Source organism: Oerskovia gallyi (assembly GCF_014836745.1).
Taxonomy (GTDB): Bacteria; Actinomycetota; Actinomycetes; order Actinomycetales; family Cellulomonadaceae; genus Oerskovia; species Oerskovia paurometabola.
This window is the reverse complement of sequence record NZ_JACSQE010000001.1, coordinates 466,634-521,009: the sequence shown is the minus strand read 5'-3', so window position 1 is coordinate 521,009 and position 54,376 is coordinate 466,634. Positions and strand designations below refer to the sequence as shown.

Here is a 54,376-nt window from a genome sequence, read left to right as displayed (position 1 = left end):
ACCGCTCGTGCCCTGCCCCGGCCGCTCGACCCTGCTCAGGCTGCCTGGGCGATCCGGACCATGTTGCCCGACGGGTCGCGGAACGCGCAGTCGCGCGGACCCCAGTCCTGTTCCATGGGCTCCTGCAGGACCTCGGCCCCCGACGCCCGGACTGTCTCGAAGAGCGCGTCGACGTCGTCGGACGCGAACACGAGGATCGGCAGGGTTCCCTTGATCATGAGCTCCTGGAGCGCGTCGCCGTCGGCCTGCGAGCGACCCGCGTGCGGCGCCGAGAGCACGATGCCCAGCCCGGGCTGGGCGTCCGACCCGAGCGTGACCCAACGGAACCCCTCGGAGCCCACGTCGTTGTGCACCTTGAGCCCGAGCGCGTCGCTGTAGAACGCGATCGACTCGTCGACGTCGTTGACGGTGATGTTGCAGAACTTCAGTGAGATGGTCATGACCGCGACTCTAGGACGGGGCTCACGCGCCCGCTTCTTCGATCCTGCTCGATGCGTGCGGCACCCTCGGCCGGCGCCGAGCTCAGCGCGCGGCGGTCCCCGCGGCCGCGGCGGCGCTGCGCGCCGGGCGCGTCAGGACCTGGGCCACGCATGGCGGCATGGCCTTGACCGCGGCGTGCTCCCGGCCGCGGTACGCCGAGGGCGTCTCGCCTACCACCTCGGTGAACTTCGAGCTGAACGAGCCGAGCGACGTACACCCGACCGCCATGCACGCGTCCGTGACGCTCGCCCCGCCCCGCAGCAGGGCCATCGCCCGCTCGATCCGTCGCGTCATGAGGTAGCAGTACGGCGTCTCGCCGTACGTCGCCCGGAACCGACGCGAGAAGTGCGCGGGAGACATGAGGGCCTTGCGCGCCATGGTCGGGACGTCGAGCGGCGCCGCGTACTCCCGGTCCATGAGATCCCGGGCGCGGCGCAGCAGCACGAGCTCCTCGATCTCCTGCGGGGTCATGCTCCGAACGTAGCACCGGGGTCGCCGGTCGAGAACGGGTCTGCGGTCGTCATCGAGCCGATGCCGACCACAGACCCGTTCTCGGCGACGACTCAGCCCTGCGCGTCCCGTGCGAGGCGCGTCAGCAGGAGCGCCTCGGCCAGCACGACCTTCTCGAGCTCGCCGAGGTGCACCGACTCGTTCGCGCCGTGCGCGCGCGAGTCGGGGTCCTCGACGCCCGTCACCAGGATGGCCGCGTCGGGGAAGACGTCGAGCAGGTCCGCGATGAAGGGGATCGAGCCGCCGATGCCGATGTCGACCGGCGCCGTGCCCCACGACGTCTCGAACGCCCAGCGTGCGGCCTGCATCGCGGACGAGTCGGTCGGCGCCTGGAACGGCTTGCCCGTCTCGCCGTCGTGCACCGTGACCTGCGCACCGAACGGCGCGTTCGACTCGAGGTGCGCGCGCAGCGCCACGAGCGCGGCCGCTGGGTCCTGGCCGGGTGCGATCCGCAGCGAGATCTTGGCCGTCGCGCGCGGGGTCAGCGTGTTGGACGCGTGCGCGACGCTCGGCGCGTCGATGCCGATGACCGACAGCGCCGGCTTGGTCCAGAGGCGACCCGTCAGCGTCCCCTCGCCCGCGAGGCGGACGCCAGCGAGCACCGAGGAGTCCGCGCGGAAGTCCGCCTCCTCGTAGTCTACGGTCGGGTCCGGCGCGGAGACCAGGCCCTCGACCGCGACGTTGCCCTGCTCGTCGTGGAGGGTGGCGATCAGGCGTGAGAGCAGCGTGAGCGCGTCGAGCACCGGACCGCCGAACATGCCCGAGTGCACCGCGTGGCCCAGCACCGCGACCTCGACGTCGCAGTCGACCAGGCCGCGCAGGCTCGTGGTGAGCCCCGGGACGCCGACCTTCCAGTTCGCGGAGTCCGCGACGACGATCACGTCGGCCGCGAGCAGGTCCTTGTGCTGGTTCAGGAACGGCAGGAAGCTCGGGGACCCGACCTCCTCCTCGCCCTCGACGAAGACCGTCACGCCGATCGGCAGGTCGCCCAGCGCGGACAGCGCCCGCAGCGCGCCCACGTGCGCCACGATCCCGGCCTTGTCGTCGGCCGCACCACGACCGAACAGCCGGCCGTCGACCTCGGTCGGGACGAACGGGTCCGTGTCCCACGCGGCCGCGTCGCCCGGGGGCTGCACGTCGTGGTGCGCGTAGAGCAGGACCGTCGGGGCGCCCTCCGGGGCCGGGCGGCGCGCGACGACCGCGGGCGCGCCGAGCGGACCCGCGACGCCCGTGGCGTGCAGGATCTGCACCTCGGGCAGCCCCGCACCGCGCAGGAGCTCCGCCACGGCCTCGGCGCTCGCCGCGACGTGCGCCTGGTCGAACGCGGAGTTGGACACCGACGGGATGCGCACGAGCGCCTCGAGGTCCCCGCGCAGGGCGGGGAAGAGCTCGGCGACCCGGGCGCGCAGGTGAGCGACGTCGTCGGGCTCGGGAAGGGGGCTGGTTCCAGGTGTGCTGTTCACCCGGGCAACGCTACCCGCCGGTACGCCTCCGCTCCTGCCCACGCCCCGTGCCGAGGCAGCCCCCGTCCTCGACTACGCTGGACCTGTGTTCTCACGCAACAAGTCCTCCGCGCCCTCGTCGAACGACGCCCCCGACCCGGTTGCCGCCGCAGCCGAGATCGAGAAGGCCGGCAAGGGCAGGCCGACGCCCAAGCGCAAGGTCGCCGAGGCCGCCAACAAGCGCCCGCTCGTGCCCTCGGACCGCAAGTCCGCGGCCAAGACCGCGCGCCAGCAGCAGCGTGAGGCCCGCGACCGTCAGTTCCAGGCCATGCAGACGGGCGACGAGCGCTACATGCCCGCCCGCGACAAGGGCCCGGTCAAGCGCTACGTGCGCGACTACGTGGACGCCCGCTGGAACCTCGGCGAGTTCTTCCTGCCCGTCGCCCTGGTCTTCATCGTCCTGACGTTCGTGTTCTCCCAGAACCTGAACATGGCGACGATCATCATCTTCGTGCTCTACGGGATCGTGCTCATCACGATCATCGACGCGTTCATCATGTGGCGCTCCCTCAAGAAGCGCCTGGTCGCGAAGTTCGGGCCGGACTCCCCCAAGGGCAACGCGATGTACGCCGTGATGCGCGCCTTCCAGCTGCGCCGCGCACGCCTGCCCAAGCCCATGCACAAGAAGCACGGCAGCTTCCCCGCGTAGCCGCTCGCGTCCGGTCCGCCGGACGGCCCCAGTTCCCCGAGGTGCCCCGGGCAACTTAGTGTTGTCCCCATGCCCAACTACCGCTTCCTCGGCAACTCCGGCCTCAAGATCTCCGAGATCACCTACGGCAACTGGCTCACCCACGGCTCGCAGGTGGAGAACGACGTCGCCACCCAGTGCGTCCACGCCGCGCTCGACGCCGGCATCACCACGTTCGACACCGCGGACGTCTACGCGAACACCAAGGCCGAGCAGGTCCTCGGCGACGCCCTCAAGGGGCAGCGCCGCGAGTCGCTCGAGATCTTCACCAAGGTCTACTGGCCCACGGGCCCCGGCGGGGCCAACGACTCGGGCCTGTCGCGCAAGCACGTCATGGAGTCGATCAACGGCTCGCTGAAGCGCCTCGGCACCGACTACGTCGACCTCTACCAGGCGCACCGGTTCGACCAGTCGACCCCGCTCGAGGAGACGATGCAGGCTTTCGCCGACATCGTCCGCCAGGGCAAGGCCCTCTACATCGGCGTGAGCGAGTGGACCGCGGACCAGATCCGCGCGGGTCACGCCCTCTCGAAGGAGCTCGGCTTCCAGCTCATCTCCTCCCAGCCCCAGTACTCGATGCTGTGGCGCGTCATCGAGGACGAGGTCGTCCCGACCTCGCGCGAGCTGGGCCTGTCCCAGATCGTCTGGTCCCCCGTCGCGCAGGGCGTCCTGTCCGGCAAGTACCTGCCCGGCCAGCCCGCCCCCGCCGGCTCGCGCGCCACCGACGCCAACGGCTCGCGCTTCATCCAGCAGTTCATGACCGAGGACGTGCTCACGCGCGTCCAGCAGCTGGGGGCCGTCGCCGACGAGCTGGGCCTGACGCAGGCGCAGCTCGCGGTCGCGTGGGTCCTGCAGAACGACAACGTCGCGGCCGCCCTCATCGGCGCCTCGCGCCCCGAGCAGGTCGCCGAGAACGTCAAGGCGTCCGGCGTGGTCATCCCCGCCGAGCTCATGGCGAAGATCGACGAGATCCTCGGCGACGTCGTCGAGCGCGACGCCGGCAAGACCGCGGCGGGAGCCCCCGGGCCCCGCTGAGCTCGTGTCGCCGCCTCGCCGACAGGCTGAGGTTCTGCTGACCGACGTCGACGACCCCGGGTGCTCACCGAGCGCCCGGGGTCGTCGACGTCCTGCGTTGGCCGGTTCGCGGTACACCCTGGCCCCACAGGACCCCCTGCCCAGGCCTACCGTGGCCGGATGGCTTCCCCCTGCTTCCCGGCCCGCGTCGTCACGGCGACGCGCATCACGCCGCACATGGTCCGTGTCCACCTCGAGGTCGTCGGTGACTGGAGGTGGACGACCGACGGTCAGGGCGACGAGCGCATCGACCTCGCCTTCCCGTCCCCCGGTCAGACGGTCGCGGAGATCGACTTCTTCAACCAGGACGACTACGGGGTCGTGCCCGTCGAGGGCACCGAGCCGCCGTGGCGCCACTACACGGCCCGCCGGGTCCACGACGAGGGCCGCACGATCGTGATCGACCTCGCCGTGCACCCGGGCGGCCTCGCGTCGGACTGGGCCGAGCGTGCCGAGCCGGGCCACGTCCTCGGCGTGTTCGCGGGCGGCGAGTCGCGCAGCTACTACGACGCCCCCGCCGATGCCGAGTGGCGCCTGCTCGTCGCCGACCCGACCGGTCTGCCCGGGCTCGGGCGCATCGTCGAGGAGCTCCCGGCCGGGGCCGTCGCGCACGCGGTCGTCGAGGTCCCCACGCTCGAGGACCGCCAGGAGCTCCAGACCCGTGGAGACGTGACCTACACCTGGCTCGTGACCCCCCAGGGCGCGCGCCCGGGTGCGGCGCTCGTCGAGGCCGTGCGCGCCCTGCCCGTCCTGGAGACCCCCGGCTACGCGTGGGTCGCCTGCGAGAGCGCCGCGAGCCGCGACATCCGCCGCACGCTCCGGTCCGCGTGGGGCATGCCGCGCGACCGGCACCAGGTCGTCGGGTACTGGACCGCAGGGAAGGTCAACGTCCGCGCGGACCGTGACGCCGAGGACGCGCACTACCACGAGCACGACCACGCCGAGCCCGCGCACCAGCACTAGGCCCCGCCGGGGCGCCAAAGTGGCGGCCCGGCCGTCCGACTGCCCGACGACGGAGCGCACCCGCGCGCCCCGGGTGCGCTCCGTCGTCGGGCATCCCCCTCGGGGGAGGAGCGTTCCCGACGACCGGTCGCGGACCGCGGCGAACGAGCCTAGGCAGCGTTGGGCTCGGGTTCGCCCGGTACCTCTCCCAGACCGTCCGTGCCACGCGTGCCGCGCGCACCCTCGACCGGCCCCGGGCCGACGGCCCCGTCCGCCGACGCGACGTCCTCCGTGAGGTGCGCGACGCCGTCGGACACCTCGACCGGGACGACCGCCGGGCGCAGGTGCGGCGCGAGCCACCGCGCCGCGACCTGCACGACGGGGCCCACGCCCAGCGCGTACAGGACCGTCGCCCAACCCAGCGTGCCGCCGAGCGCGAAGCCGATCGCGACCACGAGGACCTCGATCGCGGTCTTGACCCGGCGCACGGGCCAACCCGTGCGGGCGACGAGACCGGTCATGAGCCCGTCACGGGGGCCCGGGCCCAGGCGCGCCCCGAGGTACGCGGCGGTCGCGACGCCGTTGAGGGCCACGCCCGCGACCCCGAGCGCCACGCGTCCGGCCGTGGAGGGGTCCGGGTCGATGCGCTGAAGCAGCAGGAGGAACGGGTCGAGGGTCGCACCGATCACGACGATGTTGGCGATCGTGCCGATGCCCGGGCGCTGGCGCAGCGGGATCCACAGCAGCATGACCACGACGCTCGACGCGACGACCACGACGCCGAGCGCGAGCCCGGAGCGCAGGGCCACACCCTGGTGGAAGACGTCCCACGGCATGGCACCCATGCCCGAGTGGATGAGCATGGCCATGGTCAGGGAGAAGCCGAACAGTCCGAGCGTGAGCTGGACGGTCCGGCGCAGGGGGCTGAAGTTCGTCGGCACTCCCCTACTGTGCACCCGCAGTGGACTGGTGATCCATAGCCAATTCGGGAAGAGTGGCCTCATGGCCACCTCGCTCGCCACCTCGCTCGCCACGTCCCCCGGCGTCATCGCCCCGCCACATCCGCCCGTGCACCGCCGCCTGTCCGCCCCCGCGCTCGCGGCGCTCGTGACCGGCTGGCAGTCCGGCGGGCCCGCGTACGCCGCGCTCGCCGACGCCGTCCGCGGCGCGGTCCTGTCCGGCACGGTCGCCCCGAACACGCGGCTGCCGAGCGAGCGCGACCTCGCGGCGGCGCTCGGCGTCTCCCGGACGACCACGGCCGCCGCGTACGCGGCCCTGCGCGAGCGCGGGTTCGTCACGAGCCGCACGGGCGTCGGCACGGTCGCGGTCCTGCCCCGGCCCGCACGCCGCGCCCAGCCGCAGTGGTGCGGCGGCGACGCGCCCGTACCGGTGGGCGTCGAGCCGCCCGAGGACCTCGTCGACCTGGGGCAGGCGGCCCCCGCCGCCCCGCCCCAGCTCCACGCGGCCTACGGTCGCGCGCTCGAAGCGCTCCCCGGCTACCTGTCGGGGCGCGGGTACGAGCCGCTCGGCCTCCAGCCCCTGCGCGAGGCCGTCGCACAGCGGCTCACCGAGCGCGGGACACCCACGACCCCGGACCAGGTACTCGTGACCACGGGCGCGCAGCACGCGATCGCGACGGTCGCGCAGTCGCTGCTGGGGCCGCGGGACCGGGTCGTGGTCCAGTCCCCCACGTACGCGCACGGCATCGAGGCGATGGTCGGGCGCGGGGCGCGCGTCGTCGGGTTCCCCGTGGGCGCGGGCCTGCCGGGCGACGGTCCCGGGTTCGACGTCGCGCTGTTCGAGTCGACGATCCGCGCGGCGACCCCGCGCCTGGCGTACCTCGTCCCCGACTTCCACAACCCGACGGGCTACAGCCTCACGTCCGACGAGCGTGCCGAGGTCCGACGGATCGCGCTGCGGCACCGGGTCACGGTGATCGGCGACGAGACGCTCACCGACATCGCGCTCGACGGCCCCGCGCCCGAGCCGCTCGCGGGCGACGGGTCCGCGACGAGCCACCTGCTCACCGTGGGGTCGGCGTCCAAGACGTTCTGGGGCGGCCTGCGCGTGGGCTGGGTCCGCGCGCACCCCGACGTCGTCGCGCACCTCGCGCGCGTCCGCGGCGCGAGCGACATCGCGACGTCGGTCCTCGAGCAGCTCGCGGTCGTCGAGCTGCTCGCCCGACGCGACGAGGTCCTCGCCGAGAGGCTCCCCCTGCTGCGCTCGCAGCGCGACCTCCTGCGCTCGGCGGTCACCGCCGCGATCCCGTCGTGGCACGTGACCGCGCCCGCCGGCGGGCTCTCGCTGTGGGTCGACCTGGGGCGCCCGCTCGCGCACGCCCTCGCCGCGGCCGCGGCGGTGCGGGGCCTCGTCGTCAACCCGGGCCCGTCCCTCACTCCCGACGGCGCCGCGACCTCCCGCGTCCGGCTCACCTTCGCGCCCGACGCCGAGGCGATCCGCCGGGCAGTGCCCCGGCTGGTAGCAGCCTGGGAGCATGTGACGGGCTAGCGGCCCCTCGGTCGCTCCTCGGTCGCTCCTCGGTGCCGAGCATGCGGTTGACGTCGCGAATCGCCTCCTGCGCGACGACAACCGCATGCTCGGTGGCGCGCCCGCCCGGGACGCGGAGGGCTGGCCGGAAGCCTGCTGTCAGCGCGACTCGCCTGCCCGGTGCCCCACGAAACGACCGTCCACGAGCAGAGGCACCACGTCCGAGCCGTCGAGCTCCGCCGCGATCTCGACGTCCGCCCCGAACCCCTGGTCGGCGAGCTCGCGCCCGCTCACGCAGCGCCGGAGCCGGTGACGCAGCGCAGCGGGTCCGTCACGGCCGTCAGGCCCGACGCACGCCGACCGGAACGCCGTCGCCGCAACCTCCGCCTCAGGCGACAGGACGTCGTCGTGGCCCACGATCGCGGCGATGACCGCGCCTGCTCCCCAGAGGTCCTCGACCGCCGGGCGCAGCGATCCGTCCGGCCACCGTTCGCCACCTGCCACGACCGCGACGGCGTGTCCCGGATCCACGTCGAGGTACCTCCTGACGTACGCGCCGACGGCCGCGGCGTTGCGCAGGCAGGCCGCGACCACGGCCCCACCGTCCTCGGCGAGCGAGAGCGAGATCGTCGACCCGTTGGGCGAGGGAAGCACCACCCGAGCGAGACCGGGGGCATCACGCAGGGACGCCGGGGACAGGCTCACGTGGCGCTCGGACCGGGCGCGCGCGAGCGTCGCCTGGTGCCGCGCGGCGTGGTCTGCGGCACGCTCGTCACGCCACGCGAAGGGAAAGACCTCGACGCCTCGGTCGACGGCGACGCTGACGGAGGTCGTGAACGACAGCACGTCGACCACGACGGCCAGGAACCCCGCGTCCCCAGGCGGAACAGCCCCGCGCAGGGCGCGTGCCCCCGTGAGCCCCCAGTCGAACCGGATGCGCGAGCTCCCCTGACCGAACACGTCGTCGTCCACGGTCCGCGAGTCTAGGCGGCCGCAGGCGGCTTCCCCGCAGCACGGCCCAGCCCTACGCCGTGCGCAGCTCCACGGTCGCCGTGGCCTGCGCGCCGTCGTTGAGCAGCCGCGCCGCGACCGCTCCCTGCGCGGCGAGCTCGCGCCACGTCTCGCCGAGCCACTGCTCGGCGTCGAACTGGTTGGTGAACGCCGGGCTCACGGGCGTCGTGAGCGGGCGCCCGTCCACGTCGTCGAGCTCCCACACCCACTGGGGTCGGATCATCGTGCGCCTCCACCTCGGGTCCCCCGGGCCGTGTCGCGCACCAGGGACCGGTTGATGCTCGCGGCCCAGAACGGACCGTTGTAGATCATGCCGGTGTAACCCTGCACGAGGTCGGCGCCGGCCGCCAGGTAGGCGCGCGCGTCGTCGGCGGTCGAGATGCCGCCCACGCCGATGATCGTGACGTCGGAGCCGAGGCGGCCGCGGAGGCGGGCGACGACGTCGAGCCCTCGTTCGAGCAGCGGCGGACCCGAGAGCCCGCCCGGGCCCAGGTCGTGCCCGATCGTCGTGTTGACCGCGATGACGCCGTCGAGGCCGAGCTCGAGCGCGAGGTCCGCGACGGCGTCGACGTCCTCGTCCGCGAGGTCCGGCGCGATCTTGACGAGCAGCGGGATGCGCCGGACGCCGGCCGCGCGCGTGGCGTCGTCGGCGGCCTCGCGGACCGCCTGGAGGATGGGGCGCAGGGCCTCGGTCGACTGCAGGTCGCGCAGGCCCGGGGTGTTGGGCGAGGACACGTTGACGACGAGGTAGTCGGCGTGGGGGGCGAGGAGCGCGGCGCTCGTCGCGTAGTCGCCCGCGGCGTCCTGCGCCGGGGTGACCTTGGTCTTGCCGATGTTCGCGCCGATCATGATCGCGCGACCTGATGCAGACCTGCGCAGGGCCTCGAGGCGCTGGGCCGCGGCCGCCGCGCCCTCGTTGTTGAAGCCCATGCGGTTGCGGATGCCGCGCAGCGACAGCTCGCGCCACATGCGTGGCTTCTCGTTGCCGGGCTGGGCGTGCGCGGTCACGGTGCCGATCTCGATGAACGCGAAGCCCAGCATCGTGAGCCCGCGGATCGCCTTGGCGTTCTTGTCGAACCCGCCCGCGAGGCCGAACGGCGCGGGGAAGGTGCGCCCGAGCGCCTGCACGCTGCCGGGGCCGTTCGCGCCGCGGCCCAGGTACGGGGCTGCCGCGCCCTGGACGACGCCGCCCACGACGGGTGTACGACCGGCGAGGGAGATGAGCGGGAACACCACCTCGTGCGCCTTCTCGGGGTCCATGTGCCGGAAGACGCCGTTGAAGAGGAGGGAGTACAGCCGGCTCATGCGGTTTCCTTCGGTTCGGTGGTGGAGGTCCGGGGCGGGCGCGTGCGCCACAACCAGGTGAGGCCCACGACCGGCAGGACCAGCGGCACGAACCCGTAGCCGATCCCGAAGTCGGACCACACCGTGGGCTTCGGGAACGCCGCCGGGTCGAGCAGCGACCAGGCGCCGACGGCGAGCACGCCCACGAGCTCGACCGTCACGGCGGCCCAGGCGACGGTCCGTGACGTCGCCGACCCACGGGCGAGCGCGATCGTCGCGACGATGTAGACCACGGCGGCGAGCGCCGACAGCCCGTACGCGACGGGGGCCTCGTGCCAGTCGCGCAGGAGCTGGATCGAGGCGCGCGCGGTCGCGGAGATCGCGAAGATCCCGTAGACGAGGACCAGCACGCGCCCGAAGCCGCTGCCCGTCCTGCGGGGTGCGTCGTGGGCGCCCCGCGGATCGTGGGCGCCGGCGCCGTCTGGAGTGCCCGACGGCGGCACGCGGGTCGCGGGGTCGGGCGCGGTCTCGGGGTTCTCGGGGTGGGTCACGCCATCTCTCCTCAGGCGGTCCAGATCTGCCACAGCCGCCACTCGAGGAACGCGACGGTGATCGCGGCGACCGCGAGCACGACCGAGCTCCAGCGGGAGCGTTCGGCGAACGCCCACACGGCGGCGACGGGCAGGATGAACAGGGCGGTGATCAGGTAGCCCCAGAGCTTCACGGGGTCGCTCGCCGAGCTCCCCGTCGCGGCGAGGACGCCCGCGACGATCATCTGCAGGACGATCGCGCCCTCGATGACGGCACCGCCCCAGAGCTGCTTGAGGACGACGGCACGGTCGCGGGCGACGAACCACCCGGCCCAACCGGTGAGGGCCGCGCACAGCGCGACCACGAGGAGGACGAGGGGGAGGACCACGGGGCCGAGCCTACCGGCGTCCAGGCCGCGGGCAGGAATCGTCTGCGGCTCGCCGTACCGGTGGCCCCGCTCCGCGCAGCGGCTAGCATCGAGCCGTGGCTGAACTCACTCTCTCCAGCAAGAACCCGACCGGCGTGAAGGTGGACGCGCTCGTCGTCGGGACCCAGACGACATCGGACGGCGTGGCCGTCGTGGGGGACGACCTCCCCCGCGAGGTGGTCGCCGAGCTCGAGTCCCTCGCGCCCGCGCTGGGCATCACCGGTGCGCGCGACGAGGTGCGCACGGTGCCCGCGGGCTCGCACCTCAAGGCCGGCGTCCTGGTCCTGACGGGACTCGGCGCTCGTGACGAGTCGGGCACGTTCGCGGCCGAGACGCTGCGGCGTGCGGCCGGTGCCGCGGTGCGCGAGCTCAAGGGTGCCGTGTCCGTCGCGGTGGCCCTGCCCGCCAAGGACGAGGCCGAGGTCGCCGCGATCGCCGAGGGCGCGCTGCTCGGCGCGTACTCGTTCACGCGCTACCGGGACGGGGCGGGCGCGACCAAGCCTGGCGGTGCCGTCTCGACCATCGAGGTCCTCACCTCGCTCGCCCGCGGGGCCAAGGCGAAGGCCGCGGTCGAGCGTGCCGCGACGATCGCCGCCGCGGTCCACGCGACGCGCGACCTGGTCAACACCGCCCCGAACGACCTGTTCCCCGCGGCCTTCGCCGACATCGCCAAGGCCGCCGCGAAGGGCACGGGCGTCAAGGTCACGGTCCTCGACGAGAAGGCTCTCGCGGCCGGCGGCTACGGCGGCATCCTCGCGGTCGGCCAGGGTTCCTCGCGCGGCCCGCGGCTCGTCAAGGTGTCCTACTCGCCCTCGCGCCCGCACGCCAAGGTCGCGCTGGTCGGCAAGGGCATCACGTTCGACTCGGGCGGCATCTCGATCAAGCCCGCCAAGGGCATGGAGGCCATGAAGTCCGACATGGCCGGCGCCGCCGCCGTCCTGCACACGGTGCTCGCGGCCTCGAGGCTCGGCCTGCCCGTCGCGGTGACCGGCTGGCTCTGCCTCGCCGAGAACATGCCGTCGGGCACGGCGCAGCGCCCTTCGGACGTCATCACGATCCGTGGCGGCAAGACCGTCGAGGTCCTCAACACCGACGCGGAGGGTCGCCTCGTCATGGCCGACGGCCTGGTCGCGGCGATCGAGGAGAAGCCTGACGTCGTGCTCGACGTCGCGACGCTCACGGGCGCGCAGATGGTCGCGCTCGGCACGCGCGTGTCGGCCGTCATGGGGTCCGACGACGTCCGGGGCGAGGTCGTCGCGGCGGCCGAGGCGGCGGGCGAGCAGTTCTGGCCCATGCCCCTGCCCGAGGAGCTCGCCGCGTCGATGAAGTCGAAGGTCGCGGACATCGCGAACATCGGCGACCGTTTCGGCGGGATGCTCGTCGCAGGTCTGTTCCTGCAGGAGTTCGTCGGCACCACGCCGTGGGCACACCTCGACATCGCAGGCCCCTCGTTCAACGAGGGCTCGGCGTTCGGCTACACGCCCGTCGGTGGCACGGGCGTCGCGGTCCGCACGCTCGTCGAGCTGCTCGAGGCGCGCGCCACGAAGAAGTAGTCGTCGGCCGCTGCGCCCGCCACGGGCCGTCGCAGCGGCGGGAGCGAGCACGACAGGACGGGCGCGACCTTCGAGGTCGTGCCCGTCCGTCGTTCCGGTCTGCCTCGGATCCGGACCAGGTGCCGGTGTCCTCGGTCGGGGCTTCTGCGACCGGTCGAGGAGTCGAGATGCGGCCGTCGGGGTCAAGGAGGGACTTCGACCCCCGTCGGCCGCATCTCGTCCGCCGGGAGCATCGGCCGCCACCCGGCGCAGCACGCATCCGAGGCGGGGTCAGCGCCTGCGCTGCCTGGAGTTCCAGTCGCGCATGCGCTGGGGGTAGCCCGTGAAGTTCACGTCGTAGACGGGGAGCTCGAGCTGTTCGGCGAGCTTGCGCGCCGCCTTGGCGTCGGGGACCCGGCGCCTCGTCCACTCCCCCGTGGTCGCGATGAGCATGAGCGTGGTGGGGGTGTCGTTCGTCGGCGGCTCGATGTACGCCTCGACACCCACGCGGGTGCGCGCGAACTCGGCGAGGTGCTCGACGGTCGCGCGACGCTGGTCCGCGCTCGACGGGGCACCGGCGGGCGCACCCGCTCCGTTCGCGGGCTTGCGGGAGAAGAGCTGCGACAGCCTGGACATGGAGGAAGGGTACTTGGTCGGCCTGGAGCGTTCCTGGGATCGGGCTCGGCCTCCCCTGTGGGCTGGCGCGACAGGATCGCCCACCGGTCGGGCGACGCACGGACGACGGGCACCACGACGTGCCCGGCGTGGCTGTCTTGAGCATCACACGCAAGAGTGTGCGTTCCGATTGGGGTACGGCTGACCGAAGTGCCAAGATGTCACGAGAACTTTGCTCTCCCTCTTTTCGTATGCCTAAGGAGCTGCACGTGGCCGAGACCGGCACACCTTTCGACGTCCTCGTCCTGGGCGGAGGCAGCGGCGGCTATGCCACCGCGCTGCGTGCCGCCGAGCTCGGCCTGAACGTCGCCCTCGTCGAAGCGCACAAGCTGGGCGGGACCTGCCTGCACAACGGCTGCATCCCCACGAAGGCTCTGCTGCACGCCGCCGAGCTCGCAGACAACGCCCGTGAGGGCAGCGCGTACGGCGTCCTGAGCCAGCTGCAGGGCATCGACATGAACGGCGTGAACGCGTACAAGGACGGCGTCATCGCCGGGCTGTACAAGGGCCTGCAGGGCCTCATCAAGTCCCGCAAGATCACGGTGATCGAGGGCCACGGCACGCTCGTCGCCGCGGACACGGTCGAGGTCGCGGGCCAGCGCTACACGGGCAAGAACGTCGTGCTCGCCACGGGCTCCTACGCCCGCTCGCTCCCCGGTCTGGAGATCGGCGGCCGCGTCATCACATCCGACCAGGCACTGACGCTGGACTACGTGCCCCAGAGCGCGATCGTCCTGGGCGGCGGCGTGATCGGTGTCGAGTTCGCGAGCGTCTGGAAGTCGTTCGGAGCCGACGTACAGATCATCGAGGCGCTCCCGCACCTCGTGCCCAACGAGGACGAGTCGCTGTCCAAGGCTCTCGAGCGCGCGTTCCGCAAGCGCGGCATCGGCTTCACGCTGGGCGACCGCTTCTCGGGCGTCACGCAGGACGACTCGGGCGTGCACGTGACCCTCGAGTCCGGCAAGACGTTCGACGCCGACCTCCTGCTGGTCGCCGTCGGCCGCGGCCCCCGCACCGCCGACCTGGGCTTCGAGGCCCAGGGCATCACCATGGACCGTGGCTTCGTGATCGTCGACGAGCGCCTGCACACGGGCGTCGGCAACATCTACGCTGCCGGTGACATCGTCCCCGGGCTCCAGCTCGCGCACCGCGGCTTCGCCCAGGGCATCTTCGTCGCCGAGCAGATCGCGGGCCTGAACCCGACGCCGATCGTCGAGTCGGGCATCCCCCGCGTGACGTACTGCGAGCCCGAGGTCGCCTCGGTCGGCCTGACCGAGGCCAAGGCCAAGGAGCTCCACGGCGCCGACGGCGTCGAGACGCTCGAGTACAACCTTGCCGGCAACGGCAAGAGCAAGATCCTCGGGACCACGGGCTTCGTCAAGCTCGTCCGACAGAAGGACGGCCCCGTCGTCGGCGTGCACATGGTCGGCGCCCGCGTCGGCGAGCTCATCGGCGAGGGCCAGCTCATCGTGAACTGGGAGGCGTACCCCGAGGACGTCGCCGCCCTGGTCCACGCGCACCCCACGCAGAACGAGGCTCTCGGAGAGGCCCACCTGGCCCTCGCCGGCAAGCCGCTGCACGCCCACAACTGACCCAACGATCGAAGGAGACCCGAGAGGTCATGTCTGACAACGTGCAGATGCCCGCACTGGGCGAGTCCGTCACCGAGGGAACCGTCACCCGCTGGCTCAAGGCCGTCGGTGAGAGCGTCGAGATCGACGAGCCCTTGCTCGAGGTCTCGACCGACAAGGTCGACACCGAGATCCCCTCGCCGTTCGCCGGCGTGCTCGAGCAGATCCTCGTCCAGGAGGACGAGACCGTCGAGGTCGGCACCGACCTCGCCGTGATCGGTTCCGGCGCGGGCGCAGCCCCGGCCGAGGCCCCGGCCGCTCCCGCCGCCGAGGCGCCCACCCCGGCCGCCGAGCCCGCCCCCGCGGCGGAGCCGGCACCGGCCCCGGCTGCTGAGGCTCCGGCCGCAGCGCCCGCTCCCGCTGCCGAGGCGCCCGCCGCCTCGGGTGGCGAGGAGATCAAGCTCCCGGCGCTCGGCGAGTCCGTGACCGAGGGCACCGTGACCCGCTGGCTCAAGGCCGTCGGCGAGACCGTCGAGGTCGACGAGCCCCTGCTCGAGGTCTCGACCGACAAGGTCGACACCGAGGTCCCCTCCCCCGTGGCGGGCACCGTCCAGCAGATCCTCGTCCAGGAGGACGAGACCGTCGAGGTCGGCACCGTCCTCGCGATCGTCGGCTCGGGTGCAGCAGCTCCGGCTCCGGCCGCCGCCGCACCTGCCCCCGAGGCAGCTCCGGCTCCGGCTCCCGAGGCAGCCCCGGCCGCACCGGCTCCGGCTCCGGCTCCGGCTCCGGCGGCAGCACCCGCTCCCGCTCCCGCTCCCGCAGCCGAGGCGCCCGCCGCTCCTGCGGCCCCCGCGTCGCGCGCCACCTCGGGCGCGACCGGCGGTTCCTACCTGACCCCGCTCGTGCGCAAGCTCGCCGCGGAGAAGGGTGTCGACGTCGCGTCCCTCACGGGCACGGGCGTCGGTGGCCGTATCCGCAAGGAGGACGTCCTCGAGGCGGCCGCCAAGGCGGAGGCTGCCAAGGCGGCTCCGGCGCCTGCCGCTGCTGCGCCGTCGGGCTCCGCGCCCAAGGCCGCCAGCGTCCCGGCCGTCTCGCCGCTGCGCGGGACCACCGAGAAGATGTCGCGCCTGCGCAAGCTCGTCGCGACGCGCATGGTCGAGGCCCTGCAGACGCAGGCCCAGCTCACGACGGTGGTCGAGGTCGACGTGACCAAGGTCGCCAAGCTGCGCGCCAAGGCCAAGAACGACTTCAAGGCTCGCGAGGGTGCCAACCTCACGTTCCTGCCGTTCTTCACGCTCGCCGCGGTCGAGGCCCTCAAGGCCTACCCGAAGATCAACGCGAGCATCGACGGCGACTCGGTCGTCTACCACCCGCAGGAGAACGTCGGGATCGCGGTCGACACGGAGCGCGGCCTGGTCGTGCCGGTCATCAAGGACGCCGGTGACCTCAACCTCGCCGGGATCGCCCGCAAGATCGCCGACCTCGCCGGCCGCACCCGCGTCAACAAGATCGGGCCGGACGAGCTGGGCGGCGCGACGTTCACCATCACGAACACCGGTTCCGGTGGCGCGCTGATCGACACGCCGATCGTCCCCGGTGGCCAGGTCGCCATCCTGGGCACGGGCACGATCGTCAAGCGTCCGGTCGTCGTGACCGACGCGGACGGCAACGAGTCGATCGCGATCCGTTCGATGAGCTACATCTTCCTGTCCTACGACCACCGCCTGGTCGACGGCGCGGATGCAGCCCGCTTCCTGGGTGCGATCAAGAACCGCATCGAGGAGGGCGCCTTCGAGTCCGAGGTCGGTCTCTGACCCTCGGAGCTCGCTGAGCCCCACCACGCCGCAGGCCCCTCGCCCCTTCCGGGCGGGGGGCCTGCGGCGTCCCCCGGGCGCGCGGGCGCGACCCGCGAGGACGGTTCGCCGCGGGCGGCGCGCGTCGCCGGTCGGGGCCGTACCGTGGTCGCATGGACATCGTCGTGGCCGGGTCGCACGGTCTCATCGGTACGGAGCTGCTCGAACGACTGCGCGAGCGCGGGGACACCGTGCGGCGCCTGGTGCGCAGACCTCCGCAGACCGCGCACGAGCACTTCTGGGACCCCGACGAGGACGCCCTGGACCCCCGCGCGCTCGAAGGCGCGGACGCGGTCGTCAACTTCGCGGGCGCCGGGGTCGGCGACCACCGCTGGACGACCGAGTACAAGCGCACGATCCTCGAGTCCCGCACGCGCACCACCGGGCTGCTCGCCCGCACGCTCGCCCACCTCGACGCTCCCCCGCCGGTCTTCCTCCAGGGCACGGCCGTGGGCTACTACGGCGACCGGGGCGCCGAGGTGCTGACCGAGACGTCGGGACCGGGCACCGGTTTCCTCGCGCGCGTCGTCACCGAGTGGGAGGCCGCGACGCGCCCTGCCCAGGACGCGGGGGTGCGGGTCGCGCACCTGCGCACGGGCATCGTCATGACGCCCGACGGCGGAGCGCTGGCCCGCATGCTCCCTCTCCTGAGGATGGGCGTGGGCGGCAGGCTCGGCAACGGTCGCCAGTACTGGAGCTGGATCACGCTGCGGGACCACGTCTCGGCCGTGCTGCACCTGCTCGAGTCCGACGTGCACGGCCCGGTGAACCTCGTGGGCCCTGCTCCCGCCACGAATGCCGAGGTCACCCGGGCGCTGGCCGCGGCCCTGCACCGCCCGGCCGCCCTGGCCGTCCCGTCGGTCGCCCTCAAGGTCGCGCTCGGGGAGTTCGCGTCCGACATCCTCGGGTCGCAGCGCGCCCTGCCGCGGGTCCTGGAGGCCAGCGGCTTCGCGTTCGAGCACCCTGACCTGGAGGCGGCGGCCGAGTGGGTCGCCGGTCGCTGAGCAGTCCGACCAGCCGTCAGGCCTGGACCGCGGTCACGCCACGTCGCTCACCCGCCACCCGTCGTCGGTCCAGCGCAACGTGAGGCGTGCCGTGGAGGCTCTCGTCGCCGCGACCGTCGTGGCCGAGCCGTCGGCCGCCCTCTGGGTGTGCTCGGAGACCGAGTACCTGACCTCGACCTGGGTCTCGGTCCCAGGTAACGGCACCGCTCCGGTCCCGGTGCCCGTCGGAGGACCGTCTCCACCCGGCACGACCAGGTGCGCCTCCACGTCCGAGGCCCGTGCCCCCTCGATCGTGACGCCGGACGCGGCGATCCTGTCCAGGAGGTCGGCGTCCACGGCCTCGGCGGGGGAACCGGGGGCCAGCACCTCCCCCGGCTCGCGCTCCCCCGTGAGCAGCTCGATGCGGCGCTCCGTGAGCTCGACAGCCGCGGCGGCAGGGTCCTGCGCCTGCGAGGTCGGGTCGGGCGGCACGGCACCGGCTGCCTCGTGCGCGCCGTCGTGCTCGACGGCGCGCCGGGCGGCCGACGGGTCGGCGCCGGCGAGGTGCGAGCGCACGAGCATCCCGCCCGTGACGAGCGCCGAGCACACGACCAGGACGAGGCCTGCGAGGAGCGCGGGGTGTGGCCGTGCCCCGGGGGCCGAGCGACGCCGTCGGGCGTGCTCGCGCCGTCGCAGCGCCCTCTGCCCGCCCGGACCGGGATGCGTGCCGGCAGGCGGCACGCCCCGTCCTGGCCTCCGTGGCGACCGGACCACGGTGTCGTCGCTCGATACGTCCCGCCCGGCCGAGGGCTCCCGCCGGGACGGCGCGGGCGCCCGGCGGGCGGCGATGGCCGCTGCGGCCAGCCGGGCGCCGTCGGGCATCGCGATCGGCGTCGGGGGTGAGGCCTCGTAGCAGAGGGCCGCGAACGTCCCGACCTCGGGGCGGGTGCGGGGATCCGCACGCCGCGCCGTGGCGAGCTCGGCCTGCAGCGCCGCGAGGGACGGGTCGGGCGTCTCGGGGGCGGCCTCGCCCGGCAGCGGTGCACCCGCAGGGGGCGGGAGGACGCCCACGACGAGCTCGGCGAGCGACCTGACGTCGTCGGGCGCAGGCAGGGCGCACAGCTCGAGCGGTGCCCGCAGGACCGCCCGGCCCTCGGCGTCCACCAGGACGTCCGTCTCCGCGACCCCTCCGTAGGACAGCCCCGACGCGTGCAGCGCCGCGAGCGCCTGCGCCAGGGGCACGAGCAGCGTCACGGCCTCACCCGCCTCGAGGGGGCCGCGGCAGGCCAGCAGCAGCCGTAGGCCCCCTCCCGGCGGCCTCCGGGAGATGAGCACGAGCACGCCCTCGCCCCCCTCGACGATCTCCTCGACGGGGACGAGGTGCTCGTCGTCGAGCAGGCGCAGGGCGTCGAGCCGCTCGACGAGCAGGTCCCTCGCCGCCGGATCGGCGGGCACCCTCACCAGAGAGACGTCGTGGTAGCGCCCCGAACCGTCGGAGGCGACCCAGCGACGTGGCCCCAGCGTGCCGGGGCCCGGCCCTTCCCCCTGCTCGACGACGCCCCAGCCTCGGCGCGCCAGGAGGTCCGTCACCGCAGGAGGGGGTGCCGACGGGTCGTCCCGGTCCCGGACGCCCGCGCGGGAGGCCCAGGGCAGGCGGGGAGGGCGAGCGCTCGACATGGCTCCCATCCCAGCAGAGCCCGGCCACGCAGGGCGGGTTGTCCACAGGCCGACGCCGCGGCGCTCCGCCCGTGCGCGACCGCACCTGCTCCTGCGCTCCGGCGCCCGTCAGACCTCGAGCCGCCGCCCGGTCCGCGCGCTGTCCCGCGCCACGTCCAGGACGTGCGCGGTCCGCACCGCGTCGGCGGGGTCGACGGGCACCGGACCACCATCGATCCAGGCGGCCACGGCACGGTAGAAGTCGGCGTGCCCGCCCGGGGCGCGCGGCACGGGCACGCGCTCGCGCCCGCGGGTCACCCACCCCTCGGTCCCGGCGGGCGCCGCCTCGTCGAAGACCTCGAAGGGCGACGCGTCGTTCTCGAACGTCGTCACGACGTAGGCCCCGGCGTCGCCGAGCACCCTCGTGCGGGGTCCTGGCGCGCCCACGACCGAGGCCGCCCAGAGCCGGCTGACCACCTCGTGCCCGTCCGACGGCGTGTGGTGGAGCGTCAGGAAGACGTCGTCCTCGGTCGGGGTCGTCAGGGCGCGCAGCTCGGCATACACCGAACGGACCGGGCCGAAGAGCTGGGTGGCCGAGTCGACGAGGTGCGGGCCGAGGTCGAGCAGGAGCCCGCCGCCCACCGGGTCGTTCTCCTTCCAGCGCTGCTGCGGCACGGGACGCCACCGCTCCCACCGGCGTTCGAACGTGTGCACGCGCCCCAGGTCGCCCGCCGCGAGCACCGACCGCAGGGTCAGCTGCTCGGGGTCCCAGCGCCTGTTCTGGAAGACCGTGAAGGGGGTCCCCGTGGCGGCTGCCGTCGCGACGACCTCGGCGGCCTGCGCCCCGTCGAGCGCGATCGGCTTGTCCAGCACGAACGGGACGCCCGCCGCGGAGACCTGGGCCGCGTGCTCGGCGTGCAGCGCCGACGGGCTCGCGATCACCACGACGTCGTAGGTCCCGCGCTCACCGAGGAGCCCGGCCAGGTCGTCGTGGAGCCGCACCCCGGGCCAGTCCTCCTCGGCCGCGGCACGACGTCCGGGGTCCCGGGCGACGACCGCGGTCACGATGAGCCCGGCCTCCCTGGCGAGCCGGGCGTGGATGCCGCGGCCAGCACCGCCGTACCCGACCAGACCGACCCGCGTCCGCCGACTACCGGGGACACGGTCCTGCGCAGTGGTTGCACTCATGGCGCCCAATCTAGCCGCCATCCCGGAGCACTCCCGAAGACTGGCAGAATGTACCGAATTCTCCTGGAACTGTCGTTCTCGGCACCTGTCCGAGTTCGGGAAGGTCGTCCGTTGAGCACCCAGAGCAAGAGCTCGAAGAGCACGAGGAGCGCGCGCATGCGCCGCGTGCTCCGCATCACCCTCATCGCCCTCGCGTTGGGGATCGTCATCGCCAACGCGGTGGACCAGCCGACGATCGAGGCGAACGAGGCCCCCACGACCGGCACGGCCCGCGCCGCCCTCGAGACGCTCGAGGTCAAGGGGATCGCGGCCGCGACCGGCTACGAACGGGAGAACTTCGGCTCCGCCTGGGCCGACGTGGACGCCAACGGGTGCGACACCCGCAACGACATCCTCGCCCGCGACCTCACCGACCTCACGTACTCGACGCGCGACAAGGGGTGCGAGGTTCGCACGGGTACCTTCGACGACCCCTACACGGGCGCGACGATCAGCTTCGTCCGGGGCAACAAGACGAGCTCGGCCGTCCAGATCGACCACGTCATCCCGCTCATGGACGCGTGGCGCAAGGGCGCCCAGGCGTGGGACGACGAGACCCGCCTGCGCTTCGCGAACGACCCCCTCAACCTGCTCGCCTCCGACGGCTCGGCCAACCAGTCCAAGGGCGCGCGCGACGCGTCGGCCTGGCTCCCGCCCAACCACGCGTTCCGGTGCACGTACATCGCGCGTCAGATCGCGGTGAAGGCCTCGTACGAGCTGTGGGTCACCCCGTCGGAGCACGACGCGATGGCCGCCGTGCTCGACGGCTGCCCGTCCGAGCCGCTGCCCACGGGGTCCTGACGGACCTCACCGACCGAGGTCACCGACCGACGGTCCGGGACCGGAGCGGGTCCCGGGCGAGCCGCCTGACGCGAGGCGGCCCGCCGGGGCCCGCGGCTCCTCAGGGTGCGCTGCGCCGGAGCGCACCCGGCCACCAGACGACCCGTCCGACGTCGTGCACCAGTGCCGGGACGAGCAGGCTGCGGACGATCAGGGTGTCGACGAGCACACCGAACGCGACGATGAACGCGAGCTGAGCGAGGAACAGCAGCGGGATCACCCCGAGCGCGGCGAACGTCGCGGCGAGCACCACGCCCGCCGACGTGATGACCGACCCCGTGACGGCGAGCGCGCGCAGCGTGCCGCGGCGGGTGCCGATGATCCCCGACTCCTCGCGCACGCGGGTCATGAGGAAGATCGAGTAGTCGACGCCGAGCGCCACGAGGAAGCAGAACGCGTAGAGCGGGACGGTCGGGTCGGCACCGGGGAAGTCGAGCACGTGGTTGAACACGATCGCCGACACCCCGAGGGCTGCGCCGAACGAGAGCACGTTGGCCGCCATGAGCAGGACCGGCGCCAGGATCGAGCGCAGCAGCAGCATGAGGATCAGCAGGATCACGACCAGCACGACGGGCACGATGACGCGCAGGTCGTGGTCGCCCGCGATCTGGGTGTCGAGGCGCTCGGCGCTGGCACCGCCCACGAGCGAGTCGGGCGAGACCTCGTGCACGGCGTCGCGGAGCGCGGCGACGGTCTGGGTCGCGGCGTTGGTGTCGCTCGGGTCCTCGGTTACGACGTCGACGCGCACGTCGCCGTCGACCACGAGCGGCGGCCCCTGAGCGGGGGCCCCGGGGGCACCGCCCGTCCCGCCCTCGGTCACGGCGGCGGCGGACGCGACCCCGTCGGTCGCGGTCGCGGCCTGGAGCACGGCGTCGAGATCGGCCTCGGGGGCGATCACGATCGCGGGCTGGACGCCCACGCCCCCGAAGTGCTCCTCGAGGACCTGCTCGCCGTCGACCGAGTCGACCTGGGTGAGGAAGACGTCGGAGTCGCTCGTGCCCTCGGCCTGGAAGGTCGGGACGAAGGCAGCGCACCCCGCGAGGACGAGGGCCGTGACGATCCACACGGCCCGGTCGCGACGCCCCACGAAGCTCGCCACGCGGGACCAGACGCCGTGTCCCGCGACGTGCACCTCGACGTCGTGGCTCGCGGCGAGCGCGAGGTCGCGCGGCCCCGCGGCGGCGGTCCCGGACGCTGCCGGGGCCGCCGGGGAGGCCACCGAGGTCTCGGCCTCGTCGGCCGCGGTGGGGTCGTACGCGGGCTTGCGCGGCCAGAAGATGCCGCGTGAGCGCTTGCCCCCGACGACGAGCAGCGCGGGCAGGAACGTGAGTGCACCGAGGAACGCGGCCGCGATGCCGATGGCCCCGACGGGGCCGAGGCTCCGGTTGGAGCCCAGGTCGGACAGCAGCAGGCACAGCAGGCCCGCGATCACGGTCCCGGCGGAGGCCGAGATCGGCTCGATCGAGGCGCGCAGGGCGCGTCGCACGGCCGTGTACGGGCTCTCCACGACGCGCAGCTCCTCGCGGTAGCGCGCCACGACGAGCAGCGAGTAGTCGACCGCGGCGCCCACGACGAGGATCGACAGGATGCCCTGCGCCTGGCCGTTGAGGGTCAGCGTGCCGGCGTCGGCCAGGAGGTAGACGACGAGTCCCGCGAGGCACAGCGCGAACACCGCGGTGAGGATCACCATGAACGGCAGGATCGGCGAGCGGTAGACGATCGCGAGGATGATCAGCACGGCGCCGAGCGCGACGAGCAGCAGGACCGTGTCGATCCCGCCGAACGCGTTGACGAGGTCCGCGACGAAGCCCGCAGGTCCGGTGACCCAGGCCTGGAGGCCCGAGTCGGCCAGGACGGTCTCGAGCTCCGCGCGGATCTCGGCGACCACGGCGTTGTTGACGCGCTCGTCGTCGGCCATGAGGTCCGAGGACTGCGACGCGTCGAGCGACGCCACGATCATCGCGGCCTCGCCGTCCTGCGAGGGCACGACGACGGGGGGTGCGGTGAGCGCGTCCCCGACGGTCTGGGGGTCGTCGGGTCCGGCGCCGGGCAGCGGGAGCCCGGGCAGGTCGGCGGCGACGGTCTGGAGCGTCTCGAGCTGCTGGGGCGTGACGGCCCCGCCGTCGGTCGGGACGGCGACGACGAGGGCGGGCAGCGACTCGTCGGAGACGAACGCCTGGGCCTTCTCGGCCGCGCGGGTGGACTCGGCGCTCGACGGCAGGAACGCCGCGGAGTCGTTGGTCTGGACGGTGCTGAGCTTGCCCTGCGCCTGGCCTCCGATCGCCCCGATGGCGAGCCAGACTCCCAACACTGCGACAATGACCAGGCCTCGGAGCACACCACTCCAGCGATTACTCAGCATGCTGAGTACTATTGACGACGGAGGTCTCAGAAGCAAGTGGACGCAAACCCGGTGAGCAGGGAACCGAAGGACTGGCCGACGGGCCGGCTCCTGTCGGCGGTGACCCGCCGGATCGAGCGTGAGTGGAACCACCACCTCGACGGCTGGGACCTCAACCACGCCTCGATGCCCGTCCTGCTGCACCTGCTCGCGGGCCCCCGCACCCAGCGCCAGCTCGCCGCCGAGTCGCACATCACCGAGCAGACCATGAGCCGCATCCTGGCCCGCCTCGAACGCTCGGGGTACGTCACCCGCGAGGACGACGTCAACGACCGCCGCCGCCGCGCCGTCGCGATCACCCCGAACGGCCGAACCGCCGCGTTCGCCGCCGCGAGCCCGCGCCCCGCCGAGGAGCTGAGCACCCGGGGCCTGACCGACGAGCAGATCGCGACCCTGCGTGAGATCCTCATCACCATGGTCGAGGCCCACCCTCGACCGGGCGAGGGCTAGCCTGACCGCATGCACCTGCGCACCGAGGGCCCCGGTCTCACCGACTACCAGGACGCCTGGGACCTCCAGCGCCAGGTCCACCAGGAGGTCGTGGACGGGACCGCGCCGGACACCGTGATCCTCGTGGAGCACCCGAGCGTCTACACCGCAGGCAGACGCACCAACCTCGCCGACCGTCCCGACGACGGCACGCCCGTCGTCGACGTCGACCGCGGCGGGAAGATCACCTGGCACGGGCCGGGGCAGCTCGTGGCCTACCCGATCGTCCGGCTCGCCGAGCCCGTCGACGTCGTCGCCTACGTGCGCGCGCTCGAGTCCGCGGTCATGGACGTGTGCACCGCGCTGGGCCTGACGACCCACCGCGTCGAAGGGCGCAGCGGGGTGTGGCTGGCCGCGACCGGGGCCCGGCGCGAGCGCAAGGTCTGCGCGATCGGGGTGCGCGTCGCGCGCGGCGTGACCATGCACGGCCTCGCGCTCAACTGCTCCCCCGACCTCGGGGAGTTCTCGCGGATCGTGCCGTGCGGCATCTCCGACGCCGACGTCACGTCCCTGACGCTCGAGACCGGCCGACGGGTCACGATCGACGAGGCCACGCCGCTCCTGGTCGCTGCGCTGCACGAGCACCTGGGGCCGCTCCTCGCGGCCGCCGGCACGACCGCCGCGACCGTCCCCGCTGCGGGCTCGGCCGGCTAGCGCACACCGGGCGCGCCGCCCTCTCCCCTTCCGGGACCTTCACCGCTAGAATGGGCCTCACCTCAAGGGAATCATTGCGCAACCGGAGTACGGGTGGGTCGGTGCGCGGAACGGTTGACCCTGAAGGACCCTCATGACCCGCACTCCCAGCCCCCTCGCGCCCGCGCGCCCCGACGTCACCGGCGGCGCGCCCGGCGCCCCCGCACAGGCTCCCGAGCCCGCGGAGCCCCGTCGCGGCACGCTCGCCACGTACGGCGAGCTCCCCCGCCTGGCCGGCAAGGCGTTCCTGCCCATCGCGTTCCTCGCACGCCTGCCGTTCTCGATGATCACGATCGGCACCCTCCTCCTGGTCACGACGACCACGGGCTCGCTCGCTCTCGGCGGGCTCGCGAGCGCAGCCGCCGCCGTCGGCACGGCGCTCGGCGGCCCGACGCAGGGATCCCTCGCGGACCGGATCGGCCAGCGCAAGGTGCTCCTCGTCGTCGTGCCGCTGAACGTCCTGGCCGTCGTCGGGCTCGTCCAGGCCGCGAGCACCGGCGCTGCCTCGGGCGTGATCCTCGGCGCCGCGGCGCTCGTGGGCGCGTTCGCCCCGCAGGTGGGGCCGCTCGCGCGCGTGCGCTGGATCGCCATGACCCAGCACCGCCCTCGCACGCTGCTCGCCGCGATGGGCTACGAGAGCACGGCCGACGAGATCGGCTTCGTGCTCGGTCCGGCCCTCGTCGGCATCCTCGCGAGCGTGTGGTCCCCGCAGGCCGCGATGCTGTTCGCCGCCGCGGTGTGCGCGGTCTTCGGGCTGGCGTTCGCGCTGCACCCGACCGCGACCCCCGGCGCCCCCAAGCCGTCCGCCGCCGCCCAGGCCGCGGCGGGCGCCGACGCCCACGGCTCGTTCGTCGGCCTCCTGCGCCGCGTCCTGGTGCCCGTCCTCGGGATGCTCGCGATGGGCATGCTCTTCGGCAGCACCCAGACGGCCGTCACGTCGTTCATGCGCGACGCGGGCGCCGAGGAGCAGGCCGGCCTGGTCTACGCGGTCCTCGGCTTCGGTTCGGCCATCACGGCGCTCGCCGTGGTCGCGCTGCCCGCGAGCTTCGGCGCACGCTCGCGCTGGGTCTCGTTCGCCTCGGGCCTCACCGTCACGGCCGTCCTCGCGTTCCTCGCGGGGGGCAGCGGGTCGCTCGGCGCGCTGATCGGCGCGCTCGCGCTGCTGGGCCTGTTCGTCGGCCCGGTCATGGTCACGATCTTCACGGTCGGCGGCGACCTCAGCCCGAGCAGCCGCAGCGGCGCCGCCATGACGATGCTCGCGAGCGCGAACGTCGTGGGCGTGGCGCTCGGCGCGAGCGTCGGCGGCCAGGTCGCCGAGGGCGTGGGGACGGCGGCCGCGTTCGCGCTGCCGGCCGTCGCCGCGGTCCTGCTCGTCGTCACCGGGCTGTCGCTCAGGTCACGTCCGGCCCACGTGGACACCACCGCCCTCCCGCAGGCTCCTGGCGTACTCTGACTTTCACCCGATACCGGGCACGACTCCAGGGGGCCACCGCCCACCACGGACTGGGAGACACCGCGTGACGATCGCACCTGAAGGGCGGCGCATGCTGCGGGTCGAGGCCCGCAACTCTGCGACACCCATCGAGAAGAAGCCCGAGTGGATCAAGACCCGGGCGACCATGGGACCCGAGTACACCGAGCTCAAGGGTCTCGTGCGCAAGGAAGGCCTGCACACGGTCTGCGAGGAGGCGGGCTGTCCCAACATCTTCGAGTGCTGGGAGGACCGTGAGGCCACGTTCCTCATCGGCGGCGACCAGTGCACGCGCCGTTGCGACTTCTGCCAGATCGACACGGGCAAGCCCGCCGACTTCGACGCGGACGAGCCACGCCGGGTCGCCGAGTCGGTCCAGGCCATGGGCCTGCGCTACTCGACCATCACGGGCGTCGCGCGCGACGACCTGGCCGACGGCGGCGCGTGGCTCTACGCCGAGACCGTGCGTCAGATCCACGCGCTCAACCCGGGCACGGGCGTCGAGCTGCTCATCCCGGACTTCAACGCCATCCCCGAGCTGCTCGACGCGGTCAACGAGTCACGCCCCGAGGTCCTCGCGCACAACGTCGAGACGGTGCCGCGCATCTTCAAGCAGATCCGCCCCGGCTTCCGCTACGACCGCTCGCTGTCCGTCATCACGCGGGCTCGCGAGGCCGGCCTGGTGACCAAGTCGAACATCATCCTCGGCATGGGCGAGACGATCGACGAGGCGAAGGAGGCCCTGCAGGACCTCCACGACGCAGGCTGCGACCTCATCACCATCACTCAGTACCTGCGCCCGTCGCTGCGCCACCACCCGGTCTCGCGGTGGGTCAAGCCCGAGGAGTTCGTCGAGCTCTCGGACGAGGCCGAGCGCATCGGGTTCCTCGGCGTCATGTCCGGCCCGCTGGTCCGTTCCTCGTACCGCGCGGGCCGCCTGTGGGGCCAGGCCATGAAGCGTCGCGGCATGGAGATCCCGGCCGCGCTCGCGCACCTGACCGAGCCCACGACGGCCCGCCAGGAGGCCGCGAGCCTGCTGGCCCGCTGACCTCCCGGGGTCCTGACCGGCCCGAGCCGGGCCTCGCTCCCGTTCCCCCGCCGACGTGCGAGAGAATCGAGGGCGGGGCCCGGCTCGCCGCCGTCCCCGCCCCTTCACCGGAGCACTCTCCGCCACCACTAGACTGAGGCACCATGGCCCGCAACAAGAGCACCGACCCCTCGACCGGGGTCGACGGCACCAAGCCGAAGAAGCAGAAGAAGCAGCGCTGGTATCACCAGGTCTGGGACGCGTACAAGATGACGCGCGCCGAGGACCCGGCGGTCACGTGGATCATGCTCGCCGTGTTCGTCGGCATCCTCGCCGTCGCGATCGGGATCGGTCTGGCCTGGGGGCCGTGGGTCTACACCCTCATCGTGGGTCTGCCCTTCGCGTTCCTCGGCTCGCTGTTCGTCCTGACGCGCCGCGCGGAGACCGCGGCCTACAGCCGCATCGAGGGCCAGCCCGGGGCCGCCCGCGCCGCGCTCGGCACGATCCGCCGCGGCTGGACGTTCGACGACGAGCCCGTCGCCCTGACCCCGCAGCAGGACCTCGTGTTCCGTGGCGTCGGGCGTGCCGGGGTCGTGCTCGTGGGCGAGGGCCCGACGCACCGCGTCACCAAGCTGCTCGACGGCGAGAAGCGCCGCATCACGCGCGTCCTGCCGAACGTCCCCGTCACCACGATCCAGTGCGGCAACGGCGAGGGCCAGGTCCCGCTCAAGAAGGTCGCGCGCACGGTGCAGAAGCTGCGCCCGACGCTCACCAAGCCGGAGACCGCCGAGGTCCTCAAGCGCCTCAAGGCGCTCGGCGGCGCCAAGCTGCCGATCCCCAAGGGCATCGACCCCACCCGTGCGCGTCCCGACCGCAAGGGCATGCGCGGGCGCTGACCCCGCACCGTCTGGCACCCGGCCCGTCGCTCACCTCCCGGTGACCGGCGGGCCGTCGTGCATCCCCGTCCCGCGCCGACGACGCCGACGATGCAAGGAGGCCCCGTGAGCGACCCGTACTGGAACCACAGCACCCACTACTTCCCCGTCCTCACGCGGCTCGTGGGCCCCGGGACCCGCACAGCGCTCGACGTGGGCTGCGGCGAGGGGCTCCTGACGCGACGGCTCCGCGCGGCCGGGGCCGGCGAGGTGCTGGGGCTCGACCTCGACCCCGCGCAGGTGGACCGTGCGCGTCTCGCCGCCGGGGGCTCCCCCGAGCAGACCGGCCTCGACTACGTCACGGGCGACGTCCTGGACCCGCTCACCGGGCTCGCCGAGCCCTTCGACCTGGTCACGACCGTCGCCACCCTGCACCACCTCCCGCTCGACGCGGGACTGCGGCGCCTGCGCGACCTGGTCGCCCCGGGCGGGACGCTCGCCGTCGTGGGACTGACACGGCCGCGCACGGCCTGGGACCAGGCGGTCAGCGCGGCAGCCGTCCCCGCCGCAAGGATCGCCCGACGACGTCGCGGGGAGTGGGAGCACGGCTCGCCGATCGCCGAGGTCACCACGAGCCACGCCGAGCTGCGTGCGGCAGCACGGCAGATCCTGCCCGGCGCCCGGCTGCGGCGCCGGCTCTACTGGCGGTACACGCTCGTGTGGCGCGCGCCCGGGGCGGGCGAGGGCTGAGGCTGGCCCCCGTGCCGAGGCGAGCGGCGCCGTCGGGCACAGAACTGGTGCGTGCCGTGCAGAGCGTGTCAGGCGCGGACGATGACCGTGCCAGCGGCCTTGTCGTGCATGCCGCGGCCGTCGCCGTCCCACACCACGGCCGGGACGACCAGGCACAGCAGGACCGTGCGCACCAGAGCCCGCCACAGGCCCACCATGCGCCCCTCGCCGCCCAGGACGCGCACCTGCAGACCCATGACGCGGTGGCCGACCGTGTAGCCGAGCGTGCTCACCAGGAGCAGGTTCTCGACCGCGAACACGCCGAGCGTCGCCATCGAGTTCGCGTCGAAGGCCAGGTAGCTGATGAGCAGGCACAGCACCCAGTCGATGACGAGCGCGACCGCGCGACGGCCGACCGTCGCCAGCGAACCAGGACCGTCGGACGGCAGGCCGAGGCGACCGCCTCGGCCGTTCTCCCCACCGGTCGGCGTACCCTCGAGCCAGGAACCCACATCTTCACGCGACACCACGGCACCAGCCTACGTGGCGGTGAGGCGGGTTCCGGCGCCTGCCCGGTTCGTCCCGGTCGAGGGAGCCCCACCAGGCCCGCACAGGGCTCGCCGTCGTGCGCCGTCGCGCCGATGTCACGCAGCCCGCCGCTGCGTAACACGGACGAAACACTCGGTACACGGTGGGGAAACCCCTGAGGCCTAGGTTCGAGGCGCCACTGGAGGTACGGCCAGAGGACCCACTACCAAGGAGTTACGGATGTTCAAGAACGCGGAGGAGGCAATCGCCTTCACCCAGAACGAAGGCGTCGAGTTCGTCGACGTCCGGTTCTGCGACCTGCCGGGCGTGATGCAGCACTTCAACATCCCGATCTCGCAGTTCGCCGAGTCCGCCTTCACGGACGGCATGATGTTCGACGGGTCCTCGATCCGCGGCTTCCAGGCGATCCACGAGTCGGACATGAAGCTCATCCCCGACGTCACGACGGCCTACGTCGACCCGTTCCGCAAGCGCAAGACGCTCATCGTGAACTTCTCGATCGTGGACCCCTTCACCGACGAGGCGTACTCGCGCGACCCGCGCAACGTCGCCTTCAAGGCCGAGGCGTACCTGCGCAGCACCGGCATCGCCGACACCGCGTTCTTCGCCCCCGAGGCCGAGTTCTACATCTTCGACGACGTCCGGTTCAAGACGAGCCAGAACGAGTCGTACTACCACCTCGACTCCAAGGAAGCGGCCTGGAACACCGGCCGCGTCGAGGAGGGTGGCAACCTCGGCTACAAGACCCGCTACAAGGGCGGCTACTTCCCCGTCTCCCCCAACGACCAGATGGCGGACCTGCGCGACGAGATGTGCGCCGTCCTCGACCAGGTCGGCCTCGACGTCGAGCGCGCGCACCACGAGGTGGGCACCGCCGGCCAGCAGGAGATCAACTACCGCTTCTCGACGCTGACCGCAGCGGCCGACGACCTGATGAAGTTCAAGTACGTCATCAAGAACGTCGCCTGGGAGGCCGGCAAGTCCGCGACCTTCATGCCCAAGCCGATCTTCGGTGACAACGGCTCCGGCATGCACTCGCACCAGTCGCTCTGGAAGGACGGCGAGCCGCTGTTCTTCGACGAGAAGGGCTACGGCGGCCTGTCGGACCTCGCCCGCTGGTACATCGGCGGCCTGCTCAAGCACGCGCCCTCGCTGCTCGCCTTCACGAACCCGTCGGTGAACTCCTACCACCGCCTGGTCCCCGGCTACGAGGCCCCCGTCAACCTGGTCTACTCGGCCCGCAACCGTTCCGCGTGCATCCGCATCCCGGTCACCGGTTCCTCGCCCAAGGCCAAGCGCGTCGAGTTCCGCGTGCCGGACCCGTCGGCCAACCCGTACCTGGCCTTCGCCGCACAGCTCCTCGCCGGCATCGACGGCATCAAGAACCGCATCGAGCCGCCCGAGCCGATCGACAAGGACCTCTACGAGCTGCCCCCCGAGGAGCACGCGGCGATCCAGCAGGTCCCCGCCTCCCTCGGCGAGGCCCTCGACGCCCTCGAGGCCGACCACGACTACCTCACGGTGGGCGACGTCTTCACCGAGGACCTCATCGCGACGTGGATCGACTACAAGCGCACGCACGAGATCGACCCGATCCGCCTGCGCCCGCACCCCCACGAGTTCGAGCTGTACTACGACCTCTGATCGTCGGTGCTCGCGGTGGTAGTCGCGAGCCCCTGACGTGCAGTGATGGCACCCCGGCCGCCCTTTGTGGTGGCCGGGGTGTCGTGCGTCGGGTGAGAGACGTCCTGACGCGGACGGGAGTTCCGCGCTCCGACGAGGCCGGTCGAGCGATGACTTTTTCGCCGTGTGCCGGTCTCAGCCCTGCACGACCGTCGTCGGTCGGTGCGCGCGAACCGGAGGAGAAGACATGGGACGGCTCATCTACTCGATGATCATCTCGCTCGACGGCTACGCAGAGGCGGCGGAGGGCGACCTCGGCGTGGGTGCGGACGACGAGGAGGTCCACACCTTCATCGACGACGTCTTTCGCGACGTGGGCACGTACCTCTACGGCCGACGGATGTACGAGACGATGGTCTTCTGGGAGACGGCGGACGCCGACCCTGCCGCACCGCCGTTCATCGTCCGGTACGCCCAGGGGTGGCAGGCCGCGGAGAAGGTCGTGTACTCCACGACTCTGGAGGCGGTGTCCAGCGCGAGGACCAGGATCGAGCGGACCTTCGACCCCGAGGCCGTGCGCAGGCTCAAGGCCGAGTCCGAGCACGACCTCACCGTGGACGGCCCGAACCTCGCTGCCCAGGCGATCAAGGCCGGCCTGGTGGACGAGTACCACCTGTTCGTCACCACGAGCGTGGTCGGCGGCGGCAAGCGCTTCTTCCCCGACGGCGTGCGCCTCGACCTCGACCTGGTCGAGGAGCGGACCTTCGACAGCGGGCTCGTCTATGCGCGCTACCGGACCCGCTGAGCCCAGCCGAGAGCGAGGACGCAGGCCCCGGCCGGGGTGCGAGGCTCCCCGGGCAGCGTGAGGATCGACGCATGACCAGATTCGGCTACACCCTCATGACCGAGCAGTCCGGCCCCAAGGCCCTGGTGGACTATGCGGTGGCCGCCGAGCGGATCGGCTTCGACTTCGAGGTGTCCTCCGACCACTACTTCCCGTGGCTCGACGCTCAGGGTCACTCCCCGTATGCCTGGACGGTTCTGGGTGCCGTGGCCCAGGCGACCGAGCGCGTCGACCTCATGACGTACGTGACGTGCCCGACGATCCGCTACCACCCTGCCGTGGTCGCCCAGAAGGCGGCGACGCTGGGGATCTTGTCCGACGGTCGCTTCACGCTCGGGCTCGGCGCCGGGGAGAACCTGAACGAGCACGTCGTGGGTCGAGGCTGGCCCGCGGTCGACGAGAGGCACGGGCTGCTCGTCGAGGCGGTCGACATCATCAGCGAGCTGTTCACGGGCGAGCTGCTGAGCTATCGCGGTGAGTACTTCCAGGTCGACTCGGCCCGCCTGTGGGACCTGCCGGACTCCCCGGTCGAGATCGGGATCGCGGTGTCGGGCGCGCAGTCGGTGGCGTCCTTCGCGACGCTCGCGGACCACCTCGTGGCCACGGAACCGAAGCCGGAGCTCGTCACCGCCTGGGACCGGGCGCGCGACGCGGCCGAGCTCCCGCCGTCGCGCAAGATCGGCCAGATCCCCATCTGCTGGGACACCGACCACGAGCGAGCCCTCACCCGGGCGCACGACCAGTTCCGGTGGTCGGGCCTGGGGTGGCCGGTCAACGCCAACCTCCCGACGACGCAGGCCTTCGCGAGCGCCAGCGCGTTCGTCCGTCCCGAGGACGTCGCGGAGTCGATCCCGTGCGGGCCCGACCTCGACGCGATCGTCGAGGCGGTGTCGGCGTACTGGGAGGCGGGCTTCACCGACGTCGCGCTCGTCCAGGTCGGCGACGAGGGCCAGCAGGACTTCCTCGACCAGGCGGCCGGGCCCCTGCTCGACAGGCTCAGGGCGGCTGCGCCGAGCGACTGAACCCCCGCGCGGCACGGTGGCCGACGCTCCGAGGACCGGCGTCCGGGACGGTGGAAAAGACCCTGCCCACCCCCGCTAGAATGAGCCCTCGCCACTGCTTGGAGACCTTGAGCAGGCGGCAAAGACATGGAAGGAATGTCGATGGCCGACGTCGCCACAGCTGCACCCCTAGCCCTCTCCCAGACACTTGCCACCCGCGCGGACGACATCCGCAGCGCGTGGCTCGACGCGGCCGCGCGCGAGCTCCACGGGCGCACCTCCCGCGGTGAGCTCGAGCGCGAGCAGGCCGAGATCTTCGACGCCCTGGTCGACGGACTCCGGGCAGGTGGAACGGTCGTGACGGACGCGGCGTTCGACCAGCTCCGCGGCATCCTCGCCGACGTCTCGGCGGTCCGCGCCCGGCTCGGGTTCACGCCGCGCGAGACCGCGATCGGCCTGTTCGCCCTCAAGGACGGCCTGTACCCCCTCGCCTCCCCCGACACCGACATCGTGCCGCTGCTCCAGCTCGTCGACCAGCTCGGCCTGCTGACCTTCGAGAGCTTCGCCGCCGCTCGTGAGTCGATCATCACGGAGCAGGCCGAGCAGCTTCTCGAGCTCTCGACCCCCGTGGTCAAGCTCTGGGAGGGCATCGTCGCGGTGCCGCTCGTGGGCACGCTCGACTCCGCCCGCGCCCAGGTGGTCATGGAGCGCCTCCTCAACACCCTCGTCGACACGGGCAGCGAGCACGCGATCATCGACATCACGGGTGTGCCCGCTGTCGACACCCAGGTCGCGCAGCACCTCCTCAAGACCGTGGTCGCGGCACGCCTCATGGGGGCCGAGTGCACGATCAGCGGTATCCGGCCCCAGATCGCGCAGACGATCGTGGCTCTCGGCATCGAGTTCGGCGACATCCGCACGCGTGCGACGCTCGCCGACGCCCTCGTCGACGCCCTCCGCTCAGGCCGCGGGGCACGTCAGAAGGGCCTGCCGGCGTGACCGACGGCGTCCCCGTCCTCAAGATCGGCTCGACGCTCCTCGTCTCGATCCAGGTGGACCTGCAGGACGACACCGCCCTGCAGCTCCAGGAAGATCTCGCGACGCGGATCACGGAGACCGGAGCGCGCGGGGTCATCATCGACATCTCCGGCCTGGAGATCGTGGACTCGTTCATCGGACGCATGCTGGCCTCGGCCGCCAGCATCTCGCACGTTCTCGACGCGACGACCGTCGTCGTCGGCATGCGCCCTGCCGTCGCGATCACGATGGTCGAGCTGGGGCTGTCCCTCGGGAACGTCCGCACCGCGCTCGACGTCGAGCGTGCCCTCGCGCTCCTGGGCACGGTCGAGGAGTCGGCGGAGGACGTCCTTCTCGCCGCCGCTGAGCGCGAGGAGAGATGAGCACCCCGACGGCGACCGTCGAACGCGTGCCCATCCTCACGGACTCCGACGTCGTCAAGGTGCGTCAGCTCGTGCGAACCCTCGCCCAGCAGGCGCGCCTCTCGCTGGTCGACCAGACCAAGCTCGTCACCGCGGCGAGCGAGCTGGCCCGCAACACGCTCGTGTACGGGGGCGGCGGCGCCGCCGAGGTCGAGCTCGTCGCCAACGGCCCGCGGACCGGCGTGCGCGCCGTGTTCAAGGACGACGGGCCTGGCATCCCCGACCTCGACCTGGCGCTGACCGACGGCTGGACCAGCGGCGGCGGGCTCGGCCTGGGCCTGTCGGGATCGCGCCGGCTCGTCCAGCACTTCGCGATCGACACCGCGGCCGGGGCCGGTACGCGCGTCGAGATCGCGACATGGTCGCGATGACGGCATCGAGCGGAGTCGACGAGCGCCGCAGCATCGTCGAGAACGGCACCTGGTACACCGTGGACCACCCGTCGGCGGTCGGTCGCGTGCGCCGTGCGGCGAGCGTCGTCGCCCGGGACCTGGGGTTCGACGAGGACCGTGCGGCGAAGGTCGGCATCGTCGTCTCGGAGCTGGCCACCAACCAGGTCAAGCACGCCGGGTCCGGGCGGGTGCTCGTGCGTGTCTGCCGGACCGGGGACGCCGCCGAGCTCGAGATGCTCGCGGTCGACTCCGGCCCCGGCATGCGAGACATCACGGCAGCCATGCAGGACGGAGTCTCCACCCGCGGAACCCTCGGTATCGGGCTCGGCACCGTCCCCCGCCTCGCCTCCTCGTGGGACGCGTGGACCTCGCCCGGACAGGGCACGGTCATCGCCGCGACCTTCGCCGGGCGGGGCACGGTGGCAGGTCCGCGTCGCCCGACCGGCGTGACCCGACCCATGACCGGGCAGGAGGCGTGCGGAGACGCGTTCGCCGTCCGGCACGACGCCGGTATCGCGACCCTCATGGTGGCGGACGGCCTGGGACACGGGCCCCTCGCCGCGGCGGCCTCGGGTGCTGCGGTACGGACGTTCCTCGACGCTCCCTCGGGGTCACCCGTCGCGCTCCTCGAGCGGGTGCACGGCGCCCTGCCAGGAACGCGCGGGGCCGCTGTCTCGATCGCGCAGGTGAACGGCGGCGTGCTGCGCTACGCGGGCCTCGGCAACATCTCCGGGACCATCCACGGCGACCGCGCTCGTGGACTGGTGTCCCACCCCGGCATCGCCGGTGTGCCGACGCGCCAGCTGCGCGAGACGACGTACCCGGTCGAACGGGGCGACGTCGTCGTGATGCACAGCGACGGACTCACCAACCGCTGGTCGCTCGCGGACTATCCGGGTCTCGCCGCCCGATCCCCCCTCGTCGTCGCCGGCGTCCTGCTGCGTGACCACGCGGTGCGCCCCGACGACTCGTGCGTGGCGGTGCTGCCCGTCACGTGGTCGGAGACCTGACCATGCCCATCCTCGCCACACAGCTCCGCTCCGACGCCGACGTGATCGCCCTGCGCCGCGCCGGCCGTGAGATCTGCCGCCAGCTCGGGCTGGACGTCCAGGACCAGGTCCGCGTCGCGACCGCGTTGTCGGAGATGGGCAGAGCGGCCGTCGCCACCGGGACCGCCGACGTCGTCATCGCCGTCGTCCCGGGCACCCCCCAGGCGACCCTCCGCGCCGAGATCACCCCCGACGTCGCGTTCGTGCTCGACGGGGACTCGAGCGACGGGGGTGTCCCGGCGGCGCGACGGCTCGTCCGGGACCTCGAGATCGAACCGACCGGCACCCGGGTCGTCCTCACCAAGCTGCTGAGCGTCACGGCCCGGGTCGACGAGGCCTCGCTCGCCCGCGTCCGACGGTCCACCGCCGCAGCCCACGTCGCCGACGCGCTGGACGAGCTGCGCGTGCAGAACACGGAGCTCGTGCGCACCCTCGACGAGCTGACGCAGCAGAAGGAGTACCTCCGGCGCTTCAACGAGGAGCTCGAGGAGACGAACCGTGGGGTGCTCGCGATGTACGACCAGCTCTCGTCCGAGCTCGAGGAGACGAACACGGGGGTCGTCGCCCTCTACGCCGAGCTCGACGAGCGCGGTCGCGAGCTCGCGGCGGCGAACGAGGCGAAGACCCGCTTCCTGCGCAACGTGAGCCACGAGCTGCGCTCCCCGGTGAACTCGATCCTCGGGCTGACGTCGCTGCTCGCCGACTCCCACCTCGACGCGGACCAGGCCCAGCAGGCGACCTACCTGCGCGAGAGCGCCACGACGATGCTCCAGCTCGTCGACGAGCTGCTCGACCTCGCGCGGGCCGAGGCCGGCCACGAGGACGTGGAGCCGGCGCCCGTCGACGTCGCCCAGCTGCTCGACGAGCTGCGGGGGACGACCCTCCCGCTCCTTCGGCCCGGGGTGACGCTCAGAGCCTCCTCGCCGCCCGACCTCGCCCTGGTGACGGACCGGCGCCTCGCCGCGAGGGTGCTGCGCAACCTCCTGGCGAACGCCGCGAAGTTCACGGACGAGGGACACATCGAGTTCCGCGCGGAGAGGGACGGCGACCTGGTGCGGTTCGACGTCCGTGACACGGGCCTCGGGATTCCCGAGGAGCACGTCGAGTCGGTCTTCGAGGAGTTCGTCCAGGTGCCGAACCGTCTGCAGCCCTCGGTGCGCGGGACAGGTCTGGGGCTGCCGTACGCACGGCGGACCTCGGAGGCGCTCGGTGGGACTCTCGTCGCCTCGTCGCAGCCGGACGTCGGGAGCGTGTTCACGCTCCGCCTGCCCTCCCTCCGGTCCGAGGTGTCGTCCAGGCCGGCGCGCACCGAGGTCGTCCCCCAGAGCGGCGACCTCGGGCACGTGCTCGTCGTGGACGACGACCGGGCGTTCGCTTCGGTCATCGTCGCGATGCTGCAGGGCCACGCCGCGCGCGTCAGCGTCGCGCACGACGCGTCGCACGCCCTGGCCCTGCTGCACGACGGCGCGGCGGACCTCGCGCTCCTGGACGTCCGGCTCCCCGGCACGGACGGGCCGACGCTCCGATCGAGGATCCGCGAGGTGCACCCGGCGACCGGGACCGTGCTCATGTCGAGCGCGTCCCTGCCCGTGCGGGACGACCTCGACGGCGTCCTCTTCCTCCCCAAGGCGGGAATCTCCCGTGACACCCTCGTCGCGACGTTGCGGCGGGCCAAGGAGGCCCGGTGACCTCGCCCCACACCGTGCTCGTGGTCGACGACACCGCAGCGCACCGGTACATCATGTCGAGCTGGCTCCGTCGTGCGGGCTTCGAGGTGATCGAGGCGGCGACCGGCGCCGAGGCCCTCGTCCGCACGAACCCGCACATCGACACGATGGTGCTCGACGTCAACCTGCCGGACATCCACGGCGGCGAGGTCTGCCGGAGGCTCAAGGCCGACCCCTCGACCGCCCACATCCCCGTCCTGCACGTGTCCGCGACCGCCGTCGACGCCGCCTCCCGGACCGCCGGTCTGGAAGGCGGCGCGGACGCGTACCTGCCCGAGCCGCTCGACCGGGACGAGTTCCTCGCGACCATCAGCGCACTGTGCCGACGCCACGACGCCCAGCGGGGCGCGGGGCGCACGGCTCGCCGTCTCGAAGCGCTGACCAACGCCCTGGTCCCCCTGCACGAGGCCCGCTCGTACGAGGCCGTCGTGGACCACACCGCGCGCGGCGCCTGCGCCGTCCTCGGCCGGGCCGTGGTCGCGATGGTGGTCGCCGACGCCGGCCTCGTGCTGCGCTCGGTCTGCGTGACGGAGAGTTCCGCACTCGTCCGTGGTCGCGGGCCGTCGGCAGTCCTCGCCCCCGGCGACGTCAACCCGGCCATGTTCGGCGCAGACGAGGTCCCGGCACCCTGGCGCCCCCTGCTCCACGAGGCCGGCATCGGACCGTCGCAGTGGTGGACCATGTGGCTCGTCGACAGCAGCGGCGCTCTCGTCGGCGGCCTAGGGGTCCAGGTCAAGGACGGGGACAAGAGCCTCACGGACGAGGAGCAGGCGGCCGTCGGACGCTTCGCCGAGGCCGCGACCGTCGCGCTCACGAACCTGCGGACGTTCGCGGAGGAGCAGCGCATCGCGCTCGCCCTCCAGCGCGCTCTCCTGCCGTCGAGCCTGCAGGTGAGCGGTGGCCTCGAGGTCGCCGCGCGGTACGAGGCCTCCGACGCGCGCCTCGACGTGGGCGGGGACTTCTACGACGCGTTCGACCTCCCGGACGGCAGGGTCGCGGTCGTGATCGGTGACGTCCAGGGACACTCGCTCCGCGCCGCCACGGTGATGGCAGAGGTGCGTGTCACGCTCCGCGCCTACCTCCGAGAGGGCCACGACGCCCGGCACGCGCTGAACCTCCTGAACGACGCGCTGCGCAGCGACCACCCCGAGTACGCGACCGTGTGCGTCTGCGTGCTCGACCCCCGGACGGGCGCGGTGGAGATCACCGACGCCGGCCACCTGCCCGCTCTCGTCGTCCGTGCGGACGGCACGGTGCTCCAGGTGAAGGAAGGCTCGCGCCTCCTCGGCCTGCCGAACCCGGACGGCCGGCCCGTGCACCAGGACGTGCTGCAGCACGGCGACCTGCTCGTGCTCGTGACGGACGGACTCGTGGAGCGCCGGGGGGCCTTCCTCCCCGACGCCCTCGACCGGCTGGCCCTCCTAGCCGCAGAGAACGCCGGGGTCGACCCGGCGACGATGTGCGAACGTCTCGTCTCCGCCTTCGACGACGCGGGCCGCGAGGACGACGTCGCGGTCGTCGCGGTCGGTCGTCACGCGGTGCCGCAGGGGCCGACCATCTAGTCGGACGCTGCGAGCACCGCCGACGGGACGCGCGTCCGACCGTCCCTCCGGCCCGGTCGCTCCTCGCGCGGGGTCCTGGTCGCTACTCGACACGGGGCCCTGCGTCGGAGCGGCGACTGGTCCTCATCCTGACGGTCGTGCGGGAGCGGAGCCTGTCGTCGGGTAGCACCGTCGCCGCGTCGGCGACGAGGTCGTCGAGGTGGGTGGCGAGGCGGGGCAGGTCGGTGGCTGGGTCGACCTTCACGAGGAGACTGAGGACGAGCTCGGGGCCCTCGTCGCGCAGTGTGGCGGTCGCCTTGCGGACGCCGGGGATCTGCTGGGCCGCACGAGCCGTCGCCTCCGCGACGGCGCCCCGGTCGATCCGCAGGCGCTCCGTGCGGGTGGAGCCCGGCAGGTCCTGTTCGGGGACGGCCCGGGACGGCAGGTGCGCGAGCATCCACCACACCGCCACGATCGCGAGGAGGACGGCGACGGCTCCCGTGACGTAGGGCCACCACGTCTGGGCCGTGGCGTCGGTCGCGGCGGACGTGTCGAGCGAGGAGGGGACGCCCTCGACGTACTGCGCCAGGGTGCCGGTGGTCCACAGCAGCGCAGTGGCACCCGCGACGATCAGCACGAGCCCGGCCAGCGCGAGGAGCACGCGATCGAGCCTCAGGACGGCGCGGTTCATGGTCGCTGCCCCTCCCCGGCCCGCACGCTCAGGCGTGGTGGGCTGTCGAGGGCCGAGAGCTGGTGGGCGACCTCGGCGTCGACGTCGGTCAGGATGTCGGGCGAGCCCGTCGTGCGGACGGTCACGCGCACGGCGCGCCGCGACACCGCGGTGCTGGAGTCGAGCACACCGGGCACGTCTCGTGCGGTCGCGTTCACCCAGCGCGCGATGTCGGCCGAGCGCAGGTGGACACCGCTGGCCGCCGCGACGCGCTGGGTGGTGCGGGGACGGGGGCGGACGGCCTGCCAGAGCAACCAGAGCCCGACCAGGGCGACGATCGCCCCGGCCACGCCGACCCACGTCTCGGGTTCGAGTCCGTCCAGGGCGTCCGCGAGCGACAGGAACCAGCTCGTGCCCTGCCCGCGCACGGCCACGACTGCGGACTGCCCGGCCAGGACCGCGACGACCAGCAGCAGGATCGCCAGGACGAAGGCCCAGGACGTCAGGACGAGGCCGGCCCGCGGCGACCTCGCCGGGGCAGGGACGGTCCGCGCGGAGGGGACGATGGGTGTGCTCATAGGACTCGTCGCTCCTTGGTCGTACCGGTGGCACCGAGGACGTCGGACGGGTCCACGATGCGCGTGACGGTGGTGCGAATCTCGTCGACGTGCACCCCCGCGAGGTCCCGGAGCCGTTCGGTCACGGCCTCGCAGACCTGATGGGCGACCCCCGCGGCCGGGTACGGCCACACGATCGCGATCTCGAGCCGGACCCGGGCACGGTCCCCCGCGCGGGAACAGGTGATGTGCGGGTACGTCCGGCCGAGGGCTCGCCCCACGGTCCCGGCGGTGGCCCCGACGGGCGCGACCCCGGGGACGCCGAGCACGGCGGCACGGGCGACCTTCTCCACGACCCGGTCTGCGACGCGCAGCGCGCCCCGCTCCTGAGCGTCGACCGTCTCGTCCGAGGAGGCCGCCTCCCAGCCCTGTGAGGGCAGCGGCTGGGTGAACGACGTGTCAGACATGGCGACGGCTGCGGAAGGCAGCGCCGAGGTCGATGCGCCCTTCGATCTGGGCTCCTACGACCCATCCGACCCCGCCGAGGACCGCCGCGAGGACGAACCCCCAGAACCCTCCGAGGATCGCGGCGAGGGCCAGCAGTATGCCGGTCAGCAGACCGATCGTTGACACAGACATGTGCTCTCCTTGGACGTGCCCGCTCAGAGCGCGGACGATGATGAGGGCGGGGACTCGACGTCCTCGACGTACACGCGCACCGGCCCGGGGGTCAGCGCACGCACGGACTCGTGGACATCACGAGCGACCGCGGGGATCGGGCGGTCGGTCGAGACGACCAGGTGGACCTCGGTCTCCTCGGGACGGAGCCGGACACCGGTGACGGCACGACCGGGAAGGTACGTGGCGACCTCGCCGAAGACCCCGGCGTGCAGTCGCACGACCCCTGGGACGGCGAGCACGGCAGCGACGATCCTCTCGGCCGTCTCACCCTGGGCGACGTCGTCGGGCAGGGGCGGCGGGAAGCGGCCGGAGGGAGGGCGCAGGGGCTCGCCGAGCCCCGTCCCCGGATGCGCGTGCTCGAACGCCTCGGCGACGTCCAAGGGGGTGGGTGTCTCCGTCTCCTGGCCCTCGCCCGAGGAACCGCGTGCTGAGGCGGGGGGTGGCGAAGAGGTCATCGGACCCGCCCGCCACCGTCCTCGCCCTCACCGCTGTCCGAGGACTGCTCACGCTGGCTACGCCGGTCGGAGCTCGAGTCGGCATCGTCCCCGGGCAGGTGGACGTCGTTGACGTCGATGTTGACCTCGGTCACCTCGAGCCCGGTCATCCGCTCGATGGAGGTGATCACGCTCCGACGGACCGCCTGGGCGAGGTCGGCGATCGACACGCCGTAGTCCGCGACGAGATCCAGGTCGACGGCGGCCTGGCGCTCCCCGACCTCGACGTGGACGCCCGACGTGGTGTCGCTCCCGCTGCCCGGGATGTACTCGCGGATCGCGCCGAACGCCCTGGCCGCTCCTCCCCCGACGGCGTAGACCCCTTGGACGTTGCGGGTCGCGATGCCCGCGATCTTGGCGACGACCTGGTCCGCGATGGTCGTGCTGCCGTGCTCGGAGGCGAGCGCCGAGGGGCGGTCGACCGTCCCGCGCGGAGGTCCGGCCTGCCCGGCGGCGCCGGGACGTGCAGCCGTGCCCGGGGCCGTGGCTCCCGTGGTGGGTGTGCTCTGCTCGCTCATCGTTCGCTCCTCGTGCTCGGGGCGACCGCCCAGACGGTCGGGCGGTCTGCGACGTTCTCCAGTGAGTGCCGCCCCGTCGCCGGAACGTCACGACTACAAAGTGTGATCTACGTCACATTCAACCCTGCCCGTGGCGAGCCGTCCACCGGGAGCTATCGTCGAACGGATGGAAGCCGTCGGTGCTGGTGGCGACGCGGGGGCGGTCTCGGACCTGCTGCTCGCGCGCCGCGCTGCCCTGGGCGATCGCGAGGCGTTCACGATCCTCGTCGACCGGCACGGCCCGGCGATGTACCGGTACGTCCTGCGCATGGTCCACGATCCGGAGGTCGCGGCCGACTGCCTGCAGGACACCCTGGTCGCGGCATGGACGGGGTTCCCCGGCTTCCGCGGAGAGTCCGCACCCCGTACCTGGCTCTTCGGGATCGCGACCCGGCAGGCGTACCGCCATCGAGGTCGCGCCGCCGGCCGCCCCGTCCCCCTGCCGGACGAGCTCGTCGAGTCCGCCTCCCGTCGACCCGACCAGGGCGCGCTGGACGCTGCACTCGTCGAAGCCCTCGACATCGCCCTCCTCGCTCTGCCACCGTTGCAGAGGTCGTGCTGGTTGCTGCGCGAGGTCGAAGGACTGCACTACGCCGAGATCGCCGACATCCTCGGCACGACGCACGACGCGGTCCGCGGGATGCTCCACCGGGCCCGCGCGACACTGGCCGAGCGGATGAAGGGATGGCGATGAACGACGACGCAGTCCTCGACCGCGCCACCCAGGCGCTGCGCCGCCACACCGACCAGGGGTGGACCCTGGTCCGTGAGAACGCGCTGCTCAAAGCCCTCTCGGCGTTCCGCCCCTCGGCCCCGGTCCGTGGTCGCACCGCCTCGCCCTCCGGCGTCGTCGAGTACTTCGTCGCGTCCGACGTCCTCGTCGCGACCCTCCGCGAGGCCGTCGGCGCCGTACCGGGCGCCGCTCCCCTCACGATCACCTGCTCGACCGACGACCAGGACCGACTCGTGACCGTCACGATCGAGATCCTCGCAGCGTTCGACGAACCTCTCCTGCCCCTCGCCTCCACCGTCCGTCGGGCCACCTCGGCGCAGCTTGCCTCCGTCCTCGGTGACCTCGCTCCCCCGGTCGACGCCGTCGACGTCGACGTCGCGATCACCGACGTCGCGGACACCCGGCAGGACCTCTGCTAGCCCGACCCTGTCCTGGCGTCGCAGACCGAGGTGACCGTCCTCACGTCGCACGAGGTGTCGGCGGCGTGCGAGGGGTCTGGAGCGCGCCTAGTCTGCGGGAACCCCCGGAAGACCACAGGAGCAGTCGTGACCGATCCGAGCACCACCGTCCTCGAACCCCCCGCCGTCGTCCTCGATCCCTCGCGCCAGGACGACGAGCGCAGCCGGCGCCTGGCGGCGACCGTCGCGCAGGTGCCGACGATGAGCGGGGACGTCATCGCGGCACTGGCCTGGGCGTCCGAGGTCGGCCGTTCCGCGCCTGCCCCGGGTGCCGGGCGCACGCTCGACCTGTGGGAGCTGCTCGCCTCGACCGCCGCGGCCGACGTGGGCGTCGCGCGGGTCCTCGAACCACATCTCGACGCGCTCGCCATCCTGGCGCAGGTCCCGGGCGGGGTGGACCTGCGCTCGATCGGCGCCGACGAGACCAGCACCTGGGGCGTCTTCGCCGCTGAGGGGCCCGGCGTGCGCCTGGAGGCTCAGGAGGGCGAGGAGGGATGGCAGCTCACGGGCGTCAAGCCGTGGTGCTCTCTCGCGGCGACGCTCTCGCACGCCCTCGTGACGGCGTGGACGACGGACGGACGACGTCTGTTCGCGGTCGACCTGCGCTCCGCGGGCGTCCGGCCCGACGACGGCCCGTGGGTCGCCCGGGGCTTCCCGGAGATCGTCAGCGCGCCCGTACGTTTCGACGGCGCCACGGCAGTCCCGGTCGGAGACGCCGGGTGGTATCTCGACCGCCCGGGCTTCGCGTGGGGCGGCATCGGTGTCGCGGCCTGCTGGTGGGGCGGGGCCGTGGGCCTCGCGCGCGAGCTGTACGCGGCGACCCGGCGTCGCGAGCCCGACCAGCTCACGCTGGCGCACCTGGGAGCGGTCGACGTCGCGCTGACCGGCGCTCGAGCCGTGCTCGTCGAGGCGAGCCTCGTCGTGGACGGCGCGCCGGACCTCGGGGTCGCCCCGGGCGTGCTCGCCCGGCGGGTGCGCGGCGCCGTCGTCCGTGCGGTCGAGGAGACCGTGCAGCGCTGCTCGCGCGCCCTGGGCCCCGGTCCGATGACCACCGACGAGGGCTACGCCCGCCGGCTCGCCGACCTCGGGCTGTACGTCCGTCAGCACCACGCCGAGCGCGACGACGCGTCGCTGGGCCGTGACCTCCTGGCCCGCGGGAGCGCGCCGTGGTGACGTTCGACCATCGCGACACCGGCACCACCGAGGATGCCTGGAGAACGAGCGGTCTGCTGGAACGGTTGCCTCCCCTCGACCTGCCCCACGCCGTGCCCCACCTGGTCCTCCTCGCCGCACACCCCGACGACGAGTCGCTCGGGGCAGGCGGGCTCGTGGCGCGGCTGGTCCGTCAGGGCACGCCGATCACGGTCGTCGTCGCGACCGACGGCGAGGCGTCCCACCCGGACTCCCCGACCCTCACGCCCGCGCGGCTCGCAGGCCTGCGCCGCCGAGAGCTCCTGGACGCGCTCGACGTCGCGGCCCCCGGCGCCGCCGTGGTCTTCCTCGGGCTGCCGGACGGGGGTCTGCGGGAGCACCGCGCGGCCTTGCGCCGACGGCTGTCCGCGGTGCTCGCAGCGGTGACGGAGGACGAGCCCGGCCGTGACGACGGCCCGGTCCTGCTGTGCGCGCCGTGGCGGGGTGACGGTCACCGCGACCACCGCATCGCCGGGGAGGTGGCCGCCGTGGTCGCGCACGAGCAGGGGGCCCGCCTCCTGGAGTACCCGGTCTGGTGGTGGCACTGGGCAGCCGTCGACGACGCGGCGGGCACGGAGCACATGCGGGCGCTCACGCTCACGCCGCCCGAGCGTGCCGCCAAGAGGCTCGCGCTGGCCTCGCACCGGTCGCAGGTCGAGCCGCTGTCCCCGGACCCGCGGGACGCGGCGACGGTCGGGCCGGAGATGCTGCGGCACGTCGAGCGCGACGTCGAGGTGTTCGTCGAGGCCCCGGGCCCGTCCACCCAGCCCTCGACGCCCCTGCCCTCGGCTGCCCAGTCCTCGACGTCGACGACGTCGTCCCCGTCCGAGAGCCTGCCGGCGGAGTTCTTCGACTCGTTCTACCGCGGGCGGGCCGACCCGTGGGGTTTCGAGACCCGCTGGTACGAGGAACGCAAGCGCGCCGTGACCCTCGCGTCACTGCCGCGTGCACGGTTTCGCGCCGGCCTGGAGATCGGCTGCTCGACCGGCGTCCTGACCGCCGACCTCGCCACCCGCTGCGACCGTCTCGTGGGGGTCGACGTCGCCGCGGCCGCGCTCGCAGCAGCCCGCGAGCGGCTCGGTGACGAGGTCGAGCTCGTGCGTCTCCAGACGCCTGCCGAGTGGCCCGAAGGGCTCTTCGACCTCGTGGTGCTCTCCGAGGTCGGGTACTACTACGGCGCGCAAGACCTGGAGACCGCGATCTCTCGTGCGGTCGGGTCCCTCACCGCGGACGGCATCCTGGTCGCGTGCCACTGGCGGCACCCGGTACCCGAGTACCCGCTGCGGGGCGACGACGTCCACGCCGCCCTCGACGCGCGCCCCGAGCTCGCGCGGGTCGTCCGTCACGTGGAGGAGGACTTCGTGCTCGAGGTCTTCGCCCGGCCGCCGGCGCGCTCGGTCGCAGCGGAGGCCGGACTCGCATGAGAGCCGCCGACCGCGTGACCCGGCTGGCCGTCGTCGTGCCGGTGAACGACGAGGAGGAGCTGCTGCCCCGCTGCCTGGCCGCGCTCGACGTGGCGGTCGCGCGGTTGCGAGCCGAGCGACCGGCCGTGCGGGTCGAGGTCGTGGTCGTCCTCGACGACTGCACCGACCGCTCGGCCTCGCTCGCCGGGTCCTCACCGTTCACCGTGGTGGAGACCCGATGCCGACGGGTCGGGGCAGCACGCGCCGCCGGGGTCGAGGCGGCGACAGGACGGCTCGGCAGGGGCCGCCCGGCACGGCTGTGGATCGCGAGCACCGACGCCGACTCGGCGGTCCCCGCGCACTGGCTCACGCACCAGGTCGCGCTCGCGGAGGCGGGGGCCGACCTGGTGATCGGCACGGTGCGTCCCGACTTCGACGACCTCTCCCCCGCGCAGCGGGCCGCCTGGGTGGCGACGCATCCCGTCGGGCACGCGAACGGGCACGTGCACGGGGCGAACCTGGGGATCCGCGGCGACCTCTACCTGGCCGCCGGCGGCTTCCCGGGGGTCGCGGAGCACGAGGACGTCGGCCTCGTGGAGCGCGCCCGGGACGCGGGCGCGCGCGTCGTGGCCTCCGACGGGGGGCGGGTCCTGACCTCGGGTCGCACGACGGGTCGCACCCCCGGGGGGTACGCACGGCACCTGCGCGAGGACCTCGTCCGGACCGCGGGTACCGGCTGAGAGCGCCGATCGCGCGCCAGGACCGCGGTCGATCATCGGTCGCCGCGGGTCGGCGCGCCCGTCCGACGGCGGGCGAGCAGCGTGACCAGGTAGAGCACGACGCCCACCAGGACGAGCGCCCCCGCCCGGAGCCACGTCTGCCCGGCCTGCTGGGTCAGGAGCAGGACGCAGCTGGCGGTCCCGAGGACCGGCACGATGGTCGCGACGCGGAAGTGGCCCTCCTCGACGGTGTCCTTGCGCAGGACCAGCACCGCGACGTTGGTGCTGATGAAGACCACGAGGAGCAGGAGCACCACGGTCTCCGCGAGCGCACCCAGGTCCCCCGTGAAGACGAGGCCCATGGCCACGGCGGTCGTCGCGATGATCGCGACCCACGGGGTCCGGCGACCGGGGAGCACCCGGGCCAGCCCCGCGGGCAGCAGACCCTGCCGCGCCATGCCGTAGGTGAGGCGGCTCGCCATGATCATCGTGAGCAGGGCACCGTTCGCGACCGCGACGAGTGCCACCACGGCGAAGACGCGTTCCGGCACGACGTCGGCGACCTTGACGACCTCGAGCAGCGGCCCGGTCGAGCCCGCGAGCTGCTCGGGGGGCGCCACGGCGACGGCGGCCACGCCGACGGCGACGTAGACGACGCCCGCGGTGATCAGTGCGCCGAAGAGCGCACGGGGGTAGACCCGCCGGACGTCCTTGACCTCCTCGGCCAGGTTGGCCGAGGTCTCGAAGCCGACGAACGAGTAGTACGCGATGAGCGAGGCCGAGAGGACCGCGAGCGCCGGGGTCGTGCCCTCGGCGAACTCGAGCGCCCTGCCCGGCGACGCGTCGCCCCGCGTGAGGACGACGGCCGCGAGCACCACGATCAGCACCAGCCCGGAGAGCTCGATCGCGGTCATGGCCACGTTCGCGCGCAAGGACTCCTGGATGCCGCGTGCGTTGAGCGCCGCGACGAGGAGCAGGAAGACGAGCGCGACCGGCACGACCGGGAGGTCCACGAACGAGCCGAAGTAGTCGCCGGCGAAGGCGAGGGACAGACCCGCCGCGCTCGTGACACCGGCGGCGAGCATGCAGAACCCCACGAGGAACGACACGATCGGCACCTTGAAGGCGCGTTCGGCGAACACCGCCGCGCCGCCGGCGGCCGGGTACTTCGTGACCAGCTCGGCGTACGAACCCGCGGTCAGCAGGGACAGTCCGAGGGCGACGAGCAGCGGCAGCCAGACGGCGCCACCCACCTTCCCGGCCATCTCGCCGACCAGGGCGTAGACCCCCGCACCGAGCACGTCGCCCAGGATGAAGACGTAGAGCAGGCGCCCCCCGACCGAGCGGTTCAGGGGCGTGGACGGGGACGTGGTGGTCGTGGCAGACATCTGGGCAGGCTCGCACGGGTGTGCGCGACTCGCGACCGGCGGGAGGCTCCATCGCCGAGCGGGTCGTGGGCGGGGTGGCTACGTTGGCTTGATGACCACCGACAAGGCCCTGCGGCGCACCCCGACGGCCACGGTCGTCGGGGATCTCGTGCGAGTCCTCGCGGCGGCCGCCGTTCCTGTGGGCACCGTGCTCTACGGACCGGTCGCGACGGCGCTCCTCGCGCTCGTCCTGCTCGGCACCGTGATCCCGCGGGCGATCGGCCTCCGGGGCGTCGTCGATCCCGCGGTCGGGCTCGTCCTGAGCGTCGCCGCGTGGATCGCGCTGCTCGACCTCTACGCGCGGGTGCCGTGGCTCGACCTCGCGATGCACCTGGCGGCGACCGCGGCGTTGACCGTCCTCGCCACCGCCCTCCTGGTCTTCCTCGGGGCGCTGCGGGTACCCGGTCCGCTCGTCGCTCCCGTGGTCCGGGGCGACCCGCTCCCCTCGACCGACCTCCGCCGACCCCGGCTCGGCTCGGTCGTCACGGCCACGGGCCTGGGGGTGCTGCTCGCGCTGCTCTGGGAGGTCGGTGAGTGGGCGGGGTCCACCTACGTGGACCCCGCCATCCAGGTGGGCTATCGCGACACCCTGGGCGACCTCGTCGCCGGTGGGGTCGGCGCCTTCGTGGCCGGCCTGTTCCTGGTGCGGAGCCCGTGAGCGGGTACGCCGCGCGTGGTGCGGTGCGCCTGACCGTCGTCATCCCCGTCAAGGACGACGCCCGACACCTCGAACGCTGCCTCGAGGCGGTCGCCCGGCAGACGCACCGGCCGGACGAGGTGATCGTCGTCGACAACGCGTCCCGTGACGACAGCGCCGAGGTGGCACGCCGTTCCGGCGCACGCGTCGTCCACGAACCGTCCCCGGGCATCCCCGCCGCCGCCTCGACGGGATACGACGCCGTGGCCGGTGGGGTCATCGTGCGCTGCGACGCCGACACGCTCCCGCCCCCGGACTGGCTCGAACGGATCCATGCCGCCTTCGTGCGCGAGCCCGACATGACCGCCCTCACCGGCCCAGGCCGCTTCTACGACCTGCCCGGAGCGCGAGCCCGGATCACGCGGGTCTTCTACATGCGCGGGTACTTCTGGGGCATGCGCGCCGCGCTCGCGAACGTGCCCCTGTGGGGATCCAACATGGCGTTCCGAGCCAGCGCGTGGCAGGAGGTCCGGGACCGGGTCCACCGCGACGACCCGCACGTCCACGACGACGCCGACCTGAGCTTCCAGCTCGGGAGCGGCGCTCGCGTGCGCTACGACGGCCGGCTGGTCGTCGGGGTCTCGGGCCGCACGTTCGAGTCCGCGGACTCCCTGGGTCGCCGGTTCCGGTGGGCCTGGCACACTCTCGCCGTGAACTGGGCGGTCAGCCCGCCGTGGGAGCGCTGGGCGGCGCGGATCACCGAGCGACGGCGCGGCGGGCGCGACCGCTCCTCCCGCACGGCGCCCTGAGCCCGACGGCTACCTGCCGCCGTCGGGCGCCCGGTGGCGGAACACCCTGGCATGGAGGACCTCGAGCAGGTCGGAGAGCGTCTGGACCTGCCCGTCCGCCTGGGCGACCAGGCCGTCGAGGTCCGCGACCTGCTCAGGCGTGAGGCCCAGGTCCCGGCCCTGGGCCAGGAGCGTCTGCCACCCGCTCGCCTTGCCCGTGACGGCGCCTCGCAGCAGCTCGACCTCGAGGAGGGCGCTCAGCGGAGACGTGGTGCGGACATGCCCGTTCAGCTTGAGGCGTCCGACCCTCTCGGCCAGCGACGCACCGACCACCTTGTAGCGCCGCACGGCGATGTCGAGGTGGCGCAGGCACCCGAGGAGCCACTCGCGCTCCTGCTCGAGCTGGGGGACGATCGGCGCGACCGCCGTCCCCACGACCGTGCCGTCGTACACCTTCGCCATGCGCCGGACCCGCTGCACCCCCACGGTCGCTCCGGCCACGTGGTCGTTGAGGTAGATCGCGAGCAGGCGGACGTCGATCGGTGTCGTCATCGCGAGGACCCGTTCTCCGCAGCGGGCGCCGTCCGGATCGCGGGGTCCAGGACGACCTTGATGCAGCCGTCCTCCTTCTTCTGGAAGAGGTCGTAGCCGCGGGGTGCGTCCTCGAGCGACAGCCGATGGGTCCGCAGGTCGAGGACCCCCAGGGGGTCGGCGGGGTCGGCCACGAGGGGCAGGAGGTCGTCGACCCAGCGGCGGACGTTCGCCTGCCCCATGCGCAGCGTGACCTGCTTGTCGAAGAGGTCCATCATCGGCAACGGGTCCTTGGCGCCGCCGTACACACCGGCGACCGATACGGTGCCCCCGCGGCGGACGAGCGAGATCGCGGTGAGGAGCGCGGCCAGGCGGTCGACACCGACCTTCTCGTTGATCGCGCCGGCGACGGTGTCCGGCAGGACGCCCGCCGCCTTCTGGAACAAGGAGGCCCCCGGAGACCCGTGGGCCTCCATCCCGACGGCGTCGATCACCCCGTCGGCACCGCGCCCCTGGGTCAGGTCACGGACCGCGCCCGCGACGTCGTCGACCGCCGAGACGTCGAGGGTCTCCACGCCGTGCCGCTCGGCCATGGCGAGCCTCTCGCGAACGAGGTCGAGGCCGATCACCCGGCCCGCACCGCGGTGGCGCGCGACCCGCGCGGCCATCTGACCGATCGGACCGAGCCCGACGACGACCACGGTGCCGCCCGCCGGGACGGACGCGTACTCGACGGCCTGCCACGCGGTGGGCAGCACGTCCGACAGGTAGAGGTACCGCTCGTCGGGGCCGTCCTCGGGCACCACGACCGGACCGTAGTGGGCCTGGGGCACGCGCAGGTACTCGGCCTGACCACCTGGCACCTGACCGTACAACCGGGTGTAGCCGAAGAGAGCCGCACCCTTGTCCTGGGACCGCACCTGCGTCGTCTCGCACTGCGACTGCAGTCCGTGGGTGCACATCCAGCACGTCCCGCAGGCGATCCCGAACGGAACCACCACACGGTCGCCGACCTTGAGGCGCGTGGCGTTCGCGCCGACCTCCTCGACGACCCCCATGGTCTCGTGGCCCAGCACGTCGCCCGCGTCGAGGTACATCCCCAGGACGGAGTACAGGTGCAGGTCGGAGCCGCAGATCGCGGTCGACGTGACCCGGATCACGGCGTCGGTCGCCTCCTGGATCGTCGGGTCCGGGACGTCCTCGACCGTGACCTTCTCCCGGCCCTGCCACGTCAGTGCTCGCATGATGCTTCGTCCTCTCGTCGTCCTACGGTCGGTCGGTCGGTCAGCTCTCTCGGCCCTGCTGGGTGTCGCTCTCTTCCGTGTCCTTCGTGCGGGCGGCCTCGGCGGCCCTGCGGATCTCGCCGCCCCTCTCGACGTCCTCCTGGAGCTTCTGCCTGCGCTTGTCGCTCGCGCGCGTGTCACGCGGCGGGAGCTGGAGGGTCTCCTCGGCCGCGATGCCTCCCTGGAGCTCCCTGGCGCGCTCGAGCTCGGCGTCGAGCTCTGCTCCGAAGAGCAGCGCGAGGTTCGTGATCCACAGCCACAGCAGGAAGACGATCACGCCACCGAGTGCTCCGTACGTCGAGTCGTACGAGGCGAACGTCGCGACGTAGAAGCCGAACCCGACGGACGCGAGGACCCAGACGAGGATCGCGACGACCGCTCCGACGCTCAGCCAGCGGAACCGGGGCTGACGGACGTTGGGAGTCGTGTGGTAGAGCACGGCCACGATGAGGATCACCAGCAGGAGCACCACGGGCCACTTGGCGACGTTCCACGTCGTCACGGCGGCGGGACCCAGCCCGACGGCGTCCCCGATCGCACGGGCGACCGGCCCGGAGAGCACGAGGGCGACCACGACGAGCGCCGCCATGAGCACGACCGCGGCGGTCACCAGGAGCATGACGGGCCGCAGCTTCCACACCGGCCGCCCCTCCTCGACCTCGTACATGCGGTTCATCGACCGGCCGAACGCTCCCACGTACCCCGAGGCGGACCAGAGCGCGACGACGACGCCGACGACCAGCGCCAGGCCTGCGCGGTCGCTGCCGCCCACGACCTGCTCGACCAACGGGGTGAGCGTCGCCATCGCGTCGGCCGGGACGACCGACTGCGCGATGTCGAGCACCCGGTCGACGATCTTCTCGCTGTCACCGACGAGCCCGAGCAGCGAGACGACGGCCAGGAGCGCAGGCGCCGAGGCCAGGACGGCGTAGTACGTCAGCGCCGCCGCGAGGTCGAGGCACTGGTCGCGCGAGAACTGACGCACCGTCGTCCGGGCGACGTGCTTCCACGAACGCTTGTGCAGGTCGGTGGGCGAGTCGGGCTTGCGCGGGTCGTCGGGAGCGGGCTCCGGGCGCAGCCGGCGTGTGTCTGGGGCGTTCATGCAGTTCCTCCGCGTGGGCGACGCAACCGTGCCGACCCACGACATGACGGGCGAAGGTGCGGGCCCTCCGGCGCATCGGTCCCCGGGAGACCAGGTCGAGGCGCGGTGCACCTGGCTCCCGGTCGGCCACTTCCTGACCTCCCTCGAACCTAGGCGACCTGGCCCGACTCGCCACCCGGGCGACAGGTCCTCACGCCACAGGCAGCCCGGGCAGCCCCGGCACCTCGAGGCTCACGTCGGCGTACGGCGCGAGCAGCAGCGTCACGGTCGCCCAGCCGCGCGTGAGCAGCCCCGTGTCGGAGTCCGGCTCGGAGTGCCGCTCCGTCCCCGAGTACTGGAGGGACAGGTTGCGGTCGTCGTTCTCGCGGATGCGCGCCTGGACGAGCCCGAAGCTCGCGAGCGGCGCCTGGCGCAGGCCCCGGAGGTCGGCGGGAGCGCGGTCGGGGACGTTGACGTTCACGACCCGGCGACCGAGCGGCGTGCGGCCCACCCACTCCACGACGTGGTCCGTCACGAGGCGCGCGGTCTCCCAGTGGCGGGGCTCGGCGGCGTCCATGGACACCGCGACCGACGCGATGCCGTGGGTCGTCGCGGACATGGCCGCGCCCACCGTCCCGGAGTGCAGGATCGCGTTGCCCGTGTTCGCGCCCTTGTTCACGCCCGACAGGACCAGGTCCGGCTTGGCGCCGAAGCCGCCGTACGCCGCGACGAAGGCGATGAGCGCGGGGGCGGCCCGGACGGCGAGGGACGTCACGCCGTCGGGCAGGCCCGGGGCCCTCCGGGGCTCGACGACCAGGCGGCCGTCCTCCTCGGCCCCCAGCAGGGCCGCGCTCGCGCCCGAGGACTCGCGGGCGGGTGCCGCGACCACGACCTCGTACCCCGCGTCGAGCGCCGCCCCGGCGAGCACCGCCAGGCCCGGGGAGTCGATCCCGTCGTCGTTCGTGATGAGTGCGCGCATCATGGCCTCCTGTCGTCCGGTGCGGTCAGTGGGTCTCGCGCACCGTCACGCGGTGCGCGAAGCGTTCGATCTGGTCGCGGTGCCCCGTGCCCAGCCCGCGCCGGGTCACGTTGAGGGCTCCGGCCGCAGCGCCCAGGCGCACGGCGTCGGGCAGGTCCATCCCCCGCGCGAGCCCGACGGCGATCCCCGCCGTCATCGAGTCGCCCGCCCCACGGTGGTCCACGGTCGTGACGGACGGGCTCTGCACGGTGTAGCTGCGCTCCCGCGTCACCAGGAGCGACGGCGCCTCGGCGCGAGAGACGATCACGGCCCGCGGACCCGCGGCCACCATCTCGTCGGCCGCCGTGCGCAACGACCGCTCGCCGTCGTCGGGCGCGAAGCCTCCCTCGACCATCTCCTCGTGGCTGATCTTCAGGACCGCGCCGGGCTCCTGGGCGACCGCGTGGGCCTCGGCCCCCGACAGGTCCGCCACGACCTGGCGCTCTGCCGCGTGCAGGTCCTTGGTCAGCCGGCCGAAGAAGTCCGGCGGGACACCCACAGGGGTGCTCGACCCGGTGATGATGGTGACCGCCGCGTCGAGCGCCGCGACGAGCACCGTGCCGTACAGGTCGTCGACCTCGTGCCGGTTCAGGGGGAAGGGCTCCATGGCCACGACCTCGGTCCGGTCGCCGCTGCGCCGGTCGTGCACGAACGCCCCGTTGGCGCCGGTCGAGGTCACGCGGAGGTCGAGGTTCTCTGCGCGGGCCAGGTGCGCGGCCACCGTCCCCGTCTCGCCGCCGAACGGCCCGCACACGATCGCGTGCGCACCGAGCGAGTACGCCATCCGCGCGAGCCACAACCCTTGGCCACCTGGGTGGACGTGGATCTCGGGCGACGTCTCGTGCGGCCCTGCGGGCTCGATCTCGATCGCCAGGAGGGGCGTGAGCGCGAGCACGCACACGGTCGGTTCGCGGGGGTCCGTCGTCATCGACCGAGCCTAGGGCGGGCGGTCAGCGGTCACCTGGCGAGGGGTGCCGCTCGGATGTGCGACTGGTCACACGCCGCAGGACCGAGGGGCGGGCGCC

Annotated in this window: 57 protein-coding genes; 31 read left to right on the top strand and 26 right to left on the bottom strand. The window is 73.1% G+C overall.

The annotated features are described in order from the left end of the window. Window positions 1-35 precede the first annotated feature (35 nt). The 3 genes from H9640_RS02365 to H9640_RS02355 form a co-directional block, all read right to left on the bottom strand. Window positions 36-440: a VOC family protein gene (locus tag H9640_RS02365; protein WP_191789100.1), complete on the bottom strand. Its 405-nt coding sequence runs from the start codon at window positions 438-440 to the stop codon at window positions 36-38. 82 nt (window positions 441-522) lie between these two features. Then, a complete protein-coding gene (locus tag H9640_RS02360; protein WP_191789099.1) occupies window positions 523-951 on the bottom strand; it encodes a helix-turn-helix transcriptional regulator in 429 nt (142 codons plus the stop codon). Between the two features lie 92 nt (window positions 952-1,043). Continuing rightward, a complete protein-coding gene (locus H9640_RS02355) occupies window positions 1,044-2,453 on the bottom strand; it encodes a dipeptidase (protein ID WP_191789098.1) in 1,410 nt (469 codons plus the stop codon). A gap of 85 nt (window positions 2,454-2,538) precedes the next feature. Between H9640_RS02355 and H9640_RS02350 the strand changes: the two genes are divergently transcribed. From H9640_RS02350 to H9640_RS02340, 3 genes are all read left to right on the top strand, one after another. Continuing rightward, window positions 2,539-3,141 carry a DUF3043 domain-containing protein gene (locus tag H9640_RS02350; protein WP_191789097.1) on the top strand — a complete coding sequence of 201 codons (603 nt, stop codon included), beginning with the start codon at window positions 2,539-2,541 and terminating at the stop codon, window positions 3,139-3,141. A 69-nt stretch (window positions 3,142-3,210) separates the two neighbouring features. Next, window positions 3,211-4,215 carry an aldo/keto reductase family protein gene (locus H9640_RS02345; protein WP_191789096.1) on the top strand — a complete coding sequence of 335 codons (1,005 nt, stop codon included), beginning with the start codon at window positions 3,211-3,213 and terminating at the stop codon, window positions 4,213-4,215. 159 nt (window positions 4,216-4,374) lie between these two features. After that, the gene (locus H9640_RS02340; protein ID WP_191789095.1) at window positions 4,375-5,217 is read left to right on the top strand and encodes a siderophore-interacting protein; all 843 of its coding nucleotides are present in this window, start codon (window positions 4,375-4,377) and stop codon (window positions 5,215-5,217) included. A 149-nt stretch (window positions 5,218-5,366) separates the two neighbouring features. On the opposite strand, the gene yczE is transcribed toward H9640_RS02340, so the two are convergent. Continuing rightward, window positions 5,367-6,137: a membrane protein YczE gene (yczE, locus tag H9640_RS02335; protein WP_191789094.1), complete on the bottom strand. Its 771-nt coding sequence runs from the start codon at window positions 6,135-6,137 to the stop codon at window positions 5,367-5,369. 61 nt (window positions 6,138-6,198) lie between these two features. On the opposite strand from yczE, the gene yczR reads away from it, so the two are divergent. Next, window positions 6,199-7,704: a MocR-like transcription factor YczR gene (gene yczR, locus H9640_RS02330; protein ID WP_191789093.1), complete on the top strand. Its 1,506-nt coding sequence runs from the start codon at window positions 6,199-6,201 to the stop codon at window positions 7,702-7,704. 138 nt (window positions 7,705-7,842) lie between these two features. Here yczR and H9640_RS02325 read toward each other — a convergent pair whose 3' ends face one another. The 5 genes from H9640_RS02325 to H9640_RS02305 are packed head-to-tail and all read right to left on the bottom strand — an operon-like array spanning window position 7,843 to window position 10,897. Next, a complete protein-coding gene (locus H9640_RS02325; RefSeq protein WP_318243601.1) occupies window positions 7,843-8,655 on the bottom strand; it encodes a 2-phosphosulfolactate phosphatase in 813 nt (270 codons plus the stop codon). A gap of 52 nt (window positions 8,656-8,707) precedes the next feature. Beyond that, entirely contained in the window at window positions 8,708-8,917 is a 210-nt protein-coding gene (locus H9640_RS02320) for a hypothetical protein (protein WP_191789092.1), read from the bottom strand. After that, on the bottom strand, window positions 8,914-9,999 hold the full coding sequence (locus H9640_RS02315; protein ID WP_191789091.1) for a quinone-dependent dihydroorotate dehydrogenase: 1,086 nt from the start codon (window positions 9,997-9,999) through the stop codon (window positions 8,914-8,916). Before H9640_RS02315 ends, H9640_RS02320 begins: the two co-directional genes overlap by 4 nt. Further along, window positions 9,996-10,529, bottom strand: a complete 534-nt coding sequence (locus tag H9640_RS02310; RefSeq protein WP_404821878.1) for a hypothetical protein — start codon at window positions 10,527-10,529, stop codon at window positions 9,996-9,998. Before H9640_RS02310 ends, H9640_RS02315 begins: the two co-directional genes overlap by 4 nt. A gap of 11 nt (window positions 10,530-10,540) precedes the next feature. Continuing rightward, on the bottom strand, window positions 10,541-10,897 hold the full coding sequence (locus tag H9640_RS02305; RefSeq protein WP_030153088.1) for a hypothetical protein: 357 nt from the start codon (window positions 10,895-10,897) through the stop codon (window positions 10,541-10,543). Window positions 10,898-10,992: 95 nt separating this feature from the next. Here H9640_RS02305 and H9640_RS02300 point away from each other — a divergent pair, with 95 nt between their 5' ends. After that, window positions 10,993-12,489 (top strand): leucyl aminopeptidase, encoded by a 1,497-nt coding sequence (locus H9640_RS02300; RefSeq protein WP_191789090.1) that lies wholly within the window; start codon window positions 10,993-10,995, stop codon window positions 12,487-12,489. Window positions 12,490-12,759: 270 nt separating this feature from the next. Here H9640_RS02300 and H9640_RS02295 read toward each other — a convergent pair whose 3' ends face one another. After that, the gene (locus H9640_RS02295; RefSeq protein WP_191789089.1) at window positions 12,760-13,104 is read right to left on the bottom strand and encodes an oxidoreductase; all 345 of its coding nucleotides are present in this window, start codon (window positions 13,102-13,104) and stop codon (window positions 12,760-12,762) included. A 248-nt stretch (window positions 13,105-13,352) separates the two neighbouring features. Here H9640_RS02295 and lpdA point away from each other — a divergent pair, with 248 nt between their 5' ends. The 3 genes from lpdA (at window position 13,353) to H9640_RS02280 (ending at window position 17,571) form a co-directional block, all read left to right on the top strand. Next, the gene (lpdA, locus tag H9640_RS02290) at window positions 13,353-14,735 is read left to right on the top strand and encodes a dihydrolipoyl dehydrogenase (protein ID WP_318243600.1); all 1,383 of its coding nucleotides are present in this window, start codon (window positions 13,353-13,355) and stop codon (window positions 14,733-14,735) included. 29 nt (window positions 14,736-14,764) lie between these two features. Beyond that, window positions 14,765-16,528: a 2-oxoglutarate dehydrogenase, E2 component, dihydrolipoamide succinyltransferase gene (gene sucB, locus H9640_RS02285; protein WP_191789087.1), complete on the top strand. Its 1,764-nt coding sequence runs from the start codon at window positions 14,765-14,767 to the stop codon at window positions 16,526-16,528. 152 nt (window positions 16,529-16,680) lie between these two features. Continuing rightward, window positions 16,681-17,571 (top strand): TIGR01777 family oxidoreductase, encoded by an 891-nt coding sequence (locus H9640_RS02280; protein WP_191789086.1) that lies wholly within the window; start codon window positions 16,681-16,683, stop codon window positions 17,569-17,571. A 33-nt stretch (window positions 17,572-17,604) separates the two neighbouring features. Here the strand turns inward: H9640_RS02280 and H9640_RS02275 are convergent, their stop codons facing one another. Both H9640_RS02275 and H9640_RS02270 read right to left on the bottom strand, forming a co-directional pair. Continuing rightward, on the bottom strand, window positions 17,605-19,227 hold the full coding sequence (locus H9640_RS02275; protein WP_191789085.1) for a hypothetical protein: 1,623 nt from the start codon (window positions 19,225-19,227) through the stop codon (window positions 17,605-17,607). A gap of 108 nt (window positions 19,228-19,335) precedes the next feature. Beyond that, entirely contained in the window at window positions 19,336-20,394 is a 1,059-nt protein-coding gene (locus tag H9640_RS02270; RefSeq protein ID WP_191789084.1) for a Gfo/Idh/MocA family protein, read from the bottom strand. Window positions 20,395-20,550: 156 nt separating this feature from the next. Here H9640_RS02270 and H9640_RS02265 point away from each other — a divergent pair, with 156 nt between their 5' ends. Beyond that, a complete protein-coding gene (locus H9640_RS02265; protein ID WP_191789083.1) occupies window positions 20,551-21,234 on the top strand; it encodes an HNH endonuclease family protein in 684 nt (227 codons plus the stop codon). A gap of 100 nt (window positions 21,235-21,334) precedes the next feature. Here the strand turns inward: H9640_RS02265 and H9640_RS02260 are convergent, their stop codons facing one another. Continuing rightward, window positions 21,335-23,635, bottom strand: coding sequence for an MMPL family transporter (locus tag H9640_RS02260; RefSeq protein ID WP_191789082.1), 2,301 nt, complete (start codon window positions 23,633-23,635; stop codon window positions 21,335-21,337). Window positions 23,636-23,686: 51 nt separating this feature from the next. Between H9640_RS02260 and H9640_RS02255 the strand changes: the two genes are divergently transcribed. The 6 genes from H9640_RS02255 to H9640_RS02230 all read left to right on the top strand — a co-directional run bounded on the left by H9640_RS02255 (window position 23,687) and on the right by H9640_RS02230 (window position 28,979). Further along, window positions 23,687-24,124 (top strand): MarR family winged helix-turn-helix transcriptional regulator, encoded by a 438-nt coding sequence (locus tag H9640_RS02255; RefSeq protein WP_307824120.1) that lies wholly within the window; start codon window positions 23,687-23,689, stop codon window positions 24,122-24,124. A gap of 9 nt (window positions 24,125-24,133) precedes the next feature. Then, window positions 24,134-24,817: a lipoyl(octanoyl) transferase LipB gene (lipB, locus tag H9640_RS02250; protein ID WP_191789080.1), complete on the top strand. Its 684-nt coding sequence runs from the start codon at window positions 24,134-24,136 to the stop codon at window positions 24,815-24,817. Window positions 24,818-24,950: 133 nt separating this feature from the next. Further along, entirely contained in the window at window positions 24,951-26,309 is a 1,359-nt protein-coding gene (locus H9640_RS02245) for an MFS transporter (RefSeq protein WP_191789079.1), read from the top strand. Window positions 26,310-26,373: 64 nt separating this feature from the next. Continuing rightward, window positions 26,374-27,375, top strand: coding sequence for a lipoyl synthase (gene lipA / locus H9640_RS02240; protein WP_138824215.1), 1,002 nt, complete (start codon window positions 26,374-26,376; stop codon window positions 27,373-27,375). 143 nt (window positions 27,376-27,518) lie between these two features. Further along, window positions 27,519-28,250, top strand: coding sequence for a DUF4191 domain-containing protein (locus H9640_RS02235; RefSeq protein ID WP_191789078.1), 732 nt, complete (start codon window positions 27,519-27,521; stop codon window positions 28,248-28,250). A gap of 105 nt (window positions 28,251-28,355) precedes the next feature. After that, window positions 28,356-28,979 carry a class I SAM-dependent methyltransferase gene (locus tag H9640_RS02230; RefSeq protein ID WP_318243599.1) on the top strand — a complete coding sequence of 208 codons (624 nt, stop codon included), beginning with the start codon at window positions 28,356-28,358 and terminating at the stop codon, window positions 28,977-28,979. 68 nt (window positions 28,980-29,047) lie between these two features. On the opposite strand, the gene H9640_RS02225 is transcribed toward H9640_RS02230, so the two are convergent. After that, window positions 29,048-29,488 carry an RDD family protein gene (locus tag H9640_RS02225; protein WP_191789076.1) on the bottom strand — a complete coding sequence of 147 codons (441 nt, stop codon included), beginning with the start codon at window positions 29,486-29,488 and terminating at the stop codon, window positions 29,048-29,050. A gap of 238 nt (window positions 29,489-29,726) precedes the next feature. Between H9640_RS02225 and glnA the strand changes: the two genes are divergently transcribed. The 9 genes from glnA (at window position 29,727) to H9640_RS19535 (ending at window position 39,144) form a co-directional block, all read left to right on the top strand. Then, complete coding sequence (gene glnA, locus H9640_RS02220; protein WP_138824214.1) at window positions 29,727-31,151, top strand: type I glutamate--ammonia ligase; 1,425 nt, start codon at window positions 29,727-29,729, stop codon at window positions 31,149-31,151. Window positions 31,152-31,377: 226 nt separating this feature from the next. Further along, on the top strand, window positions 31,378-31,935 hold the full coding sequence (locus tag H9640_RS02215) for a dihydrofolate reductase family protein (RefSeq protein WP_191789075.1): 558 nt from the start codon (window positions 31,378-31,380) through the stop codon (window positions 31,933-31,935). Window positions 31,936-32,006: 71 nt separating this feature from the next. Then, the gene (locus tag H9640_RS02210; protein ID WP_191789074.1) at window positions 32,007-32,996 is read left to right on the top strand and encodes a TIGR03557 family F420-dependent LLM class oxidoreductase; all 990 of its coding nucleotides are present in this window, start codon (window positions 32,007-32,009) and stop codon (window positions 32,994-32,996) included. Between the two features lie 141 nt (window positions 32,997-33,137). Beyond that, complete coding sequence (locus tag H9640_RS02205) at window positions 33,138-33,974, top strand: STAS domain-containing protein (RefSeq protein WP_191789073.1); 837 nt, start codon at window positions 33,138-33,140, stop codon at window positions 33,972-33,974. Then, the gene (locus tag H9640_RS02200; RefSeq protein ID WP_138824210.1) at window positions 33,971-34,375 is read left to right on the top strand and encodes an STAS domain-containing protein; all 405 of its coding nucleotides are present in this window, start codon (window positions 33,971-33,973) and stop codon (window positions 34,373-34,375) included. Before H9640_RS02205 ends, H9640_RS02200 begins: the two co-directional genes overlap by 4 nt. Then, the gene (locus H9640_RS02195; protein ID WP_138824209.1) at window positions 34,372-34,785 is read left to right on the top strand and encodes an ATP-binding protein; all 414 of its coding nucleotides are present in this window, start codon (window positions 34,372-34,374) and stop codon (window positions 34,783-34,785) included. Before H9640_RS02200 ends, H9640_RS02195 begins: the two co-directional genes overlap by 4 nt. Next, window positions 34,782-35,816, top strand: coding sequence for an ATP-binding SpoIIE family protein phosphatase (locus tag H9640_RS02190; protein WP_191789072.1), 1,035 nt, complete (start codon window positions 34,782-34,784; stop codon window positions 35,814-35,816). The genes H9640_RS02195 and H9640_RS02190 overlap by 4 nt, the downstream gene beginning before the upstream one ends. A 2-nt stretch (window positions 35,817-35,818) precedes the next feature. Then, window positions 35,819-37,543: an ATP-binding protein gene (locus tag H9640_RS02185; RefSeq protein ID WP_191789071.1), complete on the top strand. Its 1,725-nt coding sequence runs from the start codon at window positions 35,819-35,821 to the stop codon at window positions 37,541-37,543. Then, window positions 37,540-39,144, top strand: a complete 1,605-nt coding sequence (locus H9640_RS19535; RefSeq protein ID WP_191789070.1) for a fused response regulator/phosphatase — start codon at window positions 37,540-37,542, stop codon at window positions 39,142-39,144. Before H9640_RS02185 ends, H9640_RS19535 begins: the two co-directional genes overlap by 4 nt. Before the next feature lie 82 nt (window positions 39,145-39,226). Here the strand turns inward: H9640_RS19535 and H9640_RS02175 are convergent, their stop codons facing one another. The 6 genes from H9640_RS02175 to H9640_RS02150 form a co-directional block, all read right to left on the bottom strand. After that, complete coding sequence (locus H9640_RS02175) at window positions 39,227-39,814, bottom strand: hypothetical protein (RefSeq protein WP_191789069.1); 588 nt, start codon at window positions 39,812-39,814, stop codon at window positions 39,227-39,229. Further along, complete coding sequence (locus H9640_RS02170) at window positions 39,811-40,371, bottom strand: DUF6286 domain-containing protein (protein ID WP_191789068.1); 561 nt, start codon at window positions 40,369-40,371, stop codon at window positions 39,811-39,813. Before H9640_RS02170 ends, H9640_RS02175 begins: the two co-directional genes overlap by 4 nt. Then, on the bottom strand, window positions 40,368-40,817 hold the full coding sequence (locus H9640_RS02165; RefSeq protein WP_191789067.1) for an Asp23/Gls24 family envelope stress response protein: 450 nt from the start codon (window positions 40,815-40,817) through the stop codon (window positions 40,368-40,370). Before H9640_RS02165 ends, H9640_RS02170 begins: the two co-directional genes overlap by 4 nt. Next, window positions 40,810-40,989 (bottom strand): DUF2273 domain-containing protein, encoded by a 180-nt coding sequence (locus tag H9640_RS02160; RefSeq protein ID WP_191789066.1) that lies wholly within the window; start codon window positions 40,987-40,989, stop codon window positions 40,810-40,812. Before H9640_RS02160 ends, H9640_RS02165 begins: the two co-directional genes overlap by 8 nt. Window positions 40,990-41,012: 23 nt before the next feature. Continuing rightward, the gene (locus H9640_RS02155) at window positions 41,013-41,411 is read right to left on the bottom strand and encodes an Asp23/Gls24 family envelope stress response protein (protein ID WP_225226512.1); all 399 of its coding nucleotides are present in this window, start codon (window positions 41,409-41,411) and stop codon (window positions 41,013-41,015) included. A gap of 71 nt (window positions 41,412-41,482) precedes the next feature. Continuing rightward, on the bottom strand, window positions 41,483-42,043 hold the full coding sequence (locus tag H9640_RS02150) for an Asp23/Gls24 family envelope stress response protein (RefSeq protein ID WP_191789065.1): 561 nt from the start codon (window positions 42,041-42,043) through the stop codon (window positions 41,483-41,485). Window positions 42,044-42,209: 166 nt separating this feature from the next. Here H9640_RS02150 and H9640_RS02145 point away from each other — a divergent pair, with 166 nt between their 5' ends. The 5 genes from H9640_RS02145 to H9640_RS02125 all read left to right on the top strand — a co-directional run bounded on the left by H9640_RS02145 (window position 42,210) and on the right by H9640_RS02125 (window position 46,607). Continuing rightward, a complete protein-coding gene (locus H9640_RS02145; protein WP_191789064.1) occupies window positions 42,210-42,776 on the top strand; it encodes an RNA polymerase sigma factor in 567 nt (188 codons plus the stop codon). Beyond that, window positions 42,773-43,234 (top strand): hypothetical protein, encoded by a 462-nt coding sequence (locus tag H9640_RS02140; RefSeq protein ID WP_191789063.1) that lies wholly within the window; start codon window positions 42,773-42,775, stop codon window positions 43,232-43,234. The genes H9640_RS02145 and H9640_RS02140 overlap by 4 nt, the downstream gene beginning before the upstream one ends. A 126-nt stretch (window positions 43,235-43,360) precedes the next feature. Beyond that, entirely contained in the window at window positions 43,361-44,446 is a 1,086-nt protein-coding gene (locus tag H9640_RS02135; protein ID WP_318243598.1) for an acyl-CoA dehydrogenase, read from the top strand. After that, entirely contained in the window at window positions 44,443-45,888 is a 1,446-nt protein-coding gene (locus tag H9640_RS02130; RefSeq protein WP_318243597.1) for a bifunctional PIG-L family deacetylase/class I SAM-dependent methyltransferase, read from the top strand. Before H9640_RS02135 ends, H9640_RS02130 begins: the two co-directional genes overlap by 4 nt. Next, window positions 45,885-46,607, top strand: a complete 723-nt coding sequence (locus H9640_RS02125) for a glycosyltransferase (protein ID WP_191789061.1) — start codon at window positions 45,885-45,887, stop codon at window positions 46,605-46,607. The genes H9640_RS02130 and H9640_RS02125 overlap by 4 nt, the downstream gene beginning before the upstream one ends. A gap of 32 nt (window positions 46,608-46,639) precedes the next feature. On the opposite strand, the gene H9640_RS02120 is transcribed toward H9640_RS02125, so the two are convergent. After that, complete coding sequence (locus tag H9640_RS02120) at window positions 46,640-47,974, bottom strand: APC family permease (RefSeq protein WP_191789060.1); 1,335 nt, start codon at window positions 47,972-47,974, stop codon at window positions 46,640-46,642. Window positions 47,975-48,065: 91 nt separating this feature from the next. On the opposite strand from H9640_RS02120, the gene H9640_RS02115 reads away from it, so the two are divergent. Both H9640_RS02115 and H9640_RS02110 read left to right on the top strand, forming a co-directional pair. Then, window positions 48,066-48,671, top strand: coding sequence for a hypothetical protein (locus H9640_RS02115; protein WP_191789059.1), 606 nt, complete (start codon window positions 48,066-48,068; stop codon window positions 48,669-48,671). Further along, window positions 48,668-49,459: a glycosyltransferase family 2 protein gene (locus H9640_RS02110; RefSeq protein ID WP_318243596.1), complete on the top strand. Its 792-nt coding sequence runs from the start codon at window positions 48,668-48,670 to the stop codon at window positions 49,457-49,459. Before H9640_RS02115 ends, H9640_RS02110 begins: the two co-directional genes overlap by 4 nt. 9 nt (window positions 49,460-49,468) lie before the next feature. On the opposite strand, the gene H9640_RS02105 is transcribed toward H9640_RS02110, so the two are convergent. The 5 genes from H9640_RS02105 to H9640_RS02085 form a co-directional block, all read right to left on the bottom strand. Next, the gene (locus tag H9640_RS02105; protein ID WP_191789058.1) at window positions 49,469-49,990 is read right to left on the bottom strand and encodes a hypothetical protein; all 522 of its coding nucleotides are present in this window, start codon (window positions 49,988-49,990) and stop codon (window positions 49,469-49,471) included. Next, window positions 49,987-51,213 carry an alcohol dehydrogenase catalytic domain-containing protein gene (locus H9640_RS02100; protein WP_191789057.1) on the bottom strand — a complete coding sequence of 409 codons (1,227 nt, stop codon included), beginning with the start codon at window positions 51,211-51,213 and terminating at the stop codon, window positions 49,987-49,989. The genes H9640_RS02105 and H9640_RS02100 overlap by 4 nt, the downstream gene beginning before the upstream one ends. Before the next feature lie 40 nt (window positions 51,214-51,253). Then, the gene (locus H9640_RS02095) at window positions 51,254-52,354 is read right to left on the bottom strand and encodes a YihY/virulence factor BrkB family protein (RefSeq protein ID WP_191789056.1); all 1,101 of its coding nucleotides are present in this window, start codon (window positions 52,352-52,354) and stop codon (window positions 51,254-51,256) included. 190 nt (window positions 52,355-52,544) lie between these two features. Next, a complete protein-coding gene (surE, locus tag H9640_RS02090) occupies window positions 52,545-53,312 on the bottom strand; it encodes a 5'/3'-nucleotidase SurE (RefSeq protein ID WP_191789055.1) in 768 nt (255 codons plus the stop codon). 25 nt (window positions 53,313-53,337) lie between these two features. Beyond that, window positions 53,338-54,279, bottom strand: coding sequence for a 1-phosphofructokinase family hexose kinase (locus H9640_RS02085; RefSeq protein ID WP_191789054.1), 942 nt, complete (start codon window positions 54,277-54,279; stop codon window positions 53,338-53,340). Between the last annotated feature and the right edge of the window lie 97 nt (window positions 54,280-54,376).

Excerpts from the sequence above, each read along its gene's own strand:
- H9640_RS02215 (WP_191789075.1), top strand. The coding sequence starts at position 31,378 with ATGGGACGGCTCATCTACTCGATGATCATCTCGCTCGACGGCTACGCA.
- lipB (WP_191789080.1), top strand. The coding sequence starts at position 24,134 with ATGCACCTGCGCACCGAGGGCCCCGGTCTCACCGACTACCAGGACGCC.
- H9640_RS02150 (WP_191789065.1), bottom strand. The coding sequence starts at position 42,043 with ATGAGCGAGCAGAGCACACCCACCACGGGAGCCACGGCCCCGGGCACG.
- H9640_RS02365 (WP_191789100.1), bottom strand. The coding sequence starts at position 440 with ATGACCATCTCACTGAAGTTCTGCAACATCACCGTCAACGACGTCGAC.
- H9640_RS02260 (WP_191789082.1), bottom strand. The coding sequence starts at position 23,635 with ATGCTGAGTAATCGCTGGAGTGGTGTGCTCCGAGGCCTGGTCATTGTC.
- H9640_RS02190 (WP_191789072.1), top strand. The coding sequence starts at position 34,782 with ATGACGGCATCGAGCGGAGTCGACGAGCGCCGCAGCATCGTCGAGAAC.
- H9640_RS02360 (WP_191789099.1), bottom strand. The coding sequence starts at position 951 with ATGACCCCGCAGGAGATCGAGGAGCTCGTGCTGCTGCGCCGCGCCCGG.
- H9640_RS02115 (WP_191789059.1), top strand. The coding sequence starts at position 48,066 with ATGACCACCGACAAGGCCCTGCGGCGCACCCCGACGGCCACGGTCGTC.
- H9640_RS02125 (WP_191789061.1), top strand. The coding sequence starts at position 45,885 with ATGAGAGCCGCCGACCGCGTGACCCGGCTGGCCGTCGTCGTGCCGGTG.
- H9640_RS02170 (WP_191789068.1), bottom strand. The coding sequence starts at position 40,371 with ATGAGCACACCCATCGTCCCCTCCGCGCGGACCGTCCCTGCCCCGGCG.
- H9640_RS02275 (WP_191789085.1), bottom strand. The coding sequence starts at position 19,227 with ATGTCGAGCGCTCGCCCTCCCCGCCTGCCCTGGGCCTCCCGCGCGGGC.
- H9640_RS02345 (WP_191789096.1), top strand. The coding sequence starts at position 3,211 with ATGCCCAACTACCGCTTCCTCGGCAACTCCGGCCTCAAGATCTCCGAG.
- sucB (WP_191789087.1), top strand. The coding sequence starts at position 14,765 with ATGTCTGACAACGTGCAGATGCCCGCACTGGGCGAGTCCGTCACCGAG.
- H9640_RS02100 (WP_191789057.1), bottom strand. The coding sequence starts at position 51,213 with ATGCGAGCACTGACGTGGCAGGGCCGGGAGAAGGTCACGGTCGAGGAC.
- H9640_RS02165 (WP_191789067.1), bottom strand. The coding sequence starts at position 40,817 with ATGTCTGACACGTCGTTCACCCAGCCGCTGCCCTCACAGGGCTGGGAG.
- H9640_RS02095 (WP_191789056.1), bottom strand. The coding sequence starts at position 52,354 with ATGAACGCCCCAGACACACGCCGGCTGCGCCCGGAGCCCGCTCCCGAC.
- H9640_RS02195 (WP_138824209.1), top strand. The coding sequence starts at position 34,372 with ATGAGCACCCCGACGGCGACCGTCGAACGCGTGCCCATCCTCACGGAC.
- glnA (WP_138824214.1), top strand. The coding sequence starts at position 29,727 with ATGTTCAAGAACGCGGAGGAGGCAATCGCCTTCACCCAGAACGAAGGC.
- H9640_RS02120 (WP_191789060.1), bottom strand. The coding sequence starts at position 47,974 with ATGTCTGCCACGACCACCACGTCCCCGTCCACGCCCCTGAACCGCTCG.
- H9640_RS02315 (WP_191789091.1), bottom strand. The coding sequence starts at position 9,999 with ATGAGCCGGCTGTACTCCCTCCTCTTCAACGGCGTCTTCCGGCACATG.
- H9640_RS02295 (WP_191789089.1), bottom strand. The coding sequence starts at position 13,104 with ATGTCCAGGCTGTCGCAGCTCTTCTCCCGCAAGCCCGCGAACGGAGCG.
- H9640_RS02145 (WP_191789064.1), top strand. The coding sequence starts at position 42,210 with ATGGAAGCCGTCGGTGCTGGTGGCGACGCGGGGGCGGTCTCGGACCTG.
- H9640_RS02320 (WP_191789092.1), bottom strand. The coding sequence starts at position 8,917 with ATGATCCGACCCCAGTGGGTGTGGGAGCTCGACGACGTGGACGGGCGC.
- H9640_RS02105 (WP_191789058.1), bottom strand. The coding sequence starts at position 49,990 with ATGACGACACCGATCGACGTCCGCCTGCTCGCGATCTACCTCAACGAC.
- H9640_RS02175 (WP_191789069.1), bottom strand. The coding sequence starts at position 39,814 with ATGAACCGCGCCGTCCTGAGGCTCGATCGCGTGCTCCTCGCGCTGGCC.
- H9640_RS02185 (WP_191789071.1), top strand. The coding sequence starts at position 35,819 with ATGCCCATCCTCGCCACACAGCTCCGCTCCGACGCCGACGTGATCGCC.
- H9640_RS02205 (WP_191789073.1), top strand. The coding sequence starts at position 33,138 with ATGGCCGACGTCGCCACAGCTGCACCCCTAGCCCTCTCCCAGACACTT.
- H9640_RS02235 (WP_191789078.1), top strand. The coding sequence starts at position 27,519 with ATGGCCCGCAACAAGAGCACCGACCCCTCGACCGGGGTCGACGGCACC.
- H9640_RS02140 (WP_191789063.1), top strand. The coding sequence starts at position 42,773 with ATGAACGACGACGCAGTCCTCGACCGCGCCACCCAGGCGCTGCGCCGC.
- H9640_RS02265 (WP_191789083.1), top strand. The coding sequence starts at position 20,551 with ATGCGCCGCGTGCTCCGCATCACCCTCATCGCCCTCGCGTTGGGGATC.
- H9640_RS02280 (WP_191789086.1), top strand. The coding sequence starts at position 16,681 with ATGGACATCGTCGTGGCCGGGTCGCACGGTCTCATCGGTACGGAGCTG.
- H9640_RS02085 (WP_191789054.1), bottom strand. The coding sequence starts at position 54,279 with ATGACGACGGACCCCCGCGAACCGACCGTGTGCGTGCTCGCGCTCACG.
- H9640_RS02210 (WP_191789074.1), top strand. The coding sequence starts at position 32,007 with ATGACCAGATTCGGCTACACCCTCATGACCGAGCAGTCCGGCCCCAAG.
- H9640_RS02160 (WP_191789066.1), bottom strand. The coding sequence starts at position 40,989 with ATGTCTGTGTCAACGATCGGTCTGCTGACCGGCATACTGCTGGCCCTC.
- H9640_RS02270 (WP_191789084.1), bottom strand. The coding sequence starts at position 20,394 with ATGAGTGCAACCACTGCGCAGGACCGTGTCCCCGGTAGTCGGCGGACG.
- H9640_RS02245 (WP_191789079.1), top strand. The coding sequence starts at position 24,951 with ATGACCCGCACTCCCAGCCCCCTCGCGCCCGCGCGCCCCGACGTCACC.
- surE (WP_191789055.1), bottom strand. The coding sequence starts at position 53,312 with ATGCGCGCACTCATCACGAACGACGACGGGATCGACTCCCCGGGCCTG.
- H9640_RS02340 (WP_191789095.1), top strand. The coding sequence starts at position 4,375 with ATGGCTTCCCCCTGCTTCCCGGCCCGCGTCGTCACGGCGACGCGCATC.
- yczR (WP_191789093.1), top strand. The coding sequence starts at position 6,199 with ATGGCCACCTCGCTCGCCACCTCGCTCGCCACGTCCCCCGGCGTCATC.